Raw genomic sequence first — 53,893 nt, forward strand, 5'->3', positions numbered from 1 at the left:
CGACCCGACGGACTACGACGCCGCCAAAGAGCTCATCCTCGATCGAAGTAAAGAGTATCAAGGCGTGATCTATCAAGACGAGAGTTCGGTCGGCTACGAAAAACGCGAGGGCGTCGAGGAGCCGATGAACGATATCCCGGCCGGGGCGCCCGCGAACGCGATGGATCTCGTCCGCGAGTTCTACTGATCGGACACCGCTCAAGCGGTCGAGCGGATTTTGACCCGAAACGACACGCGTATTGAAACGAGTCGGCGTTTTCACCCCGGATGAATCTCTGTTACGTAGCGGCGAAAGCAGGACACAGACGATCAGATTCGATGACCGTACCAGACTGCATATCCCTCTCAATCAGTTCGATTCAACTATGACGATTCGAGTCGCGGTCGTGGTCGTTTGTTGCCTGCTCGTTTTCGTCGGCGCGGCGTCGTTCGTCGTTTCTCCGGGGTCGTCGGTCACCGAACCCGCTGAATTCGATAGGACGGTTAGCATGGGGTTGACGCTGGAAGAACAGCGTGCGGTGGGAGAACGACGGGTGATCCCTCGAGCGCAGGTTGCCTACTCGCAGTATCCGTACCTCGTCGGCTACCGGGGCATCGGATTGGCCGCGACCGCGTCGGACGATCCGCTGGTCGAACAGCAGTTCGGCTATCCGCTGGTGGTGTACGTCGAAACGGTGCCGTCGGACGTGACGCTCGACGAGTCCGGCTATCTCGTCGGGGAGTACACGGACGAGTGGGTACCGGCCGCCGACGCGTATTTCGTGATCGAGAGCGAGGCCCGGACGCCTGCCGGACGAGCGACCGTCGCGTTCGCGGAGGAGTCACGCGCGGACGCGTTCACCGAAGCCCACGGTGGACGCGTCGTGCGGTGGGACGAGCGCGCGCAGTTCGACGTGCGACGCTCGGACGGATCGATCGCGCGCGATCGAGTCGCGACACACCACGCGGAAGCCGACGACCAGGTGGCGGATGCGTACGAACTGCTCGAGAGGCCGATCGAGATCGTCGTCGGCGAAGACGAGCCGACGCTTCGGGCGGCGCTTTCGGCTGCCAGGGCCAACACGACGATCAGGCTTCCACCTGGTGTCTACGAAGGACCGGTCGAGATCGACCGGTCGGTCACGATCGCCGGCGACGGAGCGACCATCGTCGGCGACGGGAACGGAACCGTCGTCACCGTGACCGCCGACCACGTCGCGGTCTCGGGCGTCACGATCGACGGGATCGGCGATTCGCTCCAAGAGGACGACGCACCGGTCGACGACGACCGAGCCGATTGGGATCGGCAAACCGAGGCGGCGTACGGTTACTCCGATGCCGCGATCACCGCCACGGGTGCCGATGGGCTGCTCGTCACCGGAGTCGAGGCCGAAACGAACGCCTCGGGGATCGTCCTCAGGGACGTCGAGAGAGCCGTCGTCGACGACGTTCGAATCGACGGGACGGACGAATGGGTGGACGGGTTCATGGGTGTCGTCGCGATACGCTCACCGGCGGTGGTCCAACGCTCGACGTTCGACGGCGGCCGTGACGCGGTGTACACCCACCGCTCTAGGGGGATTACCGTCCGCGAGAACCGCTTCAACGACGGGCGGTTCGGCGTCCACTTGATGTACACGTCCGATGCGCTCGTCGCCGGGAACTGCGCGACCGATCAGGCGCTCTCGGGTGTCGTCATTATGACGAGCCCATCCGGAGTCGCCATCGACGACAACGTCGTCACGAATACCGAACAGGGGATCGCGACGAGCGGCTCGTACGCGTACATCGGCGAGAACACCGTCGTCAACACCGAGCAGGCGATCACGACGAGTGCGAGAAACTCGCTGTACACGGGTAATACCGTCGTTGGGAACCGGGTCGGATTTCGAGCGTCTTCGATCTTCCCGACGAGCGTCGTCGTCGGAAACGACGTCGTTGACAACGAACGGCACGTTCGAGCGACGAGCGGGCCGCTTCGGGTCTGGAGCCACGACGGCGAAGGGAACTACTGGAGTGGGGCCGAAGGACTCGACCGCCCGTACAGCCCGACTGATCCGGTCGACGGGACGTTACACCGGACCGAAACGGCCCGAACGCTGTCGGATGCACCGATCGTGCGGGGACTGCGCACCCTTCGAGGATCGGCGCCAGGGATGCGGGACAACAGCGTTATCGACGCGGAACCGCGCGATAGCCCGAAGAACGCGACGCGTCTCGAACGAGCGCAGGCGCTTTCGAACGGGACCACGATACCCGGGGAGGTGTGTTCGACGTGAGCGACACACCGCTACTCCGAGTTGACGGCGTGTCGAAATCGTTCGGTGCGGTCGACGTGCTCAGAGACGTCTCGTTTTCCGTGCCGTCGGGCACTGTCATAGCGGTTATCGGACCGAACGGATCCGGAAAGACCACGCTACTGCGAGCGCTCGTCGGGGACCTTCGGCCGACCCACGGAGACGTCGCCTACGAAGGACCGGACACGGATCGACCGATCGGATATCTCCCCCAACAACCGACCTTCCGAGCGGGGTTTACCGCCGCGGAGACACTCGCGTTCTACTCGTCGCTGCTCGGCGGGGACGATCCGGAGACCCTGCTCGGTCGCGTCGGGCTGAATGACGCCGCCGATCGAAACGTCGAGAACCTCTCCGGTGGGATGCGACAACTGCTCGGCATCGCACAGGCGACCGTCGGCGATCCGCCGCTCGTCGTCCTCGACGAACCCGCGAGTGGGCTCGATCCGAACATGAGCGAACACGTCTTCGAGACCGCGGCACGGATGGCTGGCGAGAAACGAACGGTGCTTCTCAGCTCCCACGATCTGACGCTCGTCGAGGAGACGGCCGACGACGTGCTCGTGTTGAATCGAGGGAGAGTCGCCGCGACGGGAACGATCGAAGCGCTCCGTTCGCAATTCGAGACGGACTCACTCCGCGGCGTGTTGAACGCGATCGTTGGAAAGACGGGTCACGTCGACGTCGTGGGGGATACCCGATGAGCCGTCTCAGGGGTTTCGGCCCCGTCGCGTGGCGAGAGCTCGTGACCGTCGCTCGAACCCGAAGTTACCTCCTGTTATCCGCGGGGCTTCTCGCCGTCTTTGCTGGCGTACTCCGGGCTGGCGGTGGCATCGACGGTGGATACATACCGGCCGCCGTCGATTTGCTCTTACCGTTGGAGTTACTCGTACCGCTCGTCGCGGTCGCGCTCGGCTATCGGGCGTTCAGCGGTGACAACGACGACCGATCAGTGCTTCGGACGTATCCGATTTCGAAGCCGTCGCTCGTCGGCGGCATATTCGTCGGACGGCTCGTCGGACTCGCGGGGATCGTCGGCGGACCACTCGCCGGAGTCGGCGTCGTGCTATCGGTGGTCGGCGGCCCGCAGTCGCGGGTCTTCGCTGTCCACCGCGGGGTCGATTCACCGATCCTCTTCGTCCGGTTTATCGCGTTGACGATCGGCTTCGGGGCCGTCGTGTTGGCGATGACGATGGCCGCGGCGGTGATCGTCCGGACGGGGCGGGCAGCGCTCGCGGCCGCGCTCGCCGTTCTCGTCGGCGTCGTCGTTGGGGGCGATTTACTCGTGTTGGCGGGGCTCACGACCGACTCGATCGGCGGCGATCTCCTCGGGACGGCGCTGGCGGTGAGTCCGAACGGCGCCTATCGCGGCCTCGTGTTGGAGTCGGTCGTCGGCGTCGCGACGGACCGCGGAAGCGCGATCGACGTTACGGCGGCGGTCGTCGGACTGGTCGGCTGGCTCGCTGTGAGTCTCGGAATCATCGTCGCTGGGATCGATCGACACGCGGGAGTGTGGCTTCGGGATGTCTTTCATGGAACCGTTGGGTGGATCGCCGACGCGGTTTCGCGGTGAACGTTCCGACGGCCAGGAAGCCTCATTCGCTCGTAATGCGATGAGCTCCGACGTCGGGCGAGCTAGTACGACGCACGTACCAGACCGCACAAGCTTACAGACGCCCAACGGGTGAGTATGCGATGGAGCCAACCACGAGGGGGCCCGTCCAGTGTACATCGACTGCGCCGCCGCCATTATCTCACAGCGCTCGGGACGGGAGTCGCGACCGCCGCTTCCGGCTGTCTCGGGGAGACGTTCGGCGGCCCCGACGAAGTCGTCCTCGGTCAACAGGAGGACGGGCGTGACAGTGAGCATCTCCCGCATCCGAGCTATGGTGATCCGTTCCCGACCATCGAATTACCCGACCCGATCGCCGACACAACGGTCGCGACGGACAGCCCCGAACTCGAAGAGAGGACTATCGTTGTGACCGCGTTTTATGCGTTCTGTCCGGCCGAGTGTCTGTTGCTCATTCGCGCGCTCGCGAACGTTCAATCGAGGCTCCTCGCGGAAGGAATCGAGGAGGTGAGCGTGTTGGCCATCACGTTCGACCCCGAACGTGACACGGCCTCGAAACTGGAAAAACACGGCGAGAGGATGGGCGTCGATTTCGACGCCGGAAACTGGCACTATCTGCGACCGGAGAGCGACGAGGCGGCGGCGGCCGTCGTCGAGGACGATCTGGGCATCGTCTACGAGCGGGACGGTGGCACCGACGAAATGTACGAATTCATTCATCAAACGGTCACCTTTCTCGTTAATCCGGACCGCTACGTCGAACGGGTCTATCACGCCGACGCACCGGACGTCGAGCGCGTCAGCGGGGACGCCGAAAGGGTCGCCGCCGCCGACCGATGAGCGACGCGTCATTCGGTATTTCGAGATGCACACCACACTACCCAATACGGTACAGAAGCAAGATTACGTCGTGTTGAGATGACGTCGGAAACGCCCACCACCGGAACGGGGACTCGAACGTTCGGCGCGATCCTCGTCGGCGTTCTCATCGTCGGCGGGATCGGTGGTCTCTTCATCGCCGATTTCGGATCTGCGACGCCCGATCCGGTCGATTTCGATAGAACCGTTACGGTCGGATTGACGCTCGAAGACGAGTTGCGCATCGAGGATGCAGACACGAACATCGAACTGCCCCGGATGCAGGTGTTTTATTCTCAGTATCCGTACGCCGTCGGCTACTACGGCGTCGAGTCATTCGTCTCGAATCAGCGCGAACCGACCCACGAACAGCGGTTCGGATTCCCCACAGCGGCGTACGCCACGGATTACGCGGACTCCGACGTGGAGTTGACCGAAGACGGGCTTCCAGTAACGAACGAGTCGCCCGGTTGGATCGCCGCCGAAGAGGCGTTCTACGTCGCGAGGAGTCGCGCACGAACGCCCTCGGGTGAGACCGTGGTTCCCTTCGGTGACCGGGAGTCAGCCGAGGCGTTCACCGACGATTACGGTGGGACGGTCCTGAGCTGGGAGGAGGTACTCGAGATGCCGACGGACGACGACGACGCGGAAGCGGTCAGAGGTCGGATCGCAACCCGCCACGACGAGGCGAACGAAACGGTAACGTCCCGACTCGCCCTTCGGGATCGACCGGTCGAAACCGTCGTTGGCGAGGACGAACCGACGGTGCAGAAGGCCATCGATGCGGCCCCCCCAAACACGACGATCGTCGTTCCAGAGGGATCCCACGAAGGACCGCTCGAGATCGACAAGCCGGTGACGCTTCGGGGGAGCGGTGACGCACGGATCGTGGGGGACGAGAACGGAACCGTCCTCACGATCACGACCGAGCGGACAGCCGTCGTCGGAGTGAACATCTCCGGCGTCGGCGATTCGACGCCGGGGCCGACCGTGACCGACGACCACTCACACGGCGGCTTCAGCGGAGGCGGTAGCCACGATCACGGCTCCACCGACGAAGACGACTCGTGGGATGCCGAGGTCGAAGACGATTACGCGCAAGGCGATACCGCGGTCTCGGTAGAAGAGGCCGCCGACGTACTCGTATCCGACACCGAGATACACACCGACGCTGCAGGGATCATCCTGCGCGACTCACCGGAATTCGTCGTCCGGAACACGACCGTCGTCGGCAGCGACAACTATCGAGAGGGCCACATGGGGGTCGTCGCGATGCGCTCGTCGGGTGTCGTCGAGCGCTCGATGTTCGTCGGCGGCCTCGACGGGGTCTACACGCACCGCGCAGACGGGATCACCGTCCGGGACAACCGGATGCGGGACAACCGAATGGGGATCCACCTCATGTTCACCTCCGGCGCTCTACTGGCCGATAACGCGATATCCGGACAGGAGACCACGGGGATCTACGTGATGACCGGGCCGCAGCGAAACGGCATCGTCGGCAACGAGATAACCGACACGTGGACGGGGATCAGCGTCGGAGGATCGGAAACGTACGTCGCTGATAACGTCCTGAGCGAGAACGATCTCGGGTTGCGTATCGACGCGGTCGCCTCGATCTTCGAGGGGAACGTCATCGCCGACAACCGCGCCGGCGTCGAGACGTGGGCGTTGTTGCCGACGAATAGAGTCACACACAACGATTTCGTCGGCAACGAGCGACACGTCGCCGTCAGCAGCGGCCGGCTCCGCGTCTGGAGTCACGACGGTGAGGGGAACTACTGGGAGGGTGCGGTCGGAAAGACGGACGGAACCGTCGTCCAGCGGCCCTACACTCCGACCGACCCGGTGGACGGGCGACTCCACCGGATCGACGGCGCTGGAACCCTCGCACAGGCGCCGGCGCTCGATGCGCTCGCCGGATTCGAGGGGACGGTACCGGGAATGCGGGCCGACGAAGTGATCGACGTCGCACCGCTGTGTGCGCCGGTCAACGACGAGTGGTTCGAACGGTCAGAGAGAACGGACACCGAGCCGATCTGTCGTTCGGACGGACGATCGACGAACGAGACGCGAAATCATGAGTGAGATGGATACAGATACACCGATACTGACGGTCACAGATTTGGAGCACACCTACGGTCGAATAGCCGTGTTGGACGACGTTTCATTCGACGTCCAGCCGGGAGATATGACGGCGGTTATCGGGCCGAACGGCGCGGGGAAAACGACGCTTATCCGAGACATCGTCGGGCTCCACGAACCGAGCGCGGGAACCGTGAAATATCGCGTTCCCGATGTACCACGTTCGATCGGATATCTTCAACAGCGGCCCGCGTTTCGTCCGGGACAGACCGTCAAAGAGGCGCTCACGTTCTACGCGTCACTCGTCGGCGAGAGCGAAGCCGACGCCGTCGAACGCCTCGGTCGAGTCGGCTTGGAGGCGGCGGTCGATCGGAACGTCGAAGCGCTCTCCGGTGGGATGACGCGGCTCGTGGGGATCGCGCAGGCGACCGTCGGCGATCCGCCGCTCGTCGTCCTCGACGAACCCGCGAGCGGGCTCGATCCGGGGATGAGCGTCCGAATTTTCGAGGTCGCGGCCGAGCTCGCGGGAGCGGAGTCGGCGGTGTTATTGAGTTCTCACGATCTCGCGTTGGTCGAACGCACCGCAGATCGGGTCGTGTTACTCGACGACGGCGTGGTCGCACGGAGCGGATCGCCAGCGGAGATCAAAGCGGAACTCGGCGCGGATTCGCTGCTCGAAGCGTTCGAAGCGGCCGTCACAGGGGATGCGGGAACCGTTCGCGTTCGGGGGGAATCTGCGTGAGTACCCCGACGGAATCGTCGAGGGACGCGCGTGAGGCCACCGAACGCGCGAGTTCGAGGCGGACGCCGAGCGCGCTGGCGATACTTCGAACGCTGATTCGACGAGAGCTCTCGACCGCAGTACTGGATCGGACCTATATCGGACTCTGGATCGGTTTCGTCGGCGTTCTTTTCGGGATAGCCTGGATCGGCGGCGGAATGCAAGTCGGTTACGTCTCGACGATCATCGATCTGTTGACGCCGCTAGAACTACTGATCCCGGTCATCGCGTTCGCGTTCGGCTATCGTGCGATCGTCGACGACGAGCGTCGCGGTGTTCTCGACGTCTTACGGACGTATCCCGTTTCGTCCTGGCAGGTCGTCGCAGGCGTGTATCTCGGTCGCGCGATCGGACTCGCCGCGATCGTCTCGACCGCGCTTTCGGCGCTCATGTTTCCGATATTCGTCACCGAATCGTATCGACCCGTGTTCTACGCCACACACACGGGCGCGGACTCGCCGGGGTTGTACCTTCGGTTCGTTGTCCTGACGGTCGGCTTCGCGCTGGCCATGCTCGCCGTCGCGGTCGCGATATCCGCGCTCGTCGGAACGGCGCGAACTGCCATCGCCATCGCGAGCGTTACGCTTTTAGCGGTGCTGTTCGTGGCCGATATCGCGCTCGTGTTCGGAGTGGCTCGAGGACTCATCGCGGAGACGTCACTCGTTAGTTCGCTCGCGATCAGTCCGCTCAGCGCGTATCGAGGGCTGGTGTTCGAGGCGACGGTCGCCGTCACGGCGGGGACCGGACCCCGGGTGGCGTCTCCGGTAGCCAGCGCGATCGGATTGGGAGTCTGGTGGCTCGGCTCGCTCGCCGTTGCGGCCGTCGCGATACGAAAGTGAGGTACCCCGGGCTACATCTCGAGACCGGACAGGACCTCTCGCGTCACGTCGTCGTGCGTTAACAGCTCACCGCCGTGTTCCTCGGCGAACTGGGATGCGTCGTCGCCGTCGGTGAACCCGATGAGCGAGGCCCCCATGGCGCCCTCAACGTCGCTGTTGGCGACGAACGTGAGATCGTGAAGATCGGCGAACGTGTCGGCTCCGAGGTGCGCGCTGATGACCGTCGTGCCGTCATCCTCGCGGAGTTCGTAGTCGACGCTCGAATAGTCGGTCCCGTAGGATATCTGCGGCTCATGACCCCGCTCTTCGTTTTCGAGAAGGTAGTTGTACGTGCAGGTCGAACTGCAGAACCACGCGATGCCGTTCTCGCGGCCTTCGGGGAGAGACGATGGTGCATCGTCACCGTAGAACGCTTCTCCCACCGGGCCCGGATGCATCCCGATACGCATGTCACAATTGTCGCACGCCTCGCTCCCGTCGAGGGAGATCGCGTCCGGGCCGTCGCGGCCGTCGCCGAGACAGCCAGCGAGTGCGCCCACGCCGCCGGCGACGATCGTGGTCAGAACCGTTCGTCTCGTTCGACCGTCCGAACCGGCATACTGCTGTTGCATACGCGAGTGTTCGTGGAGGGAGAATATAGCTTGTTTGGTGCAATACTGAAAAAGCGATCGGTGACCACTATCGAGCCACTTACTGCTCTAAAAGCGAGTCCACGAGCCGTGAGAACCGATCGACGAGGCGATCCGGGAGACTCGGATCGATCTCGACGAGCGTCTCTCTGAGTAGTTCAGGGCGCGTAAGTCGAATCGAGACGGTCCGGCCGTCGCGCACCTTCTCGGCCAGATCGTACTCGATGAGGTTCGAGAGGTGCCACTCAACGGTGCTGCGAGCGATGTCGGCCTTCGCGGCGAGTTCGGCGGGACGGTCCGTCTCCTGATCGAGCAACAACATGACGATCTCACGCGTCGTTTCGCGGCGCAATAGAGCGATCGCTGCCTGTTCGATCCGGGAGTAGCCAGTCGCGAAGTAATGCGTTCGGCCGCGCACTTCGAGGCTCCGTAACGATCCGCGTTTGAGAAGCCGTCGGAGATGGTACTGCGTCTGGCCGGTGGCGATATCGAGGTCGCGGCTTACGGCGTTGAAATGAACGCCCGGATTTGATTCGACGTGCGTTTTGACTCGCGTTTTCGTTTCGGTCATCAGTACCAGAGACTCTATGAGGGGCTTGTAGCTCCTCAGGTATGAACCGTTGGCCACGTCCCGAAATATGAGATTCCCGGTGAAACACCGCATACGCCTCATTCGATCCAATATTGTAGCAAGTGTGCAAACACTTATACACGCCGATACCCTATCGAATAGCAAGATGGCGGACGCAATGAGCGAATACCTCAAGCAGGACATGCAGTGTGAGGGCCTGCTCGAGTGTATCCACGGGCTGAAAGGACTCGACAAGGAGATATTCAAAGTGCTGACGGATGCGTCGGAGCCGCTCACCGTCGACGAGATCGCGGAGGCGGTCGATCGGGAGCGCTCGACGGCCTACCGATCGGTCCAGCGACTGCTTCAGAGCGGGTTCGTTCAAAAAGAGCAGGTCAACTATGACCAGGGCGGCTACTACCACGTCTTCCGACCGACCGATCCCGACGAGATCGCGGACGACATGCAGCGAATGCTCAACGACTGGTACGCGAAGATGGGCCAACTCATCGGCGAGTTCCGCGAGAAATACGAGAAAGCGCTCGACGAGCCGCCAGCGGCGACGGCCGAAAACTGACCGACGCTTCCGACCCGGTGCCGAGCGAAAACAACGCGAGTCACAAAGCGAGCACCCTATACCCCGTTCGCCGCTCCGCAAACCGAGACCACTCCCGAACGCTCGGCGTTTCGCACCCCACGACTCACATTCATTCGCCGTTCGGCTCTTCGAGCTCTTTCACTCCGTTCAGGATCTCGCACCCAAAGGAACAAGAATTTAAACGCGCCGACGGAACTATGCTCCACTATGGGCAAAAAGTCGAAGGCGAAAAAGAAGCGGCTCGCGAAACTGGAGCGTCAAAACAGCCGCGTTCCCGCGTGGGTCATCATGAAGACGGACCGCGACACGATGCGGAACCACAAGCGCCGCAACTGGCGTCGGAGTGACACGGACGAATGAGCGCCGAATTCGACGAACGCGTCATGACGGTCCCGCTCCGGGACGTGCTCGCGGGGTCGAACACCGACCGCGCGGACAAGGCGTTGAGCCTCGTCCGTTCGCACCTCGCCCAACACTTCAACGTCGACGAGGAGTCCGTCCGACTCGACCCCTCGATCAACGAGGCGGTCTGGGAGCGCGGGCGGGCGAAACCCCCGCGAAAGCTCCGCGTGCGAGCGGCCCGCTTCGAAGAGGAAGGCGAGGCCGTCGTCGAAGCAGAGACCGCATAACGTGCTCCGCGCGGCGCTCTCCGGATCCGCTTACGTCGGCGTCTTCGGACGTGCAACCGACGATTGCCTGCTCGTTCGTCCGGACATCGATGAGTCACTACGTTCGGATTTCGAGGCCGAACTCGAGGTGCCGGCAGTGCCGACGACGGTCGCCGGCTCCGGAACGGTCGGTTCGCTCGCCGTCGGCAACGGGAACGGGCTGCTCGTCAGCGAGCGGATCACCGACCGCGAGCGCGACCGGATCGAAGGGGAAACAGCTCTTCCGGTCGGCGAGTTGCCGGGGCGGATCAACGCCGCCGGAAACGTCGTGCTCGCGAACGATCGCGGTGCCTTCGTCCACCCCGATCTCTCCCGGGAGGCGATGCGGACGGTTCGAGACACGCTCGACGTACCGGTCGAACGCGGGATGATCGCCGACGTTCGTACCGTCGGGACCGCGGCGGCGGTGACGAACAAGGGCGTCCTTTGCCACCCGAAGACGACCGACGAAACGCTCGACTTTCTCGAGGATCTGTTCGGTGTCTACGCCGACATCGGGACGATAAATTACGGTGGCCCGCTCGTCGGCTCCGGGCTGATCGCGAACAGCAACGGATACGTCGCGGGATCGGAGACGACCGGACCGGAGCTGGGGCGCATTGAGGACGCGCTCGACTACATCGAGTAGTCGCCGGCGGCCGATTTTTTCGAATGTTGCCGTCGATATCGGCGTTCAGGGGAACGACGAAACTCCCAAATTCGTTTCGCAACTACCAAATAGCCGCTTTCCGAAGCGTCTCATGATATAATTATGGCCAGGCCAGAGGTTCTTGACCGAATCAAAGAGGCCGAGGAGGAGGCCGACGACATCGTAGCCGAGGCAAAGGCCGAGCGCGAGGAGCGCATCGCCGAGGCGCGAGAGGAGGCCGACAGTATCCGTGAAAACGCCGGAGAAGAGGCGCAGTCGCTCAAAGAGGAGCGCCTCGAGGAAGCCCGCGAGGAGATCGAAGCCGAGCGGGAAGAAATACTCGCGGAGGGTGACGCCGAACGCGAGACGCTCGAAGCGCGCGCCGCGGAGAACCGAGATGGGGTCGTCGAATACACGGTTGAGTTGTTCACGGAGGCGGTGAATGTCCAGTCTCAGACCTAAACGGATGAGCCGGGTCTCGGTAACGGGATCCAAGCGCGTGATGGACGAGACTATCGAGGCCGTCCACGAGTTGAATCTGGTTCACGTCACCGACTACGACGGGAACTGGGAGGGGTTCTCCCCCGGAAACCCGGTCGAAGGAGCCGAGGACGCCGCGAGCAAACTCGTTACGGTGCGTGCACTCGAGAGTACCCTCGACATCACCGAGGAGGACGCCGGGCGGACCCGGATCATCGACGACGACGAGCTCGAATCGGAGCTCGAAGAGACGCGCACGCGCGTCAACGAGATTGACGATCGGCGCTCGGAGCTTCAGACCGAGATCCGAGAGATCGAGGAGAAGATCGGCGCCGCCCGACCGTTCGCGGCGCTCGGTATCGATCTCGACCTGCTGTTGGGGTACGATTCGCTGACCGTCGCGGTCGGTGAGGGGGACGCCGACGAGATCGAATCGTCGCTCGCGGAGTCGGAGGCCGTCGACAGCCACGAACTGTACGCGGAGGGCAGATACGTTGCCCTCTTTCTGTATCCCGCCGTCGATATCGAGGAGGCGCTGGTCGGCACGGCGTTCACCGAGTACGAGATCCCCGACCTCGGGAACGGCGAGGAGGCGACGAGCCCGGAATCTTACATCGAGGAGCTAACCCACAGGAAACAGCGCCTCGAATCCGAACTCGAGACGGTCCGGAGTCAGATCGCGGAGCTGAAACACGAGGTCGCCGGGTTTTTGCTCGCCGCGGAGGAGAAGCTCTCGATCGAGGTCCAAAAGCGAGAGGCGCCGTTGACGTTCGCGGTGACGGAGAACGCCTTCGTCGCTGAGGGGTGGGTTCCGAGCGAACAGGTGGACGACCTCGTCGGGACGCTCGATGCCCGCATCGGCGACCACGTCGAGGTCGACGAGCTCGAACGAGCGTCCTACGAGGACGGCCACGCGCACGAGCGCGAGGAACTCGACGACGCAGAACACGGCGAGGCAGTCGCGGACGGCGGACACGAGATGAGCGGCGGGTCGCCGCCGGTCATTCAGGACAACCGGCCGGGGGCCAAGCCGTTCGAGATGCTCGTCGGCGTTATCAACCGCCCGAAGTACAGCGAGCTCGATCCGACGCTCGTGTTGTTCCTCACGTTCCCGATCTTCTTCGGGTTCATGATCGGCGACGTCGGATACGGCATCCTGTACATGCTGATGGGCTGGTTCCTGCTCGCGAAATTCGACAGCCCCGGATTCAGAAGTCTGGGTGGCGTTGCGGTGTGGGCAGGTATCTGTACGGCGATCTTCGGCGTGTTGTACGGTGAGTTCTTCGGGCTCCACGAACTCGGCTACATCGTCTGGGGCGAAGGCGGGTCGCCGATGGACAAGGGTCTCGAACCCGCGAGCATCGCGTTCGCGTGGGCGTGGCTCGTCATCAGCCTGGTGATCGGCCTCGTCCACCTGTCGATCGGGTACGTCTTCGGCTTCCTCGACGATCTCAGCCACGGCATCGCCGACGCCGTTACCGAGAACGTCTCGTGGCTCATGCTCATGCTGGGCGCGTGGGTCTGGGTGTTCAGCACGCACCTGCAGTCAGTCAAGCCGAACCTGCTCTTTACCACGTTCAACGCCGAGGGCGCGACCGTCGCCGGAAACACGGTCGGCGCCCAAGAGGTCGCCTACGAGCTCGGCTTCGCCGGGTTTTCGGAGACGGTCGGGATCGCGGCTGGCGTGATCGGGCTGATCGGTCTCGTGCTCTTGGTCTACGGCGAGGGCGGGATCGGACTGCTCGAGAGTCTGAACGTCTTCGTGAACGTGCTCTCGTACACCCGTATCGCCGCGGTCTTGCTCGCGAAGGCCGGAATGGCGTTCGTCGTCAACCTGCTCGTCCTCGGTGCGTACCAGGACTCGGAAGGCGGCGTCCACTTCATTTACAACAACTACGACAGCCTCGATCAGGTCCACGGCGACATCATGTTCAGCGGCCTGCTCAACGGTGCGGAGGGCGCGATGTTCGTCGTCGCGATACTCGCCGGCGCCCTCATCTTCGTCGTCGGGCACGTCCTCGTACTCTTGCTCGGCATCACGAGCGCGGGTCTACAGGGGATCCGTCTCGAGTACGTCGAGTTCTTCAACAAGTTCTACGACGGTGGCGGCAAGCCCTACAGGCCGTTCGGCTACGAGCGGAGATACACGACCGAAGACTGAGCCAGCGTCGGTCGTCGTTCTTTTACCGTATCCCGATAGCGACGCGAGTGCCCATCGTTCGCACACGGGCGCTCTCGTCGTCGTTTGGGAAGTTTTATGAACTCTCTGCGAACATATCGACCTGTTCGGATAGCAGTCAATCCACACCAACGGAACACAAACAATGTTTGAACTTGCTACTGTCGCCAGCAGTGTTGCACCGGTACTCCAGAACGGCGCTGACGCGGCCCCCGCGATCGAACCCGCAGCGGCCGCGGCGCTTGCGGTCGGTCTCGCCGCGTTCGGCGCGGGCTATGCGGAGCGTGGCATCGGTGCCGCCGCCGTCGGCGCTATGGCCGAAAACGAGGATCTCTTCGGCCGAGGCCTCATCCTGACGGTCCTGCCGGAGACGCTCGTCATTCTGGCGCTGGTCGTCGTCTTCGTGGTCTAAACCACACCCAACTTTTCCAAACAATGAGCCTTGATACGGTCGTAGAGGACATCCGAGATGAAGCCCGCGCGCGTGCAGAGGAGATACGCGAAGCGGGGGAAGAGCGCGCCGAAGAGATCGTCTCCGACGCCGAACGCGAGGCCGAAGAGATCGTCTCCGACGCCGAACGCGAGGCCGAGCGGGCGATCAACCAAGAGCGCGAGCAGGAGCTCTCCGGCGCGAAGCTCGAGGCGAAGCAGGCTCGTCTCGAAGCACGTCGGGCGATTCTCGAGAACGTCCACGACGATGTCGAAGCACAGATCGAAAGCCTCGACGGCGACGAGCGCGAGGAACTGACGCGATCGCTCCTGGACGCCGCCGCCGAGGAGTTCGACGCGGAGTCGGTCCGCGTCCGCGGTGCGGCGGACGACACGGAGCTTTTGGAGTCGATCGTCGCGGACTACGACGGTTTCGAGGTCGGCGAACCGATCGACTGTCTCGGCGGTATCGTCGTCGAATCCGACGAGTCGCGCGTTCGAGTGAACAACACGTTCGACTCCGTCCTCGGGGACGTCTGGGAGGAGAACCTGCGCGAGATCAGCGCGCGCCTCTTCGAAGAATGAGCATCAAAACCGAAGGGAGTTCGAACTACGAATACGTCACGGCGAGAGTTCGGTCGCGGCGGGCAAAGCTGTTCGACGCCGACGATTACCGAAAGCTAGTTCGAATGGGCCCCGGCGAAATCGCCCGATTCATGGAGGACACCGAGTACGAGACGGAGATGAACGCGCTGGGTGCTCGTCACTCGGGCGTCGATCTCATCGAGTACGCGCTGAACCGGAACCTAGCGAAACACTTCGACGACCTGTTGACGTGGGCGGAGGGATCGCTGTACGAGTACGTCGCGAACTACCTCCGGAAGTTCGACGCCTGGAACGTCAAGACGGTCATTCGCGGTATCTACACGGGGGCCGATCGCGAGGAAGTCGAAGACGACCTCATCCAAACAGGTGAGTTCGCCGGAGCGACGCTCGATCAGCTTCTCGAGGTAACGAGCATCGAGGACGCCATCGAGGCGCTCTCGGGGACGATCTTCGGCGACGCGCTCGAAGAGGCCTACGAGGACTTCGAGAACACCGAGGTGCTCGTCCCGCTGGAAAACGCGGTCGATCGGGCCTTTTTCGGGCACCTGCTCGACGACGTCGGGCGGCCGGAGCCGGACACGCCGAACGCGCTGTATCGGGAGTTTTTGGAGGCTGAAATCGATTTCCGAAACCTCCGGAACGCGCTCCGGATCGCACGCAGCGGCGCGGATATCGATCCGGCGGAATACTTCATCGAGGGCGGTCGGCTCTTCGGCGGCGAGGAGCTCCGACAGCTCGCATCGAACACCGACGAGTTGGTGACGGCGATCCGCGAGAGCAGTTACGGGAACGACCTCGCGGATGCGCTCGACGAGCTCGAGGAAGCGGAGAGTCTCATCGGGTTCGAGCACGCGCTGAATTCTGCGCTCCTCGAGTACTCGGAGAAGTTGTCGAACCGATATCCGCTGTCGGTCTGCCCGGTGCTCGCGTACATACTCGCAAAGGAGCGCGAGATCGAGAACATTCGGGCGATCGCCCGCGGCCGCGAAGCCGGGATCCCCGTCGAAGAGATCGAAGCGGAGCTGGTACAATGAGCGAGGAGATCGCCGTCGTCGGCAGTCCGGACTTCACGGCTGGCTTCCGCCTCGCGGGGGTCCGCCGCTTCGAAAGCGTTTCCGACACCGAAAAGTCCGAGAAGCTCGACGAGGCCGTCACGTCGGTTCTCGACGACGAGGGCGTCGGAATCGTCGTCATGCACGACGAGGACGTTGAGGACCTCTCACGTACAGTTCGACAACGAGTCGAAACGAGTGTCGAACCGGTCGTCGTCACGCTGGGTGGCGGCGCCGGTTCAGGTAATCTGCGAGAGCAGATCAAACGCGCCATCGGCATCGACCTGATGGACGAGTAATCATGAGTCAAGCAACTGCAAGCGAAACCACAGACGAGGGCGTAATCGAGAGCGTCAGCGGTCCAGTCGTGACCGCGACCGACCTCGATGCCCGGATGAACGATGTCGTCTACGTCGGCGAGGAAGGGCTGATGGGCGAGGTCATCGAGATCGAAGGAGACACAACCACCATCCAGGTATACGAGGAGACCTCCGACGTCGCGCCGGGCGAACCGGTCGAGAACACGGGCGAACCGCTGTCGGTCGATCTCGGCCCGGGCATGTTGGACAGTATCTACGACGGCGTGCAGCGTCCGCTGGACGTTCTCGAAGAGAAGATGGGTGCGTTCCTCGATCGCGGTGTCGACGCGCCCGGAATCGACCTCGAGAAGACCTGGGAATTCAACGCCGAGGTCGAGGTCGGCGACGAGGTCAGCGCCGGCGACGTCGTCGGGATCGTCCCCGAGACCGAAAGCATCGACCACAAGGTGTTGGTACCGCCGGGATCGGAGGGCGGCGAAGTCACCGCCATCGAGTCGGGTAACTTTACCGTCGACGAGACGGTCGCCGAACTCGACAACGGCGAGGAGATCGCGATGCGACAGGAGTGGCCCGTCCGCGAACCCCGCCCGACGGTCGAAAAAGAGACCCCGACGACGCCGCTGATCTCCGGTCAGCGCATCCTCGACGGGCTCTTCCCGATCGCGAAGGGCGGGACGGCCGCCATTCCGGGTCCGTTCGGCTCCGGAAAGACGGTCACCCAGCACCAACTCGCCAAGTGGGCCGACGCGGACATCGTCGTCTACGTCGGTTGCGGCGAGCGCGGCAACGAGATGACCGAGGTCATCGAGGACTTCCCCGAACTGGAGGATCCGAAGACCGGCAAGCCGCTCATGTCTCGGACGTGTCTCATCGCCAATACGTCCAACATGCCCGTCGCGGCGCGTGAATCCTGCGTGTACACTGGGATCACGATCGCAGAGTACTACCGCGACATGGGCTACGACGTCGCGCTCATGGCCGACTCCACCTCACGGTGGGCCGAGGCCATGCGTGAGATCTCCTCGCGGCTCGAGGAGATGCCCGGTGAGGAGGGCTACCCGGCGTACCTGGCCGCCCGCCTCTCGGAGTTCTACGAGCGCGCAGGCAAGTTCCAGAACCTAAACGGCAGCGAGGGATCGATCTCCGCGATCGGCGCGGTCTCGCCGCCCGGCGGCGACTTCTCGGAGCCGGTCACCCAGAACACACTCCGTATCGTCAAGTGCTTTTGGGCGCTCGATGCGGACCTGGCCGAACGGCGGCACTTCCCGTCGATCAACTGGAACGAGTCGTACTCGCTGTACACAGAACAGCTCGATCCGTGGTGGCGTGAGAACGTCGAGGAGGAGTACCCCGAAGTGCGACAGTGGGCCGTCGACGTCCTCGACGAGGAAAGCGAGCTACAGGAGATCGTCCAGCTCGTCGGCAAGGACGCGCTACCGGACGATCAACAGCTAACGCTCGAGGTCGCCCGATACATCCGAGAGGGGTGGCTCCAGCAGAACGCCTTCCACGACGTGGATACGTACTGCGAGCCCGAAAAGACCTACCTCATGCTGACGGCGATCCAACACCTCAACGAGGAGTCCTTCGAGGCGCTCGAAGCCGGCGTCCCCGTCGAGGAGATCGTCGATATCGACGCCGCAGCGCGGCTCAATCGGATGAACACGGCAGAAGCGTACGAAGAATTCATCGACGAAGTGAAATCGGAGATTACGGAGCAGCTCCGGGAGCTCTACTGACCCATGCAGAAAGAATACAAGACCATAACAGAGATCAGCGGCCCGCTGGTGTTCGCCGAAATCGACGAGCCGGTCGGCTACGACGAGATGGTCGAAATCGAGACACCGAACGGCGAAACCCGTCGTGGGCAGGTGCTCGAATCGACCTCGAAGTTCGTTGCGATTCAGGTGTTCGAGGGAACCTCGGGTATCGACCGCAACTCGTCGGTCCGGTTCCTCGGTGAGACGCTGCAGATGCCGCTGACTGAGGAACTGCTCGGACGCGTCCTGTCGGGATCCGGCGAACCGATCGACGGCGGTCCCGAAATCGAGCCCGACGAGGAGCGACCGATCGTCGGTGCGGCGATCAACCCGACGGCACGGGAGTATCCACAGGAATTCATCCAGACGGGTGTCTCAGCCATCGACGGGATGAACACGCTGATCCGCGGGCAGAAGCTGCCGATCTTCTCCGGCTCCGGACTGCCGCACAACGATCTCGCGCTCCAGATCGCCCGACAGGCCTCGGTTCCCGAGGAAGAAGCGGAGGGAGAGGACGGCTCCGAGTTCGCCGTCATCTTCGGCGCGATGGGCATCACACAGGAGGAGGCAAACGAGTTCATGGACGACTTCGAGCGCACCGGCGCGCTGGAGCGGTCGGTCGTCTTCATGAACCTCGCAGACGACCCCGCTGTCGAGCGGACGGTGACGCCGCGACTGGCGCTGACGACCGCCGAGTATCTCGCCTTCGACAAGGGATACCACGTGCTGGTCATCCTCACCGATATGACCAACTACTGTGAGGCGCTGCGCGAGATCGGCGCGGCCCGCGAGGAGGTCCCGGGTCGTCGTGGCTATCCCGGATACATGTACACCGACCTGGCGACGCTGTACGAACGCGCCGGGCGGATAGAGGGTCGGGAAGGCTCGGTTACGCAGATTCCGATTCTCACGATGCCGGGCGACGACGACACCCACCCGATCCCGGACCTGACCGGCTACATCACCGAGGGCCAGATCTACATCGATCGAAATCTGAACAGTCAGGGTATCGAACCGCCGATCAACGTCCTTCCAAGCCTCTCGCGGCTGATGGACGACGGGATCGGTGAAGGCCTGACTCGCGAAGACCACGAGGATACCGCGAACCAGCTGTACGCCGCGTACGCGGAAGGTGAGGATCTCCGAGATCTCGTGAACATCGTCGGCCGTGAGGCGCTCAGCGACCTGGACAACCAGTATCTCGACTTCGCGGACGCCTTCGAGACCGAGTACGTTCAGCAGGGATTCGAGACGAACCGCGAGATCGACGAGACGCTCGATCTCGGCTGGGAGCTGCTCAGCCAACTACCGAAAGAAGCGCTCAACCGGATCGACGAGGACCTCATCGAGAAATACTACGTCGAAGACGAGGAAACGGTCGAGGCCGCAACGGCCGACGACTGATCGTCCATATCCCACGTTTTTCGTCGTGAATTCGGCGGCATCTCGGTCGGATGTGTGGAGGTTCCGTTCAACGCCGTTCGGTCGTACTCTACACGTAGCTGGCTCGGTTCGAATCGAGCCACGAAAACGGGTTGGTCGCCCTTCGCCCTTCGCCCTTCGCCCTTCTCGAACGCTATCCGCCGAGCGTACCGGGCGTTTTTACGGCACAGAACCCTTTTCGAACCATGGGCGACGCGGGGTGGACGGGCGGCGCGTCCTCTGGACCGGCCTCGGGCTGGTCGTCGCCGTCGCGATCGGCCTCACGCTGTTCAGGTACATCGGCTCGTTGCTCTTCGCGATCTTTCTCTACTACGCTATCCGTCCGGTGTATCGGCGGCTCGATCGTCATCTCGACCATCCGGATATCACGGTCTCGGTAACGATCCTGCTCGTCGTCGTTCCCATGGTGATCGTGGTGAGCTATGCGGTATTCATCGCGTTGCAGGAACTGGATCAGCTCCTAGCCGGGGGTGAGCTTGAAACCCTCCGGTCGAGCCTCGATTCGTACCGCTCGTTGGCCCGCGAAGGGGAGATAGCTCAACTCAAAGAGACGATCAGATCCGAGACGGACGCTTCAGCGATCCGCGAGATATTCCCGGGGGGCGTAGAGCAACTCTCATCGACTGTGGGATCAATCTTCGGAATCCTCGCACAGCTCTTTTTGATGATACTCTTCCGGTTCTATCTGCTTCGGGACGATGATAAGCTTCGACGGTGGTTCGCTGCGAGCATCGACCACGACGAGGAGATTCTCTCGTTTCTCAGGACGGTCGACGACGATCTCGAGACGATCTTTCTCAGTAATCTCGCCATCGTCGGGGTCGCCGCTCTCATCGCCGCCATCACGTATGTCGGTCTGAACCTGATCGCGCCGGGACGGGTCGTCGAGACGCCGGTGTTGCTCGCTCTCCTGATCGGCATCGGAACGCTCATCTCCGTCGTTGGGATGAAGATAGTCTATATCCCTACGGGCTGTACCTCCTCGTTGTGGCGATCGCGACGTCTGGTCCGATCTGGGAGCCGATCGCGTTTTTCATCCTCACGCTCGTCATCGTCGATACCGTCCCTGACTTCTTCGCGCGGGCAGTACTCTCTTCGCGAAGCGGTATTCACATGGGGCCCATCCTCCTTGGATACGTTCTCGGCACGCTAGCCTTCGGCTGGTACGGACTGTTCCTCGGGCCGATCGTCGTAGTGATCGCGGTTCATTTCGCGCACGAGCTATTCCCCGAGTTAGTGGGGATATTGCTGTCGAAGAATCAAAACACGTGATCACGCGGGGAGGACCGACGTGCCCGCTCGTCGAGGTAATTCGGGCGGGGAGGCGACCGTCTCGCTCGCGATCGCGACGGGCTGTTGGATTCGCTCGCGCTCGATCGAGCCTCGGCACAAGAATTCTTTGCCGCCGCCGATGCCGCGAGTGGGCAATCTCGCAGTCCCGTTATTTCCCCTGGAACTCGGGCTCGTAGTCGTCCTCGGCGAAGGCGCGGACGCCCTCTTTGTGGTCGTCGGTCCAAAGCAGCGTCTCGAAGACATCGGCGTCGTACTCGATACCCTCCCGGAGTCCGGTCTGGGTCGCCATCGTGGCGGACTTTTTGATCGTCCGAACCGAGAGCGGCGGCTTGCTGGCGATCGTCTCGGCGAACTCGTCGACGGCGGCGTCCAGTTCGTCGGGAGCGTGGACGTCGTTGAAGATACCGAGCTCGGCGCCGCGTTCGGCCGGGAGATGCTCGCCAGTCATGGCGATCTCCTTTGCGACCGAGGGGTTCGCGAGACGGCTGATGAACTGGACGCCGCCGGCACCGGGAATGATGCCGAGGTCGACCTCGGGGAGGCCGAATCGCGCATCGGTGTCGGCGATGCGGAAATCACACGACATCGCGGTTTCGAGGCCGCCACCGAGACAGTACCCTCGGATCTTCGCGATCACGGGGAGGGGATACTCCCGGATGAACCGGTAGTGGGAGCGATCGACCTCGGTGGTCGGCGGTCCCTCCTCGAACTCGGTGATATCCGCACCGGCGCAGAAGTTCCCGCCAGCCCCCTCGACGACGACGGTGCGCATGACGACGCCGTCGTCGTTGTACTCGTTTAGTTCGCGCAATCCGGCGACGATGTCCTCGCGGAGTTGCGAACTGAGGGCGTTGAGCGCGTCCGGGCGATTCAGCGTCAGGTAGCCGACGCCGGTCTCCTCGTCGAAGGCGATCGTCGTCGTCTCGAAATCGGTCGGCATACGAGGGGCGTTCACGCCACAGGTACTTGAACGAACGTGCCGGGCGAGCGTCCCGCGAGTCGGCGGTCGAACCCACGACGACTGAAAAGGATTAACCCGGTGGAGACAGAACTGAAACCCAAGAATGGCTACGGACGTCAAGCCCACGCGCAAAAACCTCATGGCGATCGAGGACCGTATCGAACTCTCCGAGCGGGGCCACGACACGCTCGAGAAGAAACGAGACGGCCTCATCATGGAGTTCATGGACATCCTCGATCAGGCCCAGGACGTGCGGTCCGATCTCGACGGGAACTACGAGCGCGCCCAGCGAAACATCAACATGGCGCGTGCCATGGAGGGCGACGTGGCTGTGCGCGGGGCCGCCGCCGCGCTGAAAGAGCACCCCGAGATCACGAGCCAATCGAAGAACATCATGGGCGTCGTCGTTCCGCAGATCGAGTCGACCAAGGTGAAAAAGTCGCTCGACCAGCGTGGCTACGGGCTCGTCGGCACGTCCGCGCGGATCGACGAGGCCGCCGATGCCTACGAGGAGCTGCTTGAGACGGTCATCCTCGCCGCCGAGGTCGAGACGGCGATGAAGAAGATGCTCGACGAGATCGAGAAGACGAAGCGGCGTGTCAACGCCCTCGAGTTCAAACTCCTACCGGAGCTATACGAAGCCCAAGAGTACATCGAGCAGAAACTCGAAGAGCAAGAGCGCGAGGAGATCTTCCGAATGAAGAAGATCAAAGCGAAAAAAGAAGAAGACGAAAAGGCTGAAGCCGCGGAGGCCGAGGCGGAACGCGAAGAGCCGCTTCCGGCCGACGACTGAGGCGCTCGGCGACGACACGGATCGCGTGGGCCTGTGCTCGCGTGTTTTAGTACCGAACGCGTCGATCGACAACGCGCCGTTCATACCTCTCGAACCGGTAGCCGGCGGCATGGAGTGTCCCAACTGCCGCGCGCGAACCGTCGTCTTCGACGTGCCACCCGAACACCGCGAACACGTCCCCGAGGAAGCCGAACGGGCCGCCCTGTGTCCGGAGTGTCTCACGCTCGTCGCGACCGACGCGCCGACCGAGCCGCGCTTCGATCGGATCTCCAGCGCCTTCCCGGAGAACGAGGAGGCGGCGGTGCCGCTGGCGATCGGGATCGGACTGCTCGATTCGCTCGCGTTGCACCGGCGTTCGCTGGAGGCGTTGATTCCGGCGGCCGAAGCGGCAGGTGCCGATCCCCTGCTGTTGCTCGATCGGCTCCACGTGCAGGGGGGCGTCGATCCTGACTTCGATATCAGTCGGCGACGCCACCAACTCGAACAGCTGCTCGAATGAGACCGGTCCGCCGGTATCGTCGGGATTTATATTCGCGCTCCTGTACGAACCGGTATGGAAACCGCCGATTCGACGGATAGCGGTGTCGGATTTCCCGTACTGTTTGCGATCATCGCCGTGCTCGGTGCCGCGGGACTCGCAGCGTTCGGGTTCACCGGCGATCAGACCGCCTCCGGGATCGCCTTCGCCGTCGCGATGCTCGCCGGCTCGCTTTCGATCGCCGCCTACCACGTCTACGGCTGAGCTTCAGGTTCGACCCGAAGGAACGGTCTTAAGCCCTTCGCCGCCGTAGTGTGGAGTATGAACGAACTGAGCGACGAGGACGAGCGTATCCTCGCGTACCTCCGGGAGCGTGCGAAAGGTGGTGAACAGTACCTCCGTTCGAAACACATCGCCGACGCGATCGATCTCACGGCGAAACAGGTCGGCAGCCGGCTCCCGAGACTCGCCGAACACTCCGAGGACGTCGACATCGAGAAGTGGTCCCGGGCTCGATCCACGACCTGGCGCGTAACGCCGGAGTGAGGCGACGATACGGACGGCGGAAGATTGGACTGGACCCGCACTCGGAACGACCGCTCTTTTAATCACCCCTGCCGATACTAGCGTATGACCACCCGCGTCGAGCGCGTATTCGAGATCCCGGCACCGCGGGAGGACGTGTGGGCAGTTATCTCCGATCCCGAAACTCGATCCCGACCGATAAGCGTCGTCACGGATTTCGAGACGACGGGCGATCGGACCGCAGTCTGGCACGTCTCGCTTCCCATTCCCGGACTCAATCGGACGATTCGAGTCGAAACGGAGGACGTCGATGTCGACGAGCCGGAGTACGTCCGGTTCATCGGCCGTTCGAAAGCGATGAACGTAGAAGGCGAGCACATTCTCGAGGGGGTCGATGGCGGAACGCGGCTCACGAACCGCTTCAGGGTCGAGGGACGGCTTCCGGGCGTCGAGACGTATTTCAAGCGGAAACTCGACGGGGAGTTGGCGAACCTCGAAGCGGCCATCCGGGAGGAACTCGACGTATGAGGCTCGCGCTCGCGCAGATCGAAATCGATTCGGGCGACGTGGCCGGCAACGTCGAACGCGCCACCGAGGCGATCGAATCCGCCGCAACGGAGGGAGCGGAGTGTGTCGCGCTCCCGGAAATCTTCGACGTCGGTTATTTCGCGTTCGACGCCTACCGGCGCGCCGCGGAACCGATCGGCGGGGAGACCCACCGAGCGATCCGCGAAGCCGCGGTCGAACACGACGTCGCGGTCCTCGCCGGAACCGTCGTCGAGGATCTCGAGGCGTCGGCGGCGGCGGGTGAGTCGGTGCCCGCCGAGCGCGGACTCGCGAACACGGCCGTTCTCTTCGATAGCGACGGCGCCAGGCGACTCGTCTACCGAAAACACCACTTGTTCGGGTACGACTCCGCCGAGGCCGAACTGCTCGTCCCCGGCGAACGACTCGCGACGGCGGCCCTGTGTGGGCACACGGTCGCCGTCACGACGTGTTACGATCTGCGCTTTCCTGAACTGTACCGAAAACTGGTCGACTCGGGAGCGACGATGGTGCTCGTGCCGAGCGCGTGGCCGTATCCCCGCGTCGAACACTGGAAGCTCCTGCCCCGAGCGCGGGCGGTGGAAAACCTGCTGTACGTCGGTGCGGTCAACGGCTCCGCATCGTTCGAGGAGAGCGCGCTCGTCGGGCGCTCGACCGTGATCGATCCGTGGGGGACGCCGATCGCCACGTCGGACGACGGACCGACGATCGTACACGCCCGCTGTCCCCCAGAGCGCGTCGTGGCCGTCCGGGAGGATTTCCCGGCGCTCCGCGACCGACGATAACAAAACCCTACGGGGCCGTGCCGGTCCGACCGGCACACGAGGGTTTATACGTCGTCCGGCGGTATGAGTAATCGCCAGAACGACGCTTTTCTCGTCGTGACGGCAGAACGCTCCATCGTCGCCGTACGTCCGCCCGCGTCGGGTCCGCCCGGTGCCCGACGCCTCCACTCCCGTCTCGTTTCTCATACCGACAAGCGAACCGCTTAGGTCCCGAGCCGTCCGAGAGACGGTCGTGAAGGAGTTCGGCTTCGAACTGCGGGTCTGCGCGTGGGCGGAGCGCAACTGGCCGCTCGACGAGCGAGGCGGGACGGACAGGGCCGCCCTCGTCGCCCGGCAGCTCGGGACGAGACGCCGACGGTGGGACACGGTGGTGCTAGAGACGACCGACACCGAGCTCCGCGGACGGGAGCCGTTCGGCGAGGATCGCCTCGATTCGGACCTGCTCCACGTCGCCCGCCACGCCCCGTCGTCGTGGACGTACTACCGCGAGTGTCTCCCCGATCCCGGCTATCCGTGGCGATACGTCCGCGAGGCGATCCACCGAGCCGACGAGCGCGACTTCATCGAGACGCGCCGAAACGGCAACCGCATCGAGATACGTCGGCGATACCGCTATCCCGAGTGGGCCGACCGGATCGTCGCCATCGAGAACAAGCCCGACCTCGATGCGAGCGCGGCCCGACGGCTGGCCGACCAGCTAGAACACGACGTGGCGCTCGGCCTCGCCGACGAGATCTGGGTGGCGACGGCAGCGACTGGCGAGGGGGTCGAACCCGCACTGCTCGAAGCGATGCCGGTCGAGGTGGGAATCCTCGCCGTCTCGATCGAGCGTGGGTCGTGGGACTGTGAGCCGATCTGGCAGCCGCGAACGCTCGACGTATCCGCACCGGGAACGCGGATACTCGACCGTCCGACAGGCGGTCCAGCAGACACCTCCGCGGCCCGGTTCGAGTACGCCGATCCGGGGTGGAAACGCCGAAAGCGACTCGAAATCGCCGAGCGAGCGTACGAGCGCGGCTGGCGTTCCTACGCGACGACGATGCGTCCGGACTGCCGGCACTTCGAACTCAAAGACCCGACCGGACCGTTCCCGTGGTGTGCGGCGAAAGCACGCGAGCAGACCGCCGCGGAGTGTTCGGGATCGTGTGCGGATTTCGAGCCGGAGCCGCCCGCGTGGCGGTCGATGGAGTGGCCGCTCGACGGCGGCCCGGGACGGGCGATAAAACGGCTCCTCGACCGAAAACGACGGCGACGGCGCTAGGCGTCGCCCGGCTCCTCGAGTACTTCGACGTTGATCGAGTCCCGGTCGAGGGCGAGACGGAAGGTCGGGACGGTCCGTCGAACGACCGCGACGATGCCCTTATCTTCGAGACTGCGGAGCGCCGATCGGACGGCATCGACGTCCGTCTCGACACCGTCGGCTTCGAGCTCGTGCAACACGGAGACGACGCTTTGGGGGTCGTCCTCGGGCCCCGCGAGCGTGTGGATGATCTCCGCTTGCAGTTTCGGAACGCGGAGGACGTCGGCGCCAGTATCTATACCGACGAGTTCGGCGGCCTCCGGCGTCGCTCGAATCAGGCTGTTCTCGTCGCGGTAGTAGTACTCCTTCAGTTCGGATTCGAGATACTGATGCACCTCGCTGCCGCTTTCGAGCCCCCACCGATCCAGTAACTCTTTGTTTTTCGTCGGCTGTAACGTGACGAGGTCCGTGAGGCGCGATTTCGCCTCCTCCGAGAGCGTCATTGGATACGGGTACGTGCGGTCGGATACAAAAAGGATTGTCTCCCGATCGACGTCACGAGAATCGGCCGGTTTCGACCCCGCACTCGACGCAGGTCGTCAGCAGTTCGTCGCGGGCCTCGGCCGCTTCGATCCGCTGGGCGGTTCGGTCGTCGCACTCCTCACAGTCTCTGAGGATAGTCACGTCCGTCGAATCGGCGGGTGCGCCGACCGCGAGCGCGCGGACGCGGTCGTCGGTGTCGTTTCGCCCCTGCTGAAACTCCCCGGGCGCAAAGCGGATCACTTCGCCGGCCTCGACGGTCACGTCGCCGGCTTCGGTTTCGAACGTCGCCTTCCCGTCGAGAACGTAGAACAGCTCCTCTTGGTCGTCGTGAGCGTGGTAACCGAACGCGAAGCTCTCGCCCGGTTGCAGTTCGTAGTAGTTCATCCCCAAGTGCTCGGCGTCGAGCGCCGAACCGACCGGGCGTTTGACGCTCGCGGGACCCATCCAGTCGTCGAGATCGTCGATCCCGATTTTCTTCATGTGCCGCTATCGGACGGATGGGTACAAAAAAGATCCGCAGCGATCCGACGGGGGGCATTATCGGCCGCTGCCGTACTCGCGGCACCATTTTATTTATAAACCGTCTCCGTAACAGCTACTTCACCGGTTCTGTGCGGGCAGGGCCGCCCCGAAGGATATACATCTGATCGTCACTCTCATTCCACCTCACGATCAGTTATCTATCCGCAGTGCGTCGGATCAAAGCCGCAAACCGGTCGTAAAACCCCGACTCGTACTTCGTTTCGGCGTCGACCGTCGGCCGCGCGTTCGTCTCGTTGACGACGGCTCGCTCCCCGGAGACGAGGACGTCGACTCCGAGCCAATCGATACCGAGCTCCCGGGCGGCCCCTTCGGCGAGTCGCCGGTGCTCGGCCGGCAGTTCGACGCCCGTCGCCACCGCACCCCGGTGGACGTTGTGCTTCCAGCGGCCGGCGGCCCGGTCGTCGCTCGGCAGCCGTCGTTCGACGGCTCCGACGTACTCGCCGTCTATGACCATCGCGCGAAAATCGCGGGCGTCAGGGAGGTACTCCTGCACGAGGAAGGAGCGGTCGTCGGCGACCCGGAAGTCGTGAATCAAGGAGAGATAGTCACACAGTCCGAGAAACGAGTCGAGGTCGTGCGCCTTCGCGATGCCGACGCCGCGGGTGGTCGAGTTCGGCTTGACGACGACGGGCGGTTCGAACCGCTCGAAGGCGGCTCGAAGCCCCGATTGGTCGGCGGGATTCGAGACGTAAACGCTCTCGGGCGTTGGAATCCCGCCTCGGCCGAGCCGCGCGAGCGCGCCGGCTTTGTTTCGGCTGCGGAGGATCGCCTCCCGGTCGTTGACCCACGGAACGTCAAGGAGCGCGTCGGCTACGCCGCCCTCCATTAATCGGGAAGGATAGACGAATCCCACGTCGAACGGTTCGTCGACGAGCGGCTCCGAGAGCGGCTGGGCGCGTTCGGTCGTCGGGACGTGGATCGCGTCGATACCGCGCTCTTCGAGGGGTTCACGAATCCGTTCGAGGGTCTCGGCGTTCGTCGCCACCGCGAGCCGGAGCATACCCCACGCAGGGACGGTGAGGTCTTGAAAACGCCGGTCGATGTGGTGGCAGCGAACTCCGCGTGGCTCAGTCGTCGTCGGCCTCGGTCCGCGCCTGTCGTTTCGCGGCGCGTTCGATGAACTCCTCGGGCAGTTCGTCGATCTCGCCGGCCTGTACGCCCCACAGGTGGGCGTAGAGGTCGCCCTTCTGGAGGAGTTCCTCGTGGGCGCCACGCTCGACGATTCGGCCGCCCTCCAACACGACGATCGTGTCGGCGTCCTTGATCGTCGAGAGCCGGTGAGCGATCGCGAAGGTGGTCCGATCGGCGGTGAGCCGATCCAGTGAGCGCTGGATCAACATCTCCGTCTCGGTATCCACGTCGGAAGTCGCCTCGTCGAGCACGAGGATGGAGGGATCTTTCAGCACAGCGCGGGCGATAGAGAGCCGCTGACGCTGGCCGCCCGACAGTTTGACGCCCCGTTCGCCGACCATCGTGTCGTAGCCGTCGGGGAGGTTCGCGATGAACTCGTGAGCCTCGGCGGCTTTCGCGGCCGCCACGATATCGGACTCCTCCGCATCGAAGGAGCCGTACGTGATGTTCTCGCGGACCGTGCCGTAAAACAGGAAGGTGTCCTGCCCGACGTAGCCGATGTGTCGCCGGAGGGAGGGGAGAGTTACCTCCCGGAGGTCCTGCCCGTCGATCCGGATCGCGCCATCGTCAACGTCATAGAGGCGCAAAAGGAGTTTGAGGACGGTCGATTTCCCGGCTCCCGTCGGACCGACCAACGCGAGTGTATCGCCGCCGTCGACGGTGAAGTCGATGTCCTCGACAGTCGGTTCCTCGTCGCCGTAACCGAACGAGACGTCGTCGTACTCGACGATCCCGTCGCGGATTTCGATCGGAGTCGCGCCGGGGGCAACGGGGAGCCGATCGGGTTCGTCCATCAGCCCGAAGATGCGTTCGGCGGAGGCGTACGCCCGCTGGTACATATTTATAATCTGACCGAACTGCGCCATGGGCCAGATGAACCGCTGGGTAAAGAGGATGAAGACGACGAACGTGCCGACCGTCAACTCCCCGGTGAGCGGGCCGGGAGCGGTGCCGGTGAAGACCCACAGGCCGCCGACGATGAACGTGACGACGAAGCCGACGCCGGCGATGAGTCGTAGACCGGGGAAGAACTTGATCCGGGTTTCGATCGCGTCCCAGTTCGAATCGAAGTACTCCATGGAGACATCATCGACGCGGTCCGATTCGTAGGATTCGGTGTTCGAGGATTTGATGACCTGAATCCCGCCGAGGTTGTTCTCGAGTCGGGAGTTGACGGTACCGACGGCGGATCGAACACGGGCGTACTTCGGCTGGATCGTGTTGATAAAGCGATTCGTAAAGAGGGCGATGAGCGGGACGGGGAGCAGGGCGATGAGCGCGAGTTGCCAGTTGTAGTAGATGAGGACGCCGCCGATCCCGAGAACCATCACCCCGAGGCGAAACGCCGAGTTGAGTCCGTCGTTGAGAAACCGTTCGAGTCGGTTCACGTCGTTCGAGAGGACGGACATCAGTTCGCCGGTCTGTTTGTCGGCGAAAAAGTCCATGTTCAGCCGCTGCATCGTGTCGTAGGTGTCGGTTCGAACGTCGTGTTGGATCCGCTGGGCGAAGGCGTTGAAGCCCCAGTTTCGGACCCAATGAAACACCGCGCCGAACGCGAACGCCCCCGCGATGATGCCGATAACGAGCCAAAACTGCATCGCCTCGTCGGCCGGGATCCACGCGTCGGGAACGAGCCACAGCGAGAACGCCTGTTCCTCCCGGAAGACGGCGTCGATCGCCAGCCCGAGCATGATCGGCGGCAACAGGTCCAAGAGTCGGGCGAGAACGCTCGCGATGATCCCGACGCTCACTGGAAACAGGTTCGGCCGGCCGTAAACACCGAACAGCCGCCGAATCGGATCGTCGGCGTTCTCACGCTGTTTCTCGAAGGGATCGTCGTCGTCCCAGGCGATATCCTCCATTACCGCTAGTCGCCGGTCCGCGGCCAAAACGTTTGGCCTGGAGGCGAACCGCCGTGGGGCAAATCGTCACAGTTCGAATCGGAGTTCGTCACCGACCTCGACGCCGTGCTCGGCCATCCACCCACGGTTCACCTCGAGGACGTACTGACCCCGCCCGGGATACTCCTGGGCGTTGCCGTCCTCGCCGGGGGCCGGTTCGGGCGCTTCGTGAATCGTCGTGATCGTCCCGTCGGCGTCGGCGAAGACGATATCGATGCCGAAGGACATGTTCCGCATGACGTAGGTCCGTTCGTCGACGCCATCGTGGACGAACAGCATACCCCGATCATCGGGGAGCTCGTCGGTGGCACTCAGACCGAGATACCGTTTGTCGAACGTGTCGGCGATCGCCGCCTCGAGTGAGCCGAGTTTCTCGCCGGAATCGGCGTCGTGGACGGTGACGGTCGTGTGTTCGTAACCGTCGTGGAGGGACTCGTTCGCCGGGTCGGCGGGTGGGTTGTACCCGTCGCCGAGCAACGGCGCGATTGCGCCCGTCGAGAGCGCGATCGCACCCACGGCGAGGACGAACGCGACCGCCGCGATCCCGTAGGTGAGCCACCGCGAGTCCATTTCCCCAAAGAACGGGGTGGACGCGCCTAAGCGTTCCGTCCGAGAAAGTAAGCGTTATCCGCTCCCGGCGGTTCCCTCAGTACGTCGGGTCCGTGGTCTAGTGGTTATGACGCGTCCCTTACAAGGACGAGATCGGTGGTTCGACTCCGCCCGGACCCATACGCTCTGTTTGGTCCCAGAAGGGACCGTATTTGGATGCATCAGAACCGCTATCTACTGATTTGGGCCAATTGGACCAGTGACTCATCGGTAGAGTCCAACCGAGATCCGAACGGACGGTTTGCCGTGCCACGGTTTCAATCAAAGGAAGGAGATCGCTAGGTAAAAGGGTTGTGCCAGCGCGCCCGAGACACTCGTTACGTAGTTTTCGCTGGATTCGCATCAGCGTCGGCCTCGCCTGATAGATGTCAACCATGATGTTATGCGCCGACGGGGCGCATGCTCAACGCCGATTGTCAGTTTGTTAGCCGTCAAGCGGGACGACTGTATCGGTACGAACCTATGTTCGATCTAGTCGTCTCGGACCTCGAAGGCCAGATAATTTCGTGCAAGCGGACAGTGTGATACATTAATAGGACCCAGACAGCGAGAGAACATGGACGGGGGGATCCAGCGCACCGATGAAACTATCCTGGCCTTTTGTGGATAGTAACCGGATAAAGTACTACGGCAACAATTATTCTCCAACTACTGTCGGATCGCACCTCAGTGGGTAAAAGAACTAGCCGACGCTCACTTGACGCCGAGATCGCATTACACTTGACCACACCGTTTCGCTCGGAGAGGTTACCTCACGATCGCAGTTAGGCGTCGACGGTGGGGAACTGGGAGAATCTTAATTCGACTGCCACGAGCTCTTTGGACTCCCAAAGAGTGAGGAGGCCAGGTTATATTATGATTGTATAGTGAGCAGAAGTGCGATCATTCAAGGAGAAAATCATCTAAATAGAGGTGATCTTGAGCGGTTACTGGAAGAGACAGAGCAGGCCGATGTGCTGTATATTGAGGGACGAACTGATGATGATCTGATATCGTTTTGGCCTCCCGAGTATATTCTGTTCGTATGCGGTGCTCTCACCATCTACTTGTGGTATTATATTGAGACAAAATTCCGAAAGATTACCAGACGAGAATTCAACCCAGAAGAAGAGGCTCTAGAGCGGGGACTCGATACGAACTCAGAGATTGACGTTGAGGTATACGAAATGTTCGAGAGAGTATCCGTGCGAGATCGCATTTTACCGCTCGCCGTCACATCGTTGCTATTATCGACCGGGGTATACTCGGTGCAAGGATCAACGTTTCGTAAAATAATTCCATGGATCCTACTCATTGCCGTGCCGTTTACGTATTTTTCATTTATGCTGGTGAGCGTCTTACCGAAAGATTTTCGTGACCAATCGATGGCCAAGTCAGTCGCAGAACATGCCACTCAGAACGATCACGAGTTACGCATTAGTTCTCGTTGGAGACTACCACGTCGATGGGGTTACTTCGTATCTGGAGAAACAAGACTGGGAAGTCACTCCTCGATACAGTAGCGATTCTACGATGCGTATGTGGCGGACCGTAGGCTCTTTTTCGCTCGAACGGTGAGAATACCTGTTTGAAACCACAGGTGAGTGATTACTCCCGATTTTGCCTTGTTGAAACTCTCTGTCGATGATAGATGTTAATAGTCGTGCTGAATACAGCGCGCATATCTCGCACGGCGTTCCTATCCTATACAGTCGGAATCACCGAGAACCTGCAATTCAACACGAAATAGCGAATTTGCGCATTTCAGCTACACTTCGATTTCCTCGCTCTCAAAATCCAGTGATAACACCGGGCAGAGATCTGATAGGCGCTTCTTAGTGGAAATAACACCGGTTCGGCTTTGATGTCGGACACGATTTCAGGAATGCGCCGTTTGGTTCGCCCAATGAACGACGGGTTCAGCATCTCGTTCGTGTCGTAACAGAACACCGGCCGGTTCGTCTCCCGACAGATCTCTGCTGCTTGGCTCGGGTCGCTTTCGATGAACAGAGCTGCATCCACTGACTCGTACACATCCGCTTTATATTGACCGTAATTGCCCCGTTTGCGACGGGTTTCCATGTCCGGGACGTCCATCATTACGAGTGAGTCATACTCGATGCCGTGATCGGTTAACCATTCCTCCGTTTCCGGCCGGTACTTCTCCAGTCTCGACGTGACGAGACACCCGATACGTTGTTTCGGGATGATATTCGGCTCGACGGTCGTGAGGAACTCGCGGTAGTTTTCCCCGTCATCGTTCTCTCCATCGGTCGGATCGCGACAGAGGATTCCGTCGATATCCACACAGAACTCCGGCAGTCTCGTGTGTTGGAGGATATTCCACTCGAAGATGCGTGGTGAGGGAACGACCTCGCACCAGTGGTCGACGTATTGATGTCCACGGGGAGAAATGTACACTGCAGCGAACGTGATATCGAACGGGAACTCGTGCTTTGTGAGTCGCTCGCGAGTTCTTTTCATCTCCCCACCTGTTAACACGGAATCGTCGACGACCAGTACGGAGTCCAACTCGTCGAAAGCCGTGCTGCGTTGGTACCGTGAGCCCGTATCGAAGATTCGTTCTTCACACAGACCCTTGACGTCGGTCATCGGCACGTCGAGATAGAGACACAGGAGGTTCGCTACCAAAACGCCACTTCTCGGAATGCCGACGACCAGATCGATATCCCCCGAGAGGGTCTGTGCGAGGCGGTGTGTCTCCCTGTTCAACTCCTCGACGGTCCTGTAATTCATTTCCATATATGTATCCTGAATCAAATATTGTTATTGAGGCGGTAACAGACGTAGGGGCTGTAGGTCTTGTCGAAACCGTATCCGGTGATAGGTTTCAATTGGCGTACTGAATACACAGTGCGTATCTCGCACGTTCGATGTTCAGATTAGAGGGTCTAAATCGGTCGGTACGGGGGATTTACTTATTAGTGCAGGCAGCGTAATATTCATTATGCCTGAAGAAGTCCTGTTCAAATCAGAGAGTAATCAGACCCGAGAAGAAATCGCATCGTATCTCCGCACCGTTGCTGACAAACTCGAACAAGGTGATGCACTCATACTCAAATCCGGTTCCGAGTCCGTGACAATGGAACCGCCGGCGCGCTCGACGTTTGAGGTCAAAGCCGAACGTGAGGGGCCAACGGACGGCCCCGGTGAATTGAGTATCGAGTTCGAACTCGAATGGAACGAAAACGGCAATGAGGGAGACGGCGGGAGCAACCAGTTAGAAATTGAGTGACCAATTAGCAGGTTGCTAATTGGTCGATTCTGTGCATTGCCACTCAAATAACCTCCGGTATCATGCTGACTCCATCCTCTGTATCTCGCACACTAATTCTAGCAGTAATTCGGTGATTCAGTGACTCTCTGCAAAATACAGGGCGCAAATCAATTACAAGTGCGATGTGGCCTCGTGAAGTAATTGTATACCCATCCATCCAATGTATTTAGCATATGGATACAGTTGATGTCACTTCAAATAAGAAAGGTCGATTGGAGAAGCTCGCATACTGCACGGACGAACGGTCCCATATCCAGTTTCAGATGCTATCAAGACATTCATTCAAAGAGAGTATGATGTGGCGAAGAATACGCCGATACGTATCTCGAGCGAACACGCTGCCTACCTAGATCCACACGAGGAGCAGAAACCCGACGAGCATCGAGACGGTGAGCAGGACTTGTATCGCCGTTGAAGCAAGCATTCCGATGGCTGTGACCGCCGCAGTTCGTGCCCCTCGACGGACATCCCCATGTCGAAGATACTCTAAGGAGAACACCACTCCAACGACTCCGAGGAGAGCGCCGAGCGGGCCGAGTACGAACAGGAGTCCAATCGCCGCGACAGCTGCGACGACGGTCGTTCGCATCGATGCGCCGCCGATCTGTGCCGAGAGTGCGCTTTCGAGAAGATCGAAGACGACGGTAAAGACGCCCAGAATCACGAATCCGAGAAATGCGATGGTTCCGAGGTCCCCTGTTACCACCCAGTAGTATGCGATCCCGAGTGTCGACACCGCCCCACCCGGAATCAGCGGCACGAAGCTCGCGGCAATGCCGACGAGCAACAATATGATCGCGACGACGATCGGATCGAGCGGAAGCATCGACATAAAGAACGACGAGGAGCGACGAAACGGTGTCGGAGCGTTTCTCGGGAACATCAACCACCACCCCAGGCAACGTCCTCTTGATGATCAGCGGACGAATACGACGACAGAGGCTCTCCTCTACCTCAGAAACAAATCTGAACGGATTTCACTTGCCGTGGCTCTGCTGAAGTTCTCTCGCATTCTGACGGGTTTCTGAGAAGCCAGTTTTCCACCGGAACCGTGTAATCCGGACGGAAGAGTAGCTCCCCCCGATATCAACGCTGAAGGATTTCATCAGAGCCAATTTTTCGGTCCTGAGAAGAACTACGTGCGGAATACAGGGCGCAAGTCGGCCAGTTCGTTTTCAGTCCGTCGTTCGACTCGGTGACGCACAGATCGTGCGCGTCGCACTCCTACTCGAGGTCCACGTCGTCCGCGTAGAACGTCAGCTCCTCCGGGTCCCAGCCACGGGCGCCGTCGCGGACGTTGTAGAACCAGCCCGACCTGTCCCGGTTGTTCGGATCCACGAAGCCGTAGATCCCCTCCCGGCCCGGCACGTTGTCGTGTTTTTCGGGGTCGGGGGGGTAGGCGTACCAGACGGGCTCGGTCTCATCGAACCAGCCGTGTCCCGGACGCTGCTCGACCGAGAGCTTGTACCGGATCGGGGTCGGGGCCGAGTGCCGGTAGACGGGTACTCTTCTCTCGCCGGGTTCCGTGGAGACGTGGAATAACGGGCCCTCGTGGAGCCGCTAGCCGCCGTCCGCCAGATCGGACCGGCTCAGCGAGAAGTACCACCGGCGCGGGTTGTCCACGGAGTAGCCGTATACCGGCGCGACGTTCAGAGCCGGTTCCGGGTCGAACCCGCCCCCGTACTCCCTGAATGCAGCCTCGAGTTCGGCCCGGCGGGTCGCGTCCTCACAGAGGTCCCAGATTGGCTGGAGGCTCTGGTCGTTGAGCGACGCGAAGGTCATGTGTTCCTCGATGCTGTCGCGCCAGTCCTCGTAGCCCCCCTCGACGATCTTGCCGGCGTACTCGGCCCGCCCTCCGCGTGCGTGGACCTCGACCGTCGACGCCTTCCGGAATTCCTGGATCGCCTCCCGATCCCTGACTTCCATCTCTGTCTCGGCCTCCTGGCCCGTGGCGCCGAGGTAGGACAGCTTCGCTGCCGCCGCGATGGAGACGTCGGATTCGTTACTCGGTGACGTTCGTCGCGGCGCTGTAGGTGGCCGCGGCACCGACGATCAGGCTCCGCAGGAAGTGGGTGCCGTAGGTGTCGAACAGATCGACTGGGTCCATCGTCGCCAGATGCTCGGCTACGCTGGGCCTGACGTAGTCCCGAAGGTCCGACCCGGCCGGATCGATCGTCAGGAGGGCGGTGTTGTACTCGTCGTTCTGGGTGACGAAGGTGAACACCGTACTCCGTCGCTGGACCTCGTTGAACTCGAGGTCGAGCGACCCTCTGAAGAAGCCGTATCCGCCACGGAGTCCGACTCGCGACGCGAGGTTGGTCTGGTAGTCCCGGGACCGGGTGCCGCTCGTCGCAGTGATGGTCGCGCCTTCGAGTTTCTGGATGCGGACGGTATGGGGTGCGCGATACCGTCCCCAGTTCGTCTGAATCGGGGCCGGCTTGCCCAGGTCGAACAGGGGGACCCGTGTCAACACGGGACTTGCAAATTTCCCGCCGAATACGTCATAGCTGAAGCCGATAGAGTCCATTCCCGGGAACGCCGCGAGGTTCCCGTCGTCTCCATCCGGCGTCTCCTCGGGGGGCGGAGTCCCCTCCGGTGGGGTATCGAGGTCCAGACACCCCGCGAACCCGCCGAGTGCACCCAGACCGACCGCCTGCAAGAACCGTCGCCGTGCCGGGTACATGCCACCCTGAGGCATGCAGTGTGAACTACCCCGCCCTGCTCGGCCTTGCGGCCTCGCTGAGGACGGGGCTTCCTGTTTCTACGACGCGCTTTGCAGGAACCGAATCGGTTTCCACAGAGAGTGCAGTCTCCGCAGGCGGTGAATCGGAGTGAACCACTCCTACTTGATCAAATCCACGAGAAAAGATGTTGTACGCCGCGTTGAGGTCACGGTCCGCCTCGAACCCGCACGACGGACACGAGTGTTCGCGCACCCACACCGGCTTCTCGGTTCCGACACCACAACTGGAGCATTCTTTCGTCGTTCCTCGTGGATTGACGGCGACAAAGTGCGTCTCTTCCCGGTCGCACTTGTATTCGAGCATCCGGAGGAACGTCCCCCACGCCGCTCCGGCGCGGGTCCGTGAGTTCGACGGGAGTTGCTCATCTGTTGATTCAGCGTGATCTTTTTCAGGTCGGCGTCCTCCTGTCGCCAGATCCGAAACTCCTGTAGATGGCGGCCAGTTAATCCGTTCAGGGTGTCGATGTCGTTCTTATCACACCACCGAAGAAAGTGAGTCAGGCGGTACCTGTGTGACCGCACGGTCTTCTCAGAGGTCTCGGTCTGCTTTTGTTTCAGATACAGTTCTTGCGCGCTCCGGTTCAAGCGGATCGAGTTCGTCGTGTTTCGTTTTCATTGGTCTCACCGAACCCTGTTATGAGGCCTGAAATGCCTGAAATCGCTAGGGAACGAAACACGCGCGATGCGCGATAGTTCCGCCCGGAACCATTCGATTCTGCGAGGGACAGGCGGCGTGAAATGGGCTATGGGTGTCGAACCCTGCCGGTCGCGCACAGCGAAGCGAGCACGTCCGGCTTCGGTTCGACTCCGCGGGCGCATACGATTTGGTGCCGCGGGCGCTATCGTGGGTATGGGCACCGCCATCGTCTGGTTTCGCGACGACTTCCGCCTCGAGGATAACGCGACGCTGACCGACGCCATCGCCGCTTCGGACGAGGTGGTTCCGGTGTACGTCGCTGACCCGCGTCGACGGGGAGAGACCCGTTACGGCACGCGAAAGCGTGGGTCCATCCGTGCGAAGTTCCGGCGTGAGAGCCTCGCCGACCTCCGAACCTCTCTTCGCGAGCGAGGCGGCGACCTGTGTATCCGAAACGGACGAGTCGAGGAGGTCGTTCCCGCTCTCGCCGAGCGGGTCGACGCCGAGGCCGTTTACGCACAGACGAAACCGGCCACCGAGGAGCTGTCTCGGGAGACCGCTGTCGGCAACGCACTTCCGGGTGACGTGGCCTTCGAACGACGGTGGACGCACACGCTGTATCACATCGACGACCTCCCGACCCCGTACGACCGCATGGAGGATACGTTCACGCCGTGGCGCAAGGGGGTAGAGAAGGGTGCGTCCGTCCGGGACCCGGTGTCCGCTCCCGAGACGATCCCGACTCCGGACATCGGGCTCGATTCGGGGGAGCTACCGGTGCCGTCGGAACTCTCCGTCGGGGACCCGCCCGGAGACGACCGTGCAGTGCTGGCGTTCGAGGGCGGAGCATCGGCGGCGAAACGACGCCTCCAAGCGTATCTCTGGGAGGGCGACCATCTCCGGACCTACAAACAAACGCGCAACGACATGCTCGGCGCGAACTACTCGTCGAAGTTCTCACCGTGGCTGGCGACGGGATGTCTGTCACCGCGGACGATCTACCGGGAGATCGAACGGTACGAGCGCGAGCGCGTTTCCAACGAGGACACGTACTGGCTGGTCTTCGAGCTACTGTGGCGAGATTTTTTCCAGTTTCAGTTTCGCAAACACGGCGCCGACTTCTTCGCCCCGACCGGCATCCGGGCTGTGGACAAAGACTGGAGCCGCGATCGTGACGCGTTCCGACGGTGGGCGACCGGCGAGACGGGCGTCCCCTTCGTGGACGCGAACATGCGCGAACTCAATCGGACGGGCTATATGTCCAATCGAGGTCGACAGAACGTCGCCTCGTTTCTCACCGACGCGCTCGGCATCGATTGGCGATGGGGCGCGGCGTACTTCGAGGAGCGGCTGGTGGACTACGACGTGGCCTCCAACTGGGGAAACTGGGCCTACCGAGCCGGCGTCGGGAACGACTCGCGTGACAACTACTTCGACGTCCTCTCGCAGGCCGAGTACTACGACGGGAACGCAGACTACGTCACCGCGTGGATTCCCGAACTGGACGGTCTCCCACCGGAATACGCGCAGCGACCGTGGCGGATGAGCGACCGAGAGCGGACGGACTACGGTGTCGACTACCCGCGACCGATGCTCGACGTCGAGGCGCGGTACGACGAACTACGACGCCGGTAGCCGGAGCGGTCGCATTACAGACGGTAGTGATTTGACCGCTCCGGTCTCGATTACTGATATGTTCCGCCGCCTCCGAGAGCTCGGTCCGTCGTTGCTGGTACCGCTTGCGTGGACGTTCGTCACCGCCGCGCATCTCGGGATCGTGGTCCCTCGTACGCTGTTCATCGCGCACGTCGTGATGGCCGTGCTGCTTGCGGGGTTCGCGGTGACCGGGCGGGCAGACATGCGCGAAGGGGTGTTACGCGTCTGGTGGCGCATTATCGCCGTCGGGGTCGTCGTGACGCTGGCCGGTGTTCTCAGCTTCCGCGTCGACGTCGGGGTCGTACTACTGTCGGGGATCGCCCTCGGCGGATGGATGCTCCTCCCCGCAGTCGGATTCGCGTACACGGGACGACGGGTCGCCGAGGGCGCGTGGATATATTTCGGCGGCGCCGCAGCCTGTCTGGCGGGCGCATCGCTGTATGCGGCCGGACTCTTCGGAGCCGTCCTCCCACTTTGGCTTGGCGGTCTCGTCTGCGTCGGAATCGGACAAACGGCCGGTATACTCGATGCGACGCTGCGATACTGACGCGTCAAGGGTCGGCCCGCGTTCCCTCAGAGCCCACCGCGTGCGGCCAGTTCGCGCAAGCGCTCGACGCGTTGCCGGAGTCGGTCCATCTCCTCGGAGTCCCGCTTCGAGTCGACGTGGCTGTACATCAATCCCATCCGGTGATTGCTCCGGAGCGGTGTCTCGTTGCGGTCGAGAAAGTCCCAGTAGAGCGCGTTGAACGGGCAAGCGTCGGAACCGGTGTTGCTGTCAGGATCGTATCGACAGTCCGCACAGTAGTCCGACATCCGGTCGACGTAGTTAGCCGAGGAGACGTACGGTTTCGTCGCGAAGGCGCCGTGACCGTACTGTCCCATCTCGACGACGTTCGGCGTCGTCACCCAGTGGTAGGCGTCGACGAAGGTGGCGTGGAACCACTCGTTGAGTTCGCTCGGTTCGACGCCCCACAGCGTCGCGAAGTTCGCGAGCACCATCAATCGCTGGATATGGTGGGCGTATCCACGCGTGTGGACATCTTCGACGGTTTGGGCCACGCAACGCATATCCGTCTCGCCGGTCCAGTAGAACTCGGGGAGATCGTGGGGTGCACCCAGCGCGTTCGCGGTCGCCAGCTCCGGCATCGTGTGCCGATAGACGTGGCGGATGAACTCCCGCCAGCCCAGAAGCTGCCGGATACACCCCTCCGCCGAAGCCAGAGCGACGTCCTCGCACTCGTGGTACGCGCTCTCGACGGCTTCGATGACCTCGACTGGGTGCAGGAGACCGACGTTCAACGCGCAGCTCAACAAGGCGTGGGCCATCGCCCAGTCGTCGTGGCGAATCGCGTCCTGGTAGGGCCCGAACGCCGGCAGCCGTTCGTCCACGAAGTGACGCAGGGTATCGCGGGCCTGCTCACGGGTTACCGGCCACCGAAACCCCTCGGTACGCCCCCACGTGTCGAACGTGTCGGCGACCCAGGCCGCAGTTTCCTTGGTTCGGTCATCGTAGTCGATGGACGGGATCGGCGGGGCACGCCACTCCTCGGGCGGGAACTCCCGATTGTGCTCGTCGAAGTTCCATTCGCCGCCGAGCGGTTCGTCGCCGTCCATCAGTACGCCCGACTCCCGGCGCATCCACCGGTAAAACTGCTCATGTTTAAACGAGCCGTCGTCGGTCGCCCACTCGTCGAAGGCCTGCCGCGTGCTGACGAACAGCTCGTTTTCGACGAACCGTATAGCGCCTCCCACGGCGTCGACCAGTTCGCGAAAGCGCCGCTCGGCGCCGTAACTGGGCGATCGCATCGACACCAGCGTCGTGTCGGCGTTGTCCTCGAAGAACCGCTTCAGCCCCGCTTCGAAGGTGTTCGCTTTGATATAGTGGACGTCGTACCCCTCGGTTCGCAGGCGATCGCCGAACTGCCGCATCGCGGCGAAGAGCAGCGTCAGCTTGTGGTGGTGATACGGCATCCGCCGAGCGAAGTCGTGGGCCTCGATGAACAGAACGCTGCTTCCCTCGGCGGCGCGCGCGAGCGGCCCACACTGCGTTGTGAGTTGCGTCCCCAGGACCCACGGCACCTCGTCGGCCCCGACGGTGTACTCCGGAACGGCCCCGACCAATGGCTGGCGCATGCGCTCAAAACGGGGCACGGATATATAATGCCACACACCCACGATGAAACGAGCGTCGCGGGACGACAAACCGACGTGCCTCGGTACGTCCGCCGGCTTTCGAAACCCTTTTTGATAGCGTCGGCGTCGGTCGGTATGCGGGCCGCCTTAGCTCAGACTGGGAGAGCACTCGACTGAAGATCGAGCTGTCCCCGGTTCAAATCCGGGAGGCGGCATTAGACTCAGAGTTCAAATGCCTGCGGTGCTGCGCGGGGGATTTTCCAGCGTTTCTTGGAATCGATTTACTGACCGCGAGTTACGACTGTGGTAATACTTCCATTCACACAGGTGGTACTGCGCAAAGAATCTCGAATACGGACTCACGCACGCACCTGTGTCCATGCCCAGGTATACGAGTGACCACCCGGCTTCTGATGCCGCTCAGAACTCACCAAAGTACGGAACTACTCATTCACCGTGGCAGTGGAATCAAGTCCGACGGGCCGTCCCTGCTCCCACTCGACAGCGAGGACCGCGTCTCGAAGCGAGTTGAGTCTGCGTTCGATGACATCCAGCGGATGTGAGTCCATAAACTCCGCTAGTTCGTGGGCGACGGGCGTCGCGCCGTCGTTCACCTGCAGATGAACTGGCCCGAGGTCGTCGTGCGTGTCGTCCTGATGCCAGCCGACCAGCAGACTTCGCTCTGGCTCGATCCAGTTGAACCAGTAGTACTCGTAGGACTCTCCAGTCTGCAGTTGAAAGCCGATCTCGATCCGCGCGGTCGTCACTGGGTACTCGTCGGTATCAACAAACTGGCGTGGGTCTACCTCAGCGACGACCCGGTATGGGCCAGCTTCACGCGGCTCAGCACGTCGCCGCCGAACGCTCTCGAACTCACCGCTGAGCCGGTTCTGGATGCGGTCGTGGAGCCGCTTGCTCTGTAGGTTCGCCCGGTTAGCGAGGAAAACGACCATTAGGCGAGTGTCGAGGGAGAGTCAGTCCACGGTGACGAGAGTTCTACAACGTCATCGTACAGTTGGAGGGCGTGCTTCACGAGTCCGAGTTCCGTGTTAATCGCCTCCCACGTGGCGATTATGTTGCGACGCTCACGAAGCTCCTCAGCCGAGAAGTCCTCGTCCGCGATTTGTTCCCGGAACTCATCGAGCGAACTCACGTCGTACTCGGTGGCTAGTTCTTCCTGTTCCTGCTTCAGCTCCGTGAGTTGGCTCTCCAGTTCGTCACGCGAGTGGGCCTCGATCAGGTTCGTCACTTCGTCGAAGAGCATCCGCACTGGATTCAGATCGTACGCCTTCGTCCCGTCGACGGTCGTCTCGGTGACCCAATCGTCGCTCTGCAGTCGCTGGAGTTCGTCGTCAGCTGTCGCGCGCGAGACGTCTGCTCGGTCCGCGATCTCCTGTACCGGCGTTGGTTCTTCCAGCAACTCTACGACGTGCCGGACGCGTTCGCGCCCGCTCATGCTATTTTTCCACGACCCCGAGTCCGGCTCAACCATCTGTACTGGTTCTTGCGTCCGCTAGGTCAAATAATTTGGCACAGCTCAAATATTCAAATGTGTGTCTGTCCTCCGGTGGATGGAAGTTCAACTGCTAGAAGGCGGCATTAGACTCACAGTTCACATGCCTGCGAGCGTAGCGTGTACTCAGCGGATGCCCGCTGGCTACTCTATCTTTTAAATAGCCATTCGAAGCGCGCGGAACTTGCATGAACGGATCATTCCTTGAGGACCTGCGGTCCGATCAATGGCTTCGAACCTCTTCTCTCAATCAGAGTCGTCGAGTCGATTGGCGAGTGCGTCCATCATTTCCCACAGGAGGCCGGACACGGAGCGTGCATCGAACGAGACCATCTCGTACGTGTACGCGTCGTTCGTGTCTTCTCGTACCTGATAGTGGAGTAATCCATCGACGTGGGGGTTCGGTTCGCAGTGGAACTCACAATCAAACGCGTCCTGCTCGCTGTAATGGAGGGTGTAGTACGCCCGAATTGGTGTCCGCATCCAGGCATCGTCCGCACGGTCAGACGCTTCAGGGCCGGGTGACGGATCCGGGATCCACGTCACCCGGAGAGACGCGGACTCTGCTGGGCGACCGAACCACGATGGATCAAGCGTGGCCCGTAATTCCCGGTACTCGTCCGGTGGTTCCCCCTCAATAGATCGAACGGCAGGGTGTCGCGCCAGTTCCCCGCGTAACTCACGTAAAATACGGTGTCGATCAGGACCCGGATCTGAACCCCCCTCGAATCGAACACGTTCTCGGGAGGAGTCAGGAAAGGCGTGACGGGGGACGCCAGTGTCGGACTGGTTCGTCGACGCGTCCCAGTCACCGGTCATGCGGTGATCGACGACGGATCAGACGTCCATGTGTCGAAGTTCTCGATCGCGTCCTGCACGAGCGAGAGCCGATACCGGGCAAGTTCCCAGTCGCTCGCAGCCCGCGTAAGTTCGTACGCCTGCTCGGCGGAGACATCGTCCGCGGCCACTCGTTCACGGAGTGCGTCCAGCGAATCAGCGTCATACTCTGTTTTCCACGCTTCGATGTCTTGTTTCAACGCCGCTGCCTGCTCCGAGAGCTCCCGTTTCGTCGTGTCTTCGAGTAACTCCCGGACATCTCGGAGGCGCGTGTACAGCGGGTCCGGATAGTAGTGGCGGGTTCCGTCTTGCTCGGTCGCCATCACGACACCGAGATCGATGAGTCGGCGCAGATGATCCCGCGCGGTATTCGGGGAGACGGTCGCCTCTTCAGCGATCCAAGAGGCGGGTCGGGACTCCGAGAGCGTCATCGTGACCGATTTTACCCGATCGAACGCCGATGCGTGCTCCTTCCACGTCCCTACCCACTCGGGCTCGTCACCAGACGCGTTTTCGGGTGGCATACGCAACAGTAGTCGCTTGAGCGTAATAATTCTACGCCTCCGCAAATTATTGCGCAGTATCTGCTACTGTCACCAGCACAGTTCCTGTTCGAGAATGGCATCAATACGATTGATGACTGTTGTGCGGGAGCCGTTACGTCGCGCGGTTTCTCGCAGGTCGTCGAATTCACCCGTGGCTCAATCATGAGGATACGTTAAGAAACGTGATAACGATTTGTGTCCAGTCACGCGGGAGTGGATAACAGCCTCCCCAACGGAATCTCAATTTTGCACGCTCGGTATATAATCGGGAAGCGCTGCCCCGATTCTACGCGATTTTCCTTCGAGAACTGAAAGCGGCGGAGACGCGTCTGCCACGGAGAACTCGACGAGGGACGTCCTCGTGTACACCCGGTGTAGGATCGACGCCGCACGGGGCGTGGTTCAGGTCACCATAGATCTTCGACCCTCCCGCGAAACGCATCGGGGAGGTGTTTGGGGCCGAATTTCTCCTCGTTTGGGTCGGCGTCGGTCTCGAATCCGGGAGGTTCAGCGGGTGGACCGCCGCGATCGTCGGGCGGTGCGTGAGCGTAGATGCTCTCGGGGTGAGAATGGATCCACACGTGCATCATCCACGGCGTCCGGCAGGGGAACGCCGCACTATCTTGATACAACTTCTGATACTTCCACCACGCATACCGACCCGGGAATCCGACGTGGGCGTGCCACGGTGTACACGCACCTTCAGTCCCGTTTTCGTTCGTATAAATCGCCGGCGGAGAATCCATAGCCTCGCCATCGGTGATCGCCATAAACATCACACCGATCGGCCGCCACCAGGTGTGATCGACGAGGATCGATTCAGGGTGCTCGGGATCGAGCATCGACTGGTCGCCGATGAACTCGGGATTGATCCAGTGGGACCAACTCCCGCCGGTGAAGAAATCGAAATAGGGGATGAATCCAGCGTCGATCAACGCCCCAACGGTGGGGTAGCGTTCCTCCAGCGCCGTTTTCACGTCGGCCAGTATCTCCTGACTCGCCGCATGATCGTCGGAACACACCTCGTGAATCGAGTCGTCGTAATGGGACATACTCGGCTCGGGAGTCAATTCGGGACAGTCGTTCCGATGGGTGTCATCGTGGGAGCCATCGGCGCTCGTCCGACTCGTCCCCAAGCCGAGAGCGCCGAACGCGCCTCCGGATCCCTGTAGCAAACGACGACGCGAAATGGCGCGATCCGGCGGAGTAGTGTCGGGCATGTTGTGATACCTCGCATCCGGTCACGGGAGCGATCGATAAGAGTATACACCCCATAGTACTCCCACAGAGAACATTACCGATCGTTTGGGTCGCCTTACTTGACGATCCAGAACCGCGCCGTCGAAGTGGGGCTGAAAACTGCAGCGCGTGGCGCCTTTCGAACGACTTCCTGTTTCCACGACGCGCTTTGCGAACACTAAACCCGGTGGATCGTGCACCGAGAGCCGTATGCGTCGGGAAGGCCGCGCTTGCAGGCGAATGGTAGTTTGATTCCGCCAGTGTCGAGTGTCGGCTGTGGAGAAGTGAGTACGGGACCGGGGGTGATGGACCCTATCAACCCGGTCTCCAAGTCCCGGATTTTGCAGATGGCCACATGAGAGAGTGTCACGTTCTCGAATCTCCCGACTGTACCATCGGAGGGAGGCTTGAACCGAATCGGAGGAAACGTCCGGGCCGATGGTGGTGATCGAGAGGATCGACTTCGATGTATCTCATTTCCTGGCGTCGAGAGACGTCTTCTTCAGAAGGTCCCACATCCGGGAGACGACATTTCCCCTAGGGGCGAAGTACCGCCGATGCCGGCGGCCCGGTAGGACGTTCCCTACCGCCGTCGACCGACTCGAGATCGACCGGACCGAAACCTTGGACGAACTTTATGACCGTTCGGGCCGTATTCACGTCGAATGGAGAACCTCCGGATACATCTCGTGGGACCGAAACCGCAGGCTTCGACCATCGTCAATGCCTTTTCGGCGGCGCCGGTCGAAACATCGGCCCACGATTGCGCCGTGGACGTTCTCTCGGTGGTCGATGCTGGCGAGGTGGACTGCATCGTGAGCGACTACGAGCTGGCAGGGGGTGACGGACTGACGTTGGTGTCGTCAGTTCGCGATCGCGAGCCGTCGCTACCGTTCGTGTTGTACCCCGACACCGAGATCGGCGATGAACGGTTGGCGAGCGAGGCGATTGCCCGCGGTGTGACCGACTACGTGCCGGGCGACGTCGAGCCGGAGACACTGGTCGATCGAGCCGTCGACGCCGCCCGGCGGGGATCACGCTCGGCGTTAGAACCTGATCTCACGGCCGGTCAACTCCAATATCAGGCGATGAACGAGGCGCCGGTCGGCGTCACTATCGCGGATGTAACGGTGCCGGACGAGCCGCTCGTATACATTAACGACGCCTTCGAACGGATCACCGGCTACGACCGTTCGGAGGCGCTCGGACGTAACTGCCGGTTTCTTCAGGGCGAGGACACCGATCCAGACACGGTTGCCCGGATGCGCGAAGCGGTCGACAGGCGCCAGCCCATTACCGTCGAACTCCTCAACTATCGCAAGGACGGCGACCCGTTCTGGAACCGCATCGAGATCGCACCACTCGGTGAGGAGGAAGCCGAAGAGGTCACACACCTCGTGGGATTTCAGTCGGACGTCACCGAACGGAAGGAGGCCGAACTCAGAGCCGAGCGGCAGGCGGCCGAGCTTCGCTCACAGCGCCGGGATCTTCAGCGGCTCCTCTCGCGAATCAAAGGGCTGATGGGCGACATCACCGAGATCGCTATCGAGGCGACGGATCGGCAGGACCTCGAGAGAGCGGTCTGTGAGCGGTTCATCGAGGCACAGTATCGCTCAGCTTGGATCGGGCGCCGCCAGCTCACCGGCAAGCGGCTAGTCGCGAGCACCGCCGCCGGCTACACCCCGATCGATGGGATTCAGATCGAACTTCCCGACGAGACCGCGTCCTCGTCCCCACCGGCCGATCCGACAGTACGGGCGTTTCACTCCGGCGAGGCCGTCATCGTCGACTCCGAATCCCTGCTGACGGACTCGGTCCATAGTCGGGTGCTCCCGACTGGTGGATCTATCGCGGCGATCCCACTCCGGTATCGGGATGCAACCTACGGTATTCTGACGCTCTACACCGATCGCTCGGTGACCTTCGACGACTACGAACGAACCGTTCTTGACAGCATCGGTCGCGTCGTCGGCGGTGCGATCGACTCGCTTCGAAACCGTCGGTTGCTCACCGACGACGAGGTCCGACGGCTGGTTTTCGAATCCACGAGCGAGTCGTTCCCCCTGATCGAACTGTCTCGGTGTTACGGATGCCGACTGGAATACGCCGACCGGATCCCGGGCGGGGACGACGGGCGAGGGCGGACCGTGTTCACCGCCCAAGAAGCGAACCCGGATGCCCTCGAGGCCGCCGCGGAGGATCCCGACGCAACGATCATTACGAAGGAAGACGCGGGGGCTATCATCGAGTACAGTACCCAGGACGATGGGTTCTTGGAGACGGTTATCGACAACAACGGTATCGTCCGGGGAATGACCATCTCGGATGGGACTGCCGAACTGGTCGTCGACGTCCCCAATCGAACGGATCCACGACCGATCGTCGAGGCGATTCGTCAGCGATATCCGGGGACCGAACTCGTCACCCAGCGCCAAGAGGAGACGCTGCGGCGAACTGATGACTGCCTGATCGAGCAGCTCAGCGAACAACTCACCGATCGGCAGTACGCCGCCCTACGTCGGGCCCACCTCAGCGGGTATTTCAGCTGGCCTCGGCCCGTTAAGGGGGAAGCCCTCGCCGAGTCGATGGGGATCACCCGTTCGACCTTCCACGAGCACCTCCGGACGGCCCAGCGGAAGGTGTTCGACTCGATTTTCGACGCGCAAGCGGATCAAACCTGACTTGTTGGGGTCGAACCTTTTTTCTTGGAGTCCGTAACTGTACGTGCCCGGACGTGCTCCGACTTCGATCGGACCCCGTGTCGGCACCCTCTCGATGCTTCCCCCAACAACGTATCTCGAGTTCCACCTCGCGTTCACGCTGCCGCCGATCGTTCTGCTCGGCGTCGCAGCCTGGCGCCGCGAGGACGCACTGACCGGGCGCGTTCCGGGCATCGGCCTCTTTGTTATCGTGACGCTGGCCGTGGCCTACACGACGCCGTGGGACAACTACCTCATCGACCGCGGCGTCTGGTGGTACGGCACCGACGTGACATGGCGATACGTCGGCTCCGCGCCGGTCGGTGAGTATCTGTTTTTCATCCTCCAGCCACTGCTCACGATACTTCTCCTTGCTCACCTTTCGATACCGACGGACACCGATCTGCGACTCGGAAAACGCGAACGCGCCGTCGGCGTCCTCGGCGGGCTTTCGGTCAGTATTCTCGGTGCCGTGCTCGTGATCGCAGCACCTTCGACGCTGTATCTGGGTGCGATCCTTCTGTGGGCGGGACCCGTTCTCGCGATCCAGTGGGGCTTCGGTTGGACGCACCTCTGGCGGGCGCGCCGAACCGTCGCCGTCGCCGTCGCCGTTCCCACAGTCTATCTGTGGATCGCGGATTGGACCGCCATCTCGCTCGGCCTGTGGGTCATCTCCGAGAGGTACACCATCGGAGTCGCCCCGTTCGGCCTTCCTATCGAGGAGGCGACGTTCTTTCTGGTGACGAACCTATTCGTCGTCCAGGGATTCGTCCTCTACGTGTGGCTACTCGATCAATGGCCTTCGGTGGCGGACTCGCCACTCGCCGTTCGCTATCGGCGGTACGTTGCCGTTTGGGGCCGAAATATCCGGGAGTGATATGGGCGGTTCCACTGATTACGCCACGTCGGGTTCGGTCGAACGCCGACTGCGACGAGCGACGATCTATCCCGGATGGATCGCCCTGTCGGGTACGACTCTGCTCTTTGCGCTCGGCGCCTCGATCCCGCTTCGGTATCAGTTCCTCCCGCTCGCCGCTAGCGTCTTGCTGTTCGGGCTGCCGCACGGAGCGCTCGATCACCTGACCCTTACGCGGGCACGCGGCCGCCAGGCGACGGTTCGCTCGCTCGCCGCCATCGGTGGACTCTACGCGCTCGTCGGCGGGCTGTATGCGATCGGATGGTTTTTTGCACCCGTCGCAGCGTTCGCCGGATTCATCCTCCTGACGTGGCTTCACTGGGGGCAGGGAGAACTGCACGCGCTGCTTGCCATTGCCGGCGTCGAACATCTTGAAACAGCAAGACAACGTGTGTCGACCGCGCTTGCTCGCGGTTCGCTGCCGATGCTCGTTCCGCTCGTCGCCTTCCCCGATCAGTACCGGCTGATCGCCACGACGCTGGTCGGCCTCTTCGGAGCCGGGGATCTCGGGAGACTAGCCGTCGCGTTCACGCCGAGGGGACGTGTGGTGGTGGCGGCGGCCGTCATCGCCCTGGTTGCCGGGACGCTCGCCGTCGGCTACCTGCGTGCCGACGGCCGCAGCGGGTGGGCGTTCGATGCGGGCGAAACGGCGCTTTTGATTGTGTTTTTCGCAACCGTGCCGCCGATCTTGGCCGTCGGGCTGTATTTTACGCTGTGGCATTCGCTACGGCACATAGGCCGGCTGCTCGCGCTCGATCCGACCGCTCGGACGGCGCTCGGCGGCGGCGGCTACGGCCGGGCGTTCGGGCGGTTCGCTCGCGACGCTGCCCCGCTCACCGCCGCCGCGATACTGATGCTCGGTGGACTCTACGCGCTCGTTCCATCGACGCCGGCGGAAACGGTCGACCTCGTCGGTCTGTATCTCGTTTTTATCGCGGTTCTGACGCTACCGCACGTAGCGGTCGTATTCTGGCTCGACCGCGAGCAGGGCGTCTGGACTGCTCTGACGCCGCGGCTGCTCGAGCGATCGCGTTCCTGACCAGTTTGGTATCAAATTGAGTACGCTGGGAGTTCTTATACTATGTGTATGTCGACCAGTACAGGTATCGCGGACTCGATCGCACAGACCGGCGTGGCGCTTCAAGCCGAAGCCGAGATGACACAATCGGATATCTTCCAGATGGTCATGGAAGATACGGCGCTGGCGGCTTCTTTCTGGGTGAATATCGCTCTGGCCGGCCTCTCTATTCTCCTGTTCGCTTATCTGGCTAGGAACCTCGAGGATCCGCGGGCAAAGCTCATCGTCGTCGCGACGATGATCGTTCCCGTGGTATCGATTTCGAGTTACACGGGACTCGCCTCGGGACTGACGATCAGCCTCATCGAGATGCCGCCCGGTCACGCACTCGCCGGTGAGGAGGTCCTCACGATGTGGGGCCGCTATCTGACTTGGGCGTTATCGACACCGGCGATCCTGCTGGCGCTGGGACTGCTCGCCGGCTCGAACGTGACGAAGATCTTCACCGCGATCACCTTCGACATCGCCATGTGTGTGACCGGCCTGGCCGCCGCACTCACCACGTCGAGTCACCTCCTGCGGTGGTTCTGGTACTTCATCAGCTGTACGTTCTTCCTCGTGGTGCTGTACATCCTCCTCGTTGAGTGGCCAAAGGACGCCGAGGCCGCCGGAACGGGGGGCATCTTCAACACGCTGAAGATCCTGACAGTCGTCATGTGGCTTGGCTATCCGATCTTCTGGGCACTCGGCGTCGAGGGGATCGCGGTGCTCGAAGTCGCTGTCACCTCCTGGGCTTACAGCGGCCTCGACATCATCGCGAAGTACGTCTTCGCATACCTGCTGATCAGCTACGTCATCAAGGAGCCCGACAGCGTCACGGCCGGCGCCGACTACGGCATCACGTCTCCGGGCTCGGTCGCCCGAGCCGACGACTGATACGGGTCCTCGACCGCTTATCAGCGGTCGCAACATCGCGGTGGCGATCCTCGATACGAGACGACGATCCAGACGCACTTTTCACGGTATTGCTTTCGTCCAGTTCCGTCGAACGGTCACGCGCTCGGGAACCGGGGCGGACGCTACCTCTCGAGCTTCATCCGGCCCCATCGCGGTCACTCGATCGGTGGTAACGGGTGGTTCGGCTCCGCCCGGTCTGCTCCGGTCATCCGGGTGTCCAGCGCATCGAGGAATCGGTTGTCACCGCGAGCAAAAAGACGAACACACCGCAGCCGAGCGCGGCGAGAGCCACGAAACCGCTTTCCGGTGCCCACGCGAGTCGCCGGTAGGGATCGATACCGGCCGCAAGCAGCCGCTCGACCGTCTCAGTCCCAGCGAAACCGACCACGGTCAGCGTCGTCACCGCAGCCACCCCGAGCGCACCGGTGATGAGTGCGATGCCGGAGAAGACGTCCTCCAGCCCGACGAGGAACCAAGCGTGCTCCCGAGAAACGGATTCTGCTCGCCCGCGACGGAGCGCCACGCCCGCCAGTCCGACGGCGCCGACGACGACGGCCCCGACACAGAATAAAGCGACCAAACCCACCCCGAGTGACTGATTCGCCGCTTCGCCCTCCAGGTACAGTTTCCGAACCGATGGCGGCAGTACCGCGAGCGCACCCATCGACGCCGCGATCACGAACGACAGGTAGCTACACCACCGTATCTTTCGCGGAATCGAGACGATACCGGAGAGTCCGTGTCGGCGTCTGATGAGTTCGTAGTCGTGGACGGATCGGGTCGGATCCGGACGGGGCTCGCTCATCGGCTATCGGGTCCTCAATCGTGCGGGTGAAACCGATTGATGGCTCGCCTGACCGCCTTGCTCTCGCCGAGGAACGTGATGTGGTCGCCGGCTTCGAGGACGGTAGCCCCACTGGGAACGTGCGCCGACTGCCCTCGGCCGACGACGGCGACGATGCACCCGTCCGGTATCTCGGCGTTGATTTCGGCGATCGATTTCCCGACGAGATCCGAAGCGGTTACCTCGATTTCCTGAACGTCGTGTCCTTCGCCGAGTTCGGTCATCCAATGAGAGAGCGCCGGCCGTTCGATCTCGTTGTCGATCGCGAGCGCAGTCGCCATCGGCGCGTCGATCGCAGTCACCCCGACCGTCTCGAAGGCAGACACGTTTTCGGGGCTGTTCACCCGCGAAAACACCTTTTCGACGTCGAACTTCGACTGTGCGAGCTGACAGATGAGCAGGTTATCATTGTCGTTTTCCGTCGCCGAAACGACGATCTTCGCGTCATCGGCCCCGGCGTCGGCCAGCACTTCTGCGCTCGTGCCGTCCCCGCCGTGGGCGGTAAATCCCTCTTCACGGGCCCGTTCGAGGTTTTCCACGTCGTCTTCGACGATGATGACGTATTCGCCACGATTCTCCAGACGTTCTGCGAGCGCACGGCCGATCCGGCCGCCACCCACGATTATGGTACGCATTGGTGTCACTCCGAATAGGTCACCGATCCGACGCCGGAAGATCTGAACGCCGTCGTCGAAGAGACCCGCGAGTTTCTGGATACACACGACGGAAAGCTCCGGATCAGTCTCGACTCCATCACGGAGATGATCTACTACGCCGACGAGGAAAGTGCCAAGGAAGCAGTCAGTCAGATTCTCGATCTGCTCGACGAGTACGACGCCGTCGGGCTCTTCCATCTCGCCCGTGGTGTCCACGACGAACAGCTCCGCGACGAGTTCCGTGAGATGTTCGACGGTGTGATCGATCTTGCCGAGGACGGAACAGTCACTGCAACGGTCTGATCTGTCACTCGGTTAATCAGATCACCAACAGTTATTACGTACCAGCCGTACATCATAATCTGTATGCCGGAATGTCAGAACTGCGGTGCCTTCGTAACGACGGATTATGCACGGGTGTTCACGCCAAACGGAGTCGACAAACCGAGAGTTTGCCCTCAGTGTGAGGACAAGATCCGTGACGGGGCTGACGTTCGCCAGGCCCGGTCGACCCGCCGCGGCTAGTATTCTCTGCTCTGTTTACTCGACAGTAGCTCGCGCTTCAGTCAGCAGCCCTTTTGCGCGTTCGTACGTCTCCGCTAGCTCGTCTTCTGTTCGAGCCTCGGCGGTTACCCGAACCAGGGGCTGGGTTCCACTCGCCCGGAGCAAGAACCACCCCGCAGCCAGATCGACACGGATGCCATCCAGTGTCGAAACGTCGTCGTACTCTGACTCGACACGATCCGAAATCGCCGCCATCACCGCCGCTTTGTCGTCGACTTCGACACTATCTCGTCGGATCGGATACTGTTTCACGGCTGCCTGTCTGTCGGCGAGCGGTATCTGTGACGCGAGCGCCGCCAGTTTACAGGCCGCAAGCGGGCCATCCGGACAGAGCGTTTCCTCGGGCCAGATCCAGGCCCCGCTCGGTTCGCCACCGAATGCGACACCTGACTCTCAGGTTGAGCGAGCTCGACACGAAGAAGGCGAGCAGCAACCCCAGGTTGAGGACGACAAAGAGATACGCATACCCGGACGATCGATCTGCCACCGCACGCATTGGGGTTATCCAGATTCTGTGGCAATATGAGAGATCGTGC

At 62.0% G+C, this 53,893-nt stretch carries 55 protein-coding genes, 2 tRNA genes and 5 pseudogenes; 38 read left to right on the top strand and 24 right to left on the bottom strand.

The features are described 5' to 3' along the window. From R6U53_RS04280 to R6U53_RS04315, 8 genes and pseudogenes are all read left to right on the top strand, one after another. Positions 1-187: pseudogene (locus R6U53_RS04280) on the top strand (2-oxoacid:ferredoxin oxidoreductase subunit beta); the annotation flags it as partial. 178 nt (positions 188-365) lie between these two features. Further along, positions 366-2,258, top strand: coding sequence for a NosD domain-containing protein (locus tag R6U53_RS04285; RefSeq protein WP_410321136.1), 1,893 nt, complete (start codon positions 366-368; stop codon positions 2,256-2,258). Beyond that, positions 2,255-2,980, top strand: a complete 726-nt coding sequence (locus R6U53_RS04290) for an ABC transporter ATP-binding protein (RefSeq protein WP_410321137.1) — start codon at positions 2,255-2,257, stop codon at positions 2,978-2,980. Before R6U53_RS04285 ends, R6U53_RS04290 begins: the two co-directional genes overlap by 4 nt. Then, the gene (locus R6U53_RS04295; RefSeq protein WP_410321138.1) at positions 2,977-3,849 is read left to right on the top strand and encodes an ABC transporter permease subunit; all 873 of its coding nucleotides are present in this window, start codon (positions 2,977-2,979) and stop codon (positions 3,847-3,849) included. The genes R6U53_RS04290 and R6U53_RS04295 overlap by 4 nt, the downstream gene beginning before the upstream one ends. A 117-nt stretch (positions 3,850-3,966) precedes the next feature. Beyond that, positions 3,967-4,689 carry an SCO family protein gene (locus tag R6U53_RS04300; RefSeq protein ID WP_410321139.1) on the top strand — a complete coding sequence of 241 codons (723 nt, stop codon included), beginning with the start codon at positions 3,967-3,969 and terminating at the stop codon, positions 4,687-4,689. A gap of 78 nt (positions 4,690-4,767) precedes the next feature. Next, the gene (locus R6U53_RS04305) at positions 4,768-6,795 is read left to right on the top strand and encodes a NosD domain-containing protein (protein WP_410321140.1); all 2,028 of its coding nucleotides are present in this window, start codon (positions 4,768-4,770) and stop codon (positions 6,793-6,795) included. Continuing rightward, positions 6,788-7,534, top strand: coding sequence for an ABC transporter ATP-binding protein (locus R6U53_RS04310; protein WP_410321141.1), 747 nt, complete (start codon positions 6,788-6,790; stop codon positions 7,532-7,534). Before R6U53_RS04305 ends, R6U53_RS04310 begins: the two co-directional genes overlap by 8 nt. Then, positions 7,531-8,412, top strand: a complete 882-nt coding sequence (locus R6U53_RS04315) for an ABC transporter permease (protein WP_410321142.1) — start codon at positions 7,531-7,533, stop codon at positions 8,410-8,412. The genes R6U53_RS04310 and R6U53_RS04315 overlap by 4 nt, the downstream gene beginning before the upstream one ends. 11 nt (positions 8,413-8,423) lie before the next feature. Here R6U53_RS04315 and R6U53_RS04320 read toward each other — a convergent pair whose 3' ends face one another. Both R6U53_RS04320 and R6U53_RS04325 read right to left on the bottom strand, forming a co-directional pair. Beyond that, a complete protein-coding gene (locus R6U53_RS04320; RefSeq protein WP_410321143.1) occupies positions 8,424-9,023 on the bottom strand; it encodes a nitrous oxide reductase accessory protein NosL in 600 nt (199 codons plus the stop codon). Between the two features lie 79 nt (positions 9,024-9,102). Then, complete coding sequence (locus tag R6U53_RS04325; protein WP_410321144.1) at positions 9,103-9,612, bottom strand: winged helix-turn-helix transcriptional regulator; 510 nt, start codon at positions 9,610-9,612, stop codon at positions 9,103-9,105. Between the two features lie 166 nt (positions 9,613-9,778). Between R6U53_RS04325 and R6U53_RS04330 the strand changes: the two genes are divergently transcribed. From R6U53_RS04330 to R6U53_RS04390, 13 genes are all read left to right on the top strand, one after another. Next, the gene (locus R6U53_RS04330) at positions 9,779-10,189 is read left to right on the top strand and encodes a helix-turn-helix domain-containing protein (RefSeq protein ID WP_410321145.1); all 411 of its coding nucleotides are present in this window, start codon (positions 9,779-9,781) and stop codon (positions 10,187-10,189) included. A 228-nt stretch (positions 10,190-10,417) separates the two neighbouring features. Continuing rightward, positions 10,418-10,570, top strand: coding sequence for a 50S ribosomal protein L39e (locus R6U53_RS04335; protein WP_137277233.1), 153 nt, complete (start codon positions 10,418-10,420; stop codon positions 10,568-10,570). Further along, positions 10,567-10,839 carry a 50S ribosomal protein L31e gene (locus R6U53_RS04340; RefSeq protein WP_410321146.1) on the top strand — a complete coding sequence of 91 codons (273 nt, stop codon included), beginning with the start codon at positions 10,567-10,569 and terminating at the stop codon, positions 10,837-10,839. The genes R6U53_RS04335 and R6U53_RS04340 overlap by 4 nt, the downstream gene beginning before the upstream one ends. A 1-nt stretch (position 10,840) precedes the next feature. Next, complete coding sequence (locus R6U53_RS04345; RefSeq protein WP_410321147.1) at positions 10,841-11,506, top strand: translation initiation factor IF-6; 666 nt, start codon at positions 10,841-10,843, stop codon at positions 11,504-11,506. Between the two features lie 123 nt (positions 11,507-11,629). Next, positions 11,630-11,968, top strand: coding sequence for an ATP synthase archaeal subunit H (ahaH, locus tag R6U53_RS04350; RefSeq protein WP_410321148.1), 339 nt, complete (start codon positions 11,630-11,632; stop codon positions 11,966-11,968). A 40-nt stretch (positions 11,969-12,008) separates the two neighbouring features. Then, the gene (locus R6U53_RS04355) at positions 12,009-14,147 is read left to right on the top strand and encodes a V-type ATP synthase subunit I (protein WP_410321149.1); all 2,139 of its coding nucleotides are present in this window, start codon (positions 12,009-12,011) and stop codon (positions 14,145-14,147) included. Positions 14,148-14,310: 163 nt separating this feature from the next. Next, positions 14,311-14,577 carry a F0F1 ATP synthase subunit C gene (locus tag R6U53_RS04360; RefSeq protein WP_410321150.1) on the top strand — a complete coding sequence of 89 codons (267 nt, stop codon included), beginning with the start codon at positions 14,311-14,313 and terminating at the stop codon, positions 14,575-14,577. A gap of 23 nt (positions 14,578-14,600) precedes the next feature. After that, positions 14,601-15,179 carry a V-type ATP synthase subunit E gene (locus R6U53_RS04365; RefSeq protein ID WP_410321151.1) on the top strand — a complete coding sequence of 193 codons (579 nt, stop codon included), beginning with the start codon at positions 14,601-14,603 and terminating at the stop codon, positions 15,177-15,179. After that, the gene (locus R6U53_RS04370) at positions 15,176-16,234 is read left to right on the top strand and encodes a V-type ATP synthase subunit C (RefSeq protein WP_410321152.1); all 1,059 of its coding nucleotides are present in this window, start codon (positions 15,176-15,178) and stop codon (positions 16,232-16,234) included. The genes R6U53_RS04365 and R6U53_RS04370 overlap by 4 nt, the downstream gene beginning before the upstream one ends. Beyond that, positions 16,231-16,551: a V-type ATP synthase subunit F gene (locus R6U53_RS04375; protein ID WP_410321153.1), complete on the top strand. Its 321-nt coding sequence runs from the start codon at positions 16,231-16,233 to the stop codon at positions 16,549-16,551. Before R6U53_RS04370 ends, R6U53_RS04375 begins: the two co-directional genes overlap by 4 nt. A gap of 2 nt (positions 16,552-16,553) precedes the next feature. After that, the gene (locus tag R6U53_RS04380) at positions 16,554-18,311 is read left to right on the top strand and encodes an ATP synthase subunit A (protein WP_410321154.1); all 1,758 of its coding nucleotides are present in this window, start codon (positions 16,554-16,556) and stop codon (positions 18,309-18,311) included. 3 nt (positions 18,312-18,314) lie between these two features. Continuing rightward, positions 18,315-19,736, top strand: coding sequence for a V-type ATP synthase subunit B (locus tag R6U53_RS04385; RefSeq protein ID WP_410321155.1), 1,422 nt, complete (start codon positions 18,315-18,317; stop codon positions 19,734-19,736). A gap of 238 nt (positions 19,737-19,974) precedes the next feature. After that, the gene (locus tag R6U53_RS04390) at positions 19,975-20,928 is read left to right on the top strand and encodes an AI-2E family transporter (RefSeq protein WP_410321156.1); all 954 of its coding nucleotides are present in this window, start codon (positions 19,975-19,977) and stop codon (positions 20,926-20,928) included. Between the two features lie 288 nt (positions 20,929-21,216). On the opposite strand, the gene R6U53_RS04395 is transcribed toward R6U53_RS04390, so the two are convergent. Further along, positions 21,217-22,008, bottom strand: a complete 792-nt coding sequence (locus tag R6U53_RS04395) for an enoyl-CoA hydratase/isomerase family protein (RefSeq protein WP_410321157.1) — start codon at positions 22,006-22,008, stop codon at positions 21,217-21,219. Between the two features lie 124 nt (positions 22,009-22,132). Here R6U53_RS04395 and R6U53_RS04400 point away from each other — a divergent pair, with 124 nt between their 5' ends. The 7 genes from R6U53_RS04400 (at position 22,133) to R6U53_RS04430 (ending at position 26,417) form a co-directional block, all read left to right on the top strand. Further along, positions 22,133-22,822 carry a V-type ATP synthase subunit D gene (locus R6U53_RS04400; RefSeq protein ID WP_410321158.1) on the top strand — a complete coding sequence of 230 codons (690 nt, stop codon included), beginning with the start codon at positions 22,133-22,135 and terminating at the stop codon, positions 22,820-22,822. A gap of 109 nt (positions 22,823-22,931) precedes the next feature. Then, complete coding sequence (locus R6U53_RS04405; RefSeq protein WP_410321159.1) at positions 22,932-23,321, top strand: DUF6276 family protein; 390 nt, start codon at positions 22,932-22,934, stop codon at positions 23,319-23,321. Between the two features lie 54 nt (positions 23,322-23,375). Continuing rightward, on the top strand, positions 23,376-23,564 hold the full coding sequence (locus R6U53_RS04410) for a hypothetical protein (RefSeq protein WP_410321160.1): 189 nt from the start codon (positions 23,376-23,378) through the stop codon (positions 23,562-23,564). 57 nt (positions 23,565-23,621) lie between these two features. Next, positions 23,622-23,846, top strand: a complete 225-nt coding sequence (locus R6U53_RS04415) for a hypothetical protein (protein ID WP_410321161.1) — start codon at positions 23,622-23,624, stop codon at positions 23,844-23,846. A gap of 84 nt (positions 23,847-23,930) precedes the next feature. Further along, positions 23,931-24,353 carry a CoxG family protein gene (locus R6U53_RS04420; protein WP_410321162.1) on the top strand — a complete coding sequence of 141 codons (423 nt, stop codon included), beginning with the start codon at positions 23,931-23,933 and terminating at the stop codon, positions 24,351-24,353. Beyond that, a complete protein-coding gene (locus tag R6U53_RS04425; RefSeq protein WP_410321163.1) occupies positions 24,350-25,156 on the top strand; it encodes a nitrilase-related carbon-nitrogen hydrolase in 807 nt (268 codons plus the stop codon). Before R6U53_RS04420 ends, R6U53_RS04425 begins: the two co-directional genes overlap by 4 nt. Positions 25,157-25,388: 232 nt before the next feature. Continuing rightward, entirely contained in the window at positions 25,389-26,417 is a 1,029-nt protein-coding gene (locus R6U53_RS04430) for a DUF5787 family protein (protein WP_410321164.1), read from the top strand. Here R6U53_RS04430 and R6U53_RS04435 read toward each other — a convergent pair. From R6U53_RS04435 to R6U53_RS04455, 5 genes are all read right to left on the bottom strand, one after another. Then, positions 26,414-26,899 (bottom strand): DUF5797 family protein, encoded by a 486-nt coding sequence (locus R6U53_RS04435; RefSeq protein ID WP_410321165.1) that lies wholly within the window; start codon positions 26,897-26,899, stop codon positions 26,414-26,416. The two genes, R6U53_RS04430 and R6U53_RS04435, sit on opposite strands and share 4 nt — an antisense overlap. 52 nt (positions 26,900-26,951) lie before the next feature. Continuing rightward, positions 26,952-27,419, bottom strand: a complete 468-nt coding sequence (locus R6U53_RS04440; RefSeq protein WP_410321166.1) for a cupin domain-containing protein — start codon at positions 27,417-27,419, stop codon at positions 26,952-26,954. A 196-nt stretch (positions 27,420-27,615) separates the two neighbouring features. Continuing rightward, positions 27,616-28,482: a RimK family alpha-L-glutamate ligase gene (locus R6U53_RS04445; protein ID WP_410321167.1), complete on the bottom strand. Its 867-nt coding sequence runs from the start codon at positions 28,480-28,482 to the stop codon at positions 27,616-27,618. 67 nt (positions 28,483-28,549) lie between these two features. Beyond that, entirely contained in the window at positions 28,550-30,475 is a 1,926-nt protein-coding gene (locus R6U53_RS04450; RefSeq protein WP_410321168.1) for an ABC transporter ATP-binding protein, read from the bottom strand. 66 nt (positions 30,476-30,541) lie between these two features. After that, a complete protein-coding gene (locus R6U53_RS04455) occupies positions 30,542-31,084 on the bottom strand; it encodes a DUF192 domain-containing protein (RefSeq protein ID WP_410321169.1) in 543 nt (180 codons plus the stop codon). Positions 31,085-31,170: 86 nt separating this feature from the next. Between R6U53_RS04455 and R6U53_RS04460 the strand changes: the two genes are divergently transcribed. After that, positions 31,171-31,243, top strand: a tRNA-Val gene (locus R6U53_RS04460). Between the two features lie 1,623 nt (positions 31,244-32,866). On the opposite strand, the gene R6U53_RS04465 is transcribed toward R6U53_RS04460, so the two are convergent. Further along, positions 32,867-33,859, bottom strand: a complete 993-nt coding sequence (locus tag R6U53_RS04465) for a phosphoribosyltransferase family protein (RefSeq protein ID WP_410321170.1) — start codon at positions 33,857-33,859, stop codon at positions 32,867-32,869. Positions 33,860-34,070: 211 nt separating this feature from the next. Here R6U53_RS04465 and R6U53_RS04470 point away from each other — a divergent pair, with 211 nt between their 5' ends. Further along, positions 34,071-34,358 carry an amphi-Trp domain-containing protein gene (locus tag R6U53_RS04470; protein ID WP_410321171.1) on the top strand — a complete coding sequence of 96 codons (288 nt, stop codon included), beginning with the start codon at positions 34,071-34,073 and terminating at the stop codon, positions 34,356-34,358. A gap of 388 nt (positions 34,359-34,746) precedes the next feature. Here R6U53_RS04470 and R6U53_RS04475 read toward each other — a convergent pair whose 3' ends face one another. From R6U53_RS04475 to R6U53_RS04500, 6 genes and pseudogenes are all read right to left on the bottom strand, one after another. Further along, complete coding sequence (locus R6U53_RS04475; RefSeq protein WP_410321172.1) at positions 34,747-35,226, bottom strand: DUF456 domain-containing protein; 480 nt, start codon at positions 35,224-35,226, stop codon at positions 34,747-34,749. Positions 35,227-35,624: 398 nt separating this feature from the next. Next, positions 35,625-35,768, bottom strand: a complete 144-nt coding sequence (locus R6U53_RS04480) for a hypothetical protein (protein WP_410321173.1) — start codon at positions 35,766-35,768, stop codon at positions 35,625-35,627. 192 nt (positions 35,769-35,960) lie between these two features. Continuing rightward, positions 35,961-36,446 (bottom strand): hypothetical protein, encoded by a 486-nt coding sequence (locus R6U53_RS04485; protein WP_410321174.1) that lies wholly within the window; start codon positions 36,444-36,446, stop codon positions 35,961-35,963. Continuing rightward, a complete protein-coding gene (locus R6U53_RS04490; protein WP_410321175.1) occupies positions 36,403-37,098 on the bottom strand; it encodes a hypothetical protein in 696 nt (231 codons plus the stop codon). The genes R6U53_RS04485 and R6U53_RS04490 overlap by 44 nt, the downstream gene beginning before the upstream one ends. 10 nt (positions 37,099-37,108) lie before the next feature. Next, a pseudogene (locus R6U53_RS04495) lies at positions 37,109-37,504 on the bottom strand (zinc ribbon domain-containing protein); the annotation flags it as partial. Positions 37,505-37,554: 50 nt separating this feature from the next. Further along, positions 37,555-37,665 (bottom strand): annotated as a pseudogene (locus tag R6U53_RS04500) (site-specific integrase); the annotation flags it as partial. Positions 37,666-37,993: 328 nt separating this feature from the next. Between R6U53_RS04500 and R6U53_RS04505 the strand changes: the two are divergent. Continuing rightward, a complete protein-coding gene (locus R6U53_RS04505) occupies positions 37,994-39,415 on the top strand; it encodes a DASH family cryptochrome (protein ID WP_410321176.1) in 1,422 nt (473 codons plus the stop codon). Between the two features lie 58 nt (positions 39,416-39,473). Then, on the top strand, positions 39,474-39,983 hold the full coding sequence (locus R6U53_RS04510; protein WP_410321177.1) for a hypothetical protein: 510 nt from the start codon (positions 39,474-39,476) through the stop codon (positions 39,981-39,983). 26 nt (positions 39,984-40,009) lie between these two features. On the opposite strand, the gene R6U53_RS04515 is transcribed toward R6U53_RS04510, so the two are convergent. Further along, a complete protein-coding gene (locus tag R6U53_RS04515) occupies positions 40,010-41,569 on the bottom strand; it encodes a cryptochrome/photolyase family protein (RefSeq protein ID WP_410321178.1) in 1,560 nt (519 codons plus the stop codon). A 141-nt stretch (positions 41,570-41,710) separates the two neighbouring features. Between R6U53_RS04515 and R6U53_RS04520 the strand changes: the two genes are divergently transcribed. Continuing rightward, positions 41,711-41,784: transfer RNA gene (locus tag R6U53_RS04520), tRNA-Phe, on the top strand. Positions 41,785-42,012: 228 nt separating this feature from the next. On the opposite strand, the gene R6U53_RS04525 is transcribed toward R6U53_RS04520, so the two are convergent. The 5 genes from R6U53_RS04525 to R6U53_RS04545 all read right to left on the bottom strand — a co-directional run bounded on the left by R6U53_RS04525 (position 42,013) and on the right by R6U53_RS04545 (position 45,516). Beyond that, positions 42,013-42,522 carry a hypothetical protein gene (locus R6U53_RS04525; protein ID WP_410321179.1) on the bottom strand — a complete coding sequence of 170 codons (510 nt, stop codon included), beginning with the start codon at positions 42,520-42,522 and terminating at the stop codon, positions 42,013-42,015. Further along, positions 42,522-43,025, bottom strand: a complete 504-nt coding sequence (locus R6U53_RS04530; RefSeq protein WP_410321180.1) for an ArsR family transcriptional regulator — start codon at positions 43,023-43,025, stop codon at positions 42,522-42,524. Before R6U53_RS04530 ends, R6U53_RS04525 begins: the two co-directional genes overlap by 1 nt. A 303-nt stretch (positions 43,026-43,328) precedes the next feature. Continuing rightward, a complete protein-coding gene (locus R6U53_RS04535; protein ID WP_410321181.1) occupies positions 43,329-43,565 on the bottom strand; it encodes a hypothetical protein in 237 nt (78 codons plus the stop codon). 332 nt (positions 43,566-43,897) lie between these two features. After that, the gene (locus tag R6U53_RS04540; RefSeq protein ID WP_410321182.1) at positions 43,898-44,443 is read right to left on the bottom strand and encodes a winged helix-turn-helix domain-containing protein; all 546 of its coding nucleotides are present in this window, start codon (positions 44,441-44,443) and stop codon (positions 43,898-43,900) included. Between the two features lie 428 nt (positions 44,444-44,871). Continuing rightward, positions 44,872-45,516: a hypothetical protein gene (locus R6U53_RS04545; protein ID WP_410321183.1), complete on the bottom strand. Its 645-nt coding sequence runs from the start codon at positions 45,514-45,516 to the stop codon at positions 44,872-44,874. Positions 45,517-46,368: 852 nt separating this feature from the next. On the opposite strand from R6U53_RS04545, the gene R6U53_RS04550 reads away from it, so the two are divergent. The 4 genes from R6U53_RS04550 to R6U53_RS04565 all read left to right on the top strand — a co-directional run bounded on the left by R6U53_RS04550 (position 46,369) and on the right by R6U53_RS04565 (position 51,272). Next, positions 46,369-48,384, top strand: a complete 2,016-nt coding sequence (locus tag R6U53_RS04550) for a bacterio-opsin activator domain-containing protein (protein WP_410321184.1) — start codon at positions 46,369-46,371, stop codon at positions 48,382-48,384. Between the two features lie 94 nt (positions 48,385-48,478). Beyond that, a complete protein-coding gene (locus tag R6U53_RS04555; protein WP_410321185.1) occupies positions 48,479-49,279 on the top strand; it encodes a lycopene cyclase domain-containing protein in 801 nt (266 codons plus the stop codon). Position 49,280: 1 nt separating this feature from the next. After that, positions 49,281-50,357 carry a Brp/Blh family beta-carotene 15,15'-dioxygenase gene (locus R6U53_RS04560; RefSeq protein ID WP_410321186.1) on the top strand — a complete coding sequence of 359 codons (1,077 nt, stop codon included), beginning with the start codon at positions 49,281-49,283 and terminating at the stop codon, positions 50,355-50,357. 117 nt (positions 50,358-50,474) lie between these two features. After that, positions 50,475-51,272: a bacteriorhodopsin gene (locus R6U53_RS04565; protein WP_410321189.1), complete on the top strand. Its 798-nt coding sequence runs from the start codon at positions 50,475-50,477 to the stop codon at positions 51,270-51,272. Positions 51,273-51,498: 226 nt separating this feature from the next. Here the strand turns inward: R6U53_RS04565 and R6U53_RS04570 are convergent, their stop codons facing one another. Together R6U53_RS04570 and R6U53_RS04575 are read right to left on the bottom strand one after the other, a co-directional pair. Continuing rightward, on the bottom strand, positions 51,499-52,098 hold the full coding sequence (locus tag R6U53_RS04570) for a hypothetical protein (protein WP_410321187.1): 600 nt from the start codon (positions 52,096-52,098) through the stop codon (positions 51,499-51,501). Between the two features lie 14 nt (positions 52,099-52,112). Next, entirely contained in the window at positions 52,113-52,772 is a 660-nt protein-coding gene (locus tag R6U53_RS04575; RefSeq protein ID WP_410321188.1) for a potassium channel family protein, read from the bottom strand. A gap of 33 nt (positions 52,773-52,805) precedes the next feature. Between R6U53_RS04575 and R6U53_RS04580 the strand changes: the two are divergent. Then, a pseudogene (locus R6U53_RS04580) lies at positions 52,806-53,096 on the top strand (hypothetical protein); the annotation flags it as partial. 237 nt (positions 53,097-53,333) lie between these two features. On the opposite strand, the pseudogene R6U53_RS04585 reads toward R6U53_RS04580, so the two are convergent. Continuing rightward, a pseudogene (locus R6U53_RS04585) lies at positions 53,334-53,744 on the bottom strand (phosphoglucosamine mutase); the annotation flags it as partial. Between the last annotated feature and the right edge of the window lie 149 nt (positions 53,745-53,893).

Source organism: Natronomonas sp., from assembly GCF_046483325.1.
Taxonomy (GTDB): domain Archaea; phylum Halobacteriota; class Halobacteria; order Halobacteriales; family Haloarculaceae; genus Natronomonas.

Excerpts from the sequence above, each read along its gene's own strand:
- R6U53_RS04425 (WP_410321163.1), top strand. The coding sequence starts at position 24,350 with ATGAGGCTCGCGCTCGCGCAGATCGAAATCGATTCGGGCGACGTGGCC.
- R6U53_RS04560 (WP_410321186.1), top strand. The coding sequence starts at position 49,281 with ATGGGCGGTTCCACTGATTACGCCACGTCGGGTTCGGTCGAACGCCGA.
- R6U53_RS04365 (WP_410321151.1), top strand. The coding sequence starts at position 14,601 with ATGAGCCTTGATACGGTCGTAGAGGACATCCGAGATGAAGCCCGCGCG.
- R6U53_RS04405 (WP_410321159.1), top strand. The coding sequence starts at position 22,932 with ATGGAGTGTCCCAACTGCCGCGCGCGAACCGTCGTCTTCGACGTGCCA.
- R6U53_RS04360 (WP_410321150.1), top strand. The coding sequence starts at position 14,311 with ATGTTTGAACTTGCTACTGTCGCCAGCAGTGTTGCACCGGTACTCCAG.
- R6U53_RS04420 (WP_410321162.1), top strand. The coding sequence starts at position 23,931 with ATGACCACCCGCGTCGAGCGCGTATTCGAGATCCCGGCACCGCGGGAG.
- R6U53_RS04300 (WP_410321139.1), top strand. The coding sequence starts at position 3,967 with ATGCGATGGAGCCAACCACGAGGGGGCCCGTCCAGTGTACATCGACTG.
- R6U53_RS04545 (WP_410321183.1), bottom strand. The coding sequence starts at position 45,516 with ATGTCCCATTACGACGACTCGATTCACGAGGTGTGTTCCGACGATCAT.
- R6U53_RS04410 (WP_410321160.1), top strand. The coding sequence starts at position 23,376 with ATGGAAACCGCCGATTCGACGGATAGCGGTGTCGGATTTCCCGTACTG.
- R6U53_RS04310 (WP_410321141.1), top strand. The coding sequence starts at position 6,788 with ATGAGTGAGATGGATACAGATACACCGATACTGACGGTCACAGATTTG.
- R6U53_RS04305 (WP_410321140.1), top strand. The coding sequence starts at position 4,768 with ATGACGTCGGAAACGCCCACCACCGGAACGGGGACTCGAACGTTCGGC.
- R6U53_RS04435 (WP_410321165.1), bottom strand. The coding sequence starts at position 26,899 with ATGACGCTCTCGGAGGAGGCGAAATCGCGCCTCACGGACCTCGTCACG.
- R6U53_RS04565 (WP_410321189.1), top strand. The coding sequence starts at position 50,475 with ATGACACAATCGGATATCTTCCAGATGGTCATGGAAGATACGGCGCTG.
- R6U53_RS04370 (WP_410321152.1), top strand. The coding sequence starts at position 15,176 with ATGAGCATCAAAACCGAAGGGAGTTCGAACTACGAATACGTCACGGCG.
- R6U53_RS04515 (WP_410321178.1), bottom strand. The coding sequence starts at position 41,569 with ATGCGCCAGCCATTGGTCGGGGCCGTTCCGGAGTACACCGTCGGGGCC.
- R6U53_RS04510 (WP_410321177.1), top strand. The coding sequence starts at position 39,474 with ATGTTCCGCCGCCTCCGAGAGCTCGGTCCGTCGTTGCTGGTACCGCTT.
- R6U53_RS04490 (WP_410321175.1), bottom strand. The coding sequence starts at position 37,098 with ATGCCTCAGGGTGGCATGTACCCGGCACGGCGACGGTTCTTGCAGGCG.
- R6U53_RS04415 (WP_410321161.1), top strand. The coding sequence starts at position 23,622 with ATGAACGAACTGAGCGACGAGGACGAGCGTATCCTCGCGTACCTCCGG.
- R6U53_RS04470 (WP_410321171.1), top strand. The coding sequence starts at position 34,071 with ATGCCTGAAGAAGTCCTGTTCAAATCAGAGAGTAATCAGACCCGAGAA.
- R6U53_RS04355 (WP_410321149.1), top strand. The coding sequence starts at position 12,009 with ATGGACGAGACTATCGAGGCCGTCCACGAGTTGAATCTGGTTCACGTC.
- R6U53_RS04540 (WP_410321182.1), bottom strand. The coding sequence starts at position 44,443 with ATGCCACCCGAAAACGCGTCTGGTGACGAGCCCGAGTGGGTAGGGACG.
- R6U53_RS04340 (WP_410321146.1), top strand. The coding sequence starts at position 10,567 with ATGAGCGCCGAATTCGACGAACGCGTCATGACGGTCCCGCTCCGGGAC.
- R6U53_RS04455 (WP_410321169.1), bottom strand. The coding sequence starts at position 31,084 with ATGGACTCGCGGTGGCTCACCTACGGGATCGCGGCGGTCGCGTTCGTC.
- R6U53_RS04395 (WP_410321157.1), bottom strand. The coding sequence starts at position 22,008 with ATGCCGACCGATTTCGAGACGACGACGATCGCCTTCGACGAGGAGACC.
- R6U53_RS04330 (WP_410321145.1), top strand. The coding sequence starts at position 9,779 with ATGGCGGACGCAATGAGCGAATACCTCAAGCAGGACATGCAGTGTGAG.
- R6U53_RS04440 (WP_410321166.1), bottom strand. The coding sequence starts at position 27,419 with ATGAAGAAAATCGGGATCGACGATCTCGACGACTGGATGGGTCCCGCG.
- R6U53_RS04380 (WP_410321154.1), top strand. The coding sequence starts at position 16,554 with ATGAGTCAAGCAACTGCAAGCGAAACCACAGACGAGGGCGTAATCGAG.
- R6U53_RS04375 (WP_410321153.1), top strand. The coding sequence starts at position 16,231 with ATGAGCGAGGAGATCGCCGTCGTCGGCAGTCCGGACTTCACGGCTGGC.
- R6U53_RS04450 (WP_410321168.1), bottom strand. The coding sequence starts at position 30,475 with ATGGAGGATATCGCCTGGGACGACGACGATCCCTTCGAGAAACAGCGT.
- R6U53_RS04400 (WP_410321158.1), top strand. The coding sequence starts at position 22,133 with ATGGCTACGGACGTCAAGCCCACGCGCAAAAACCTCATGGCGATCGAG.
- R6U53_RS04335 (WP_137277233.1), top strand. The coding sequence starts at position 10,418 with ATGGGCAAAAAGTCGAAGGCGAAAAAGAAGCGGCTCGCGAAACTGGAG.
- ahaH (WP_410321148.1), top strand. The coding sequence starts at position 11,630 with ATGGCCAGGCCAGAGGTTCTTGACCGAATCAAAGAGGCCGAGGAGGAG.
- R6U53_RS04570 (WP_410321187.1), bottom strand. The coding sequence starts at position 52,098 with ATGAGCGAGCCCCGTCCGGATCCGACCCGATCCGTCCACGACTACGAA.
- R6U53_RS04555 (WP_410321185.1), top strand. The coding sequence starts at position 48,479 with ATGCTTCCCCCAACAACGTATCTCGAGTTCCACCTCGCGTTCACGCTG.
- R6U53_RS04475 (WP_410321172.1), bottom strand. The coding sequence starts at position 35,226 with ATGCTTCCGCTCGATCCGATCGTCGTCGCGATCATATTGTTGCTCGTC.
- R6U53_RS04550 (WP_410321184.1), top strand. The coding sequence starts at position 46,369 with ATGGAGAACCTCCGGATACATCTCGTGGGACCGAAACCGCAGGCTTCG.
- R6U53_RS04445 (WP_410321167.1), bottom strand. The coding sequence starts at position 28,482 with ATGCTCCGGCTCGCGGTGGCGACGAACGCCGAGACCCTCGAACGGATT.
- R6U53_RS04535 (WP_410321181.1), bottom strand. The coding sequence starts at position 43,565 with ATGCGGACACCAATTCGGGCGTACTACACCCTCCATTACAGCGAGCAG.
- R6U53_RS04525 (WP_410321179.1), bottom strand. The coding sequence starts at position 42,522 with ATGGTCGTTTTCCTCGCTAACCGGGCGAACCTACAGAGCAAGCGGCTC.
- R6U53_RS04530 (WP_410321180.1), bottom strand. The coding sequence starts at position 43,025 with ATGAGCGGGCGCGAACGCGTCCGGCACGTCGTAGAGTTGCTGGAAGAA.
- R6U53_RS04385 (WP_410321155.1), top strand. The coding sequence starts at position 18,315 with ATGCAGAAAGAATACAAGACCATAACAGAGATCAGCGGCCCGCTGGTG.
- R6U53_RS04505 (WP_410321176.1), top strand. The coding sequence starts at position 37,994 with ATGGGCACCGCCATCGTCTGGTTTCGCGACGACTTCCGCCTCGAGGAT.
- R6U53_RS04325 (WP_410321144.1), bottom strand. The coding sequence starts at position 9,612 with ATGACCGAAACGAAAACGCGAGTCAAAACGCACGTCGAATCAAATCCG.
- R6U53_RS04285 (WP_410321136.1), top strand. The coding sequence starts at position 366 with ATGACGATTCGAGTCGCGGTCGTGGTCGTTTGTTGCCTGCTCGTTTTC.
- R6U53_RS04465 (WP_410321170.1), bottom strand. The coding sequence starts at position 33,859 with ATGAATTACAGGACCGTCGAGGAGTTGAACAGGGAGACACACCGCCTC.
- R6U53_RS04575 (WP_410321188.1), bottom strand. The coding sequence starts at position 52,772 with ATGCGTACCATAATCGTGGGTGGCGGCCGGATCGGCCGTGCGCTCGCA.
- R6U53_RS04295 (WP_410321138.1), top strand. The coding sequence starts at position 2,977 with ATGAGCCGTCTCAGGGGTTTCGGCCCCGTCGCGTGGCGAGAGCTCGTG.
- R6U53_RS04320 (WP_410321143.1), bottom strand. The coding sequence starts at position 9,023 with ATGCAACAGCAGTATGCCGGTTCGGACGGTCGAACGAGACGAACGGTT.